We start from the raw sequence: 53,827 nt of genomic DNA, 5'->3' as shown, positions 1-53,827 counted from the left end.
GCTGGGTGGCTGAGCAGCAGGTACGCGAGGAGATTGCGCAGGAGTTCAAGGACCTGCTGTCCGCCGACATCACCTCCACCGACCTGACCATCGGCACCTTCAAAGTCGGCGAATAACCCTACCCACGCAGCACCCCGCCGCCGGCCTCTACCAGCTCTTCCGGCGGCGGGCCCTGACGAGGACACAGCACATGCAGAACACCACTTATCACCTGATTATGCTCGGCCTGGCCATCGCCTTCGGCGTTGCCCTGCTGATCGCCTGGCGGACTACCCGTAACAGCCACGCCGCCGGCTACAGCCAAGGCTTCGAGGACGGCAAGCGCAGCCAGCTGGCCCACATCAACGCGCTACACGAGGACCTGGCCCTGCTCCGCGCCCGCCATCGCCTGGCCGATGCCGAGCACCAGCTCGAGCGCGAGCGCCTGATCCAGGACTGCGACAAACGCATCGCCTTCTACGCGCGCCGTACGAGCCCCTTCACCGAAAAGGACGCAGTCGAGCTGATGAAGATCAGCGGCCAGCTCCAGGTCACCGCAAACACCGCCCAGCGCATCGGCGCAACCACCCACCAAGCCCAGGCGCTGCGTGCCGCTGATTCTGCCAGCCAGATGGCAGGCCGCATCCGGGCCGTGCTGGCTGCGGATGACGCACAGGAGGACGCAGCATGAAGAGCGTTCTGGTATGCGGCCCGCAGGGCTGCGGAAAGACTCGCAACGCGACTCTGATCGCCGGTGCGCTAGATCTAACCAAGATCGTCGACAACTGGCAGATCGGGGATGAATTGCCGCTGGAAAACACGCTGATCCTGACCAACGCCGCGCCGAACTCACGCCCCTGGCCTGGCGAGAAATGGCTTACTTTCATGACCTACAACGAAGCCATGCAGCACGTGTACCGCCCGCCGCTCTGCATCTACCACGCGAGCTGCGCGGATGGCTTCGGCGCCGCCTGGGTCGTTCGGAAGGCGATGCCGCACGCTGAATTCCATCCCGCCCGTTATGGCGAGCCGATGCCGGACGTAGCAGGCCGTGTAGTTGTGCTGGTTGACTTCTCCTACTCACGGGACCAACTGCTACAGATGGCCGAAATCGCCAAGCGCGTCCTGGTTATCGATCACCACAAGACCGCCGCCGAGGCACTTGCCGGGCTCCCACAGGTCGCAGACGCCTCAAGCTGGGCACATAGCGGACGCGCCATCTCCACCTGCTTCGACATGGAGCGCAGCGGTGCCGGCCTGACTTGGGACTTCTTCTTCCCCGGACAGCCTCGCCCCGACTTGATCAATCACATCGAGGACCGCGACCTCTGGCGCTTCAAGCTGGAAGGGACGCGGGAGGTACAGGCCAACGTCTTCAGCTACCCCTACGACTTCGAGGTGTGGGACCAACTGGCAGCCACGCCCGCCGAGCAACTTCGCTCCGACGGTATCGCCATCGAGCGGAAACACCACAAGGACATCGCGGAACTGCTCAAAGCCCTCCGTCGCCGCATGACGATCGGCGGCTACGACGTGCCGGCGGCCAACCTGCCCTACATCCACTCCAGTGACGCCGGCCACGTGATGGCCCAGGGCGAGCCCTTCGCGGCCTGCTACTGGGATACGCCCGCCGGCCGTACCTTCTCGCTGCGCAGTGAAACCGATGGCCTGGACGTGTCTGCCATCGCCAAGCTCTACGGTGGCGGCGGACACCGCAATGCCGCCGGCTTCACCGTCAGCTACGAGCACCCGCTCGCACACAACGCCCCACCCCTGAAGTGCTTCCAGGTGGGCGACTACGACCTGGTTGCCGCTCACACCCCGGAGCAGGCCATCAAGCTGCTGTGCGCCTTCTGCGGATACGACTCCGACACCTTCAACCTGCTCGACGTGACGGAGTGGACCGACGCTCAACTGGATAGCGAATGCTTCGAGGAAGAAGGCATCACCCCTGCCGATCCATGGCGCGTTCAGTTCGCTGCTTGCGTCTACCCGCAGTACCTCGGCGGATGGGAGTGAACAAATGACCTCCATTCGCAGAGCTTTCAACGGCAATACAGCTCAAGAACAGAAGGCTCCGGGGCTACTGGCCTGGAGCCTCCTCGACCCAAGCATTCAGCAACAGCTCAAGCTCCTGAGCGCGGCGAACCAACTCCTTGCTTTGAACATCGTAGGTAAGCTTGTCGATGTTCTCATTTGCCAATACACCTTCGCCCTTGAGGGTTCTCATCAACCCTCGGAAGGCCCCTCTAAAGCCAAGAATTCCAACTGCTATCTCGGATGTTGGCGCCGCCGAGACATTAATTCCGTCCAGAACATCTCCGAGGTTGTGCTGCATTTCATCCCCAAAATGCCTGTACGGGCCAAAACCAAAGGAGTCCGTGCCAGTTTTGGACGCTATGTCCATGAGAAGAGTTTGACTTCGCACATCAGTGACGATTTGCGAAACCATGGAGCAGAACACAACATCCTGCCTCCGCTTTGCCTGGTCATCTCGTCGATCCTTCGCGCCCGCGATGTACATCGAGGCCAGAATCGCAACGACGGAACCAACTGCTTGCACCCAGGCCGGAGCATTGCTGCTGCTCCACGGCCAACCGGCCACCCACCAAAGCGCAACAGCAGCCAATGGCGAGACGAGCAGAGCAGCAAAAAGGCTGCGCACTGGCAGCCTGAAAGTTATCTCATCTGGCACTCCGGCCATCCTCTTGCCATCAATGAAGTTCGCAGCATGCCTATGGCGCTCTCAGCGGCCCAGGGGGTGGCAGCATGACCACCTTCCGCGAACTCACGCTTGCGCAGGCCAGGCCACTCCCCTGGTACGGCACCGACCTGGTGCCAGGCCAGCAGCACAACATCGTCAGCGTCTCCGGCGGCAAGGACAGTACCGCCACGCTGCTGGTGGCCATGGCGCACGGGGTGCCGAACCTCCGTGGCGTCTTCGCCGACACCGGCAACGAGCACGAGCTGACGCTGGAGTACGTCGACTACCTGGAGCAGGTAACCGGCGTGACCATCGAGCGCCGCCGCGCCGATTTCTCCCGACAGATCGCTGGCAAGCGCCGCTACATCGAAACCAAGTGGCGAGAGCAAGGCGTGGCCGAGACCATCATCGAGGCCGCCCTGGAGGTACTCCAGCCCACAGGCAACCCATTCCTCGACCTCTGCCTGTGGAAAGGACGCTTCCCCTCCCGCAAGGCCCAGTTCTGCACCGAGGAGCTGAAGCGCAACGTCATCATCGAGCAGGTGATGCTCCCCCTGCTCGACGACCAGAACATGGTGCTGTCATGGCAGGGCGTGCGTCGCGAGGAGTCGGAGGCGCGGCGCTACCTCCCCGAATGCGATGAGGTGGGCGGCGGGCTGTTCAACTACCGGCCGATCCTCACCTGGCCGGTGGAAGCCGTTTTCGAGGCCCACCGCTATGCCGGCGTAAAGCCCAACCCGCTCTACAGCCAAGGCATGGGCCGAGTTGGCTGCATGCCCTGCATCAACTGCCGCAAGGGCGAATTGCGCGAGATCGCCCTGCGCTTCCCCGAGCACATCGAACGCATCGAGCAGTGGGAGGATCTGGTCCAGCAAGCCTCGAAACGCGGCGGCGCGACGTTCTTCGCCGCCGCAAGCGCCAAACACCAGGCCGGCAGCATCCAAGACCTCAGCGCCGCGGAGATCGTCCGCATCGCCAACATCCGCCAAGCCGTGGAGTGGTCCCGCACCACCCGCGGCGGTATCCAATACGACCTGATGGCAGAGGCCGACGACGCCTCGGCCTGCTCCAGCGCCTACGGCCTCTGCGAAGGCGACTGGGAGCCCGTCAACGTGAAGGAGCTTGCAGCATGACCACCAACACCCAACAACTGGCCGCGCTCCTCGAACAGGCAGACGCCGCCCTCATGAGCGCCGAGTGCCATCAGTGGCTCAGTCAGGCCCGCAAGGACATCAACACCGCGCGCAACGCATTGACGAAAGCCATCCGCGAGCTGTCCCTGCAAACAGCCGTAGCCGAGGCGCTCAAGATTGAAAACAAGGAGCTGCGCGGCGCCGCCGCTCACTGGGAGAGCGAAGCAAGGTTCCTTCAGACGCAGCTTGACTCAGCGCGCACCGAACGTGACCGCAACAAACGCACCATCTGCGACATGGCCCTGGACATCGTCGCGGTTGGCGAAGCACTGGGCGTTCCCCCAGCAGAGCAGGTCGGAGGGACAGCCGAATTTGTCGACCTTATCCAAGCGTTGAGCAAGGACAAGGCCCGCCTCGACCGGCTCGACCAACTCAATGCCGCGCTGAACGCCAAGTACGGCACGACCTATCGGTGGCAGGTGATCGTCAATCACAACGTTAACCGCCTGATGCTGGGGCACCTGAAGTTCGATCTAAACGACCAGGACTGTAATGGCCTGCCGTCCTGCCGCGACGCACTGGATACCATCATGCCAGCCGAATCGCCTGCGCAGGGAAATGCCGCATGAGCTGCACGATCACCTACATGACCAGTCGCGCACCGGGCGCAGAGGACCGCGCACAGAAGCGCGGGACTCTGCCTCGCCGTCCTGTGCGCTGGCTGGCCAGCGTCTGGATGATCGCTCCCAACGGCGAGAAGACCACCCACTCCATCACAGTCCCCGCCTGCACAGCGCCTGATCTGGTTCCCGCCATCGGCGAGCGTATCGACGCCCTGGCGCAGGAGAACGGGAACACCTGCATTCAGTTCGGCTGGACCGCCAGCGCTCATGGAGCGCGGAAGCCGAGAGGGGCGAAACGATGAACACCGCTTTCCTGTTGATGGCTCAATACAATGGCGCGGCGATCATCCCAATAGATCGCGTCTGCGCCGACTACTTCAGCCACCTGACCCCGGAAATGTTCCAGCGCAAGGTAATGTCTGGTGACATCGACCTTCCCATAGTCCGCTTGGAAGGCAGCCAGAAGACCGCCAAGGGTGTTCACCTGGCCGACCTGGCTTCTTATCTGGACGCCAGGCGCTTGGCCGCCAAGAAAGAAAACGACCAACTTCACGGGCGCCACACCCGGCGAGCCGGCTAAGGGGCGGTCAGACCGCCCTTTTCTTCACCCGTGCACCCAAGTCGACGGGTGCCTCAATGATCCGATCCAGCCACTTCCACCCCTGATAGGGGTCACCGTTGCCACGCATGTGTGTATAGCGTCGCAGCGAGTTCCAGTCCCGATGGCCCGACACACTGGCCACACGCGGAATATCCCAGTCCATTTCAAACAGCCGGCTCACGCCGTCGTGTCGCAGGTCGTGGAAGTGCAGATCCTCAACACCGACGATCTTGCAGGCCCTGGTCCATGAGGCCGACACCGAATCACTGTTGTACGGGAAGATCTCGTCGCAGGCCTCAGGCATGGTCTCGATGATGCGCATCGCTTCGTCCGGCAGATGGCACCAGACATCGTTGCCAATCTTCTGCCCGGGATTCTTCATATCCCGCACCAGAACACGCTTGCCGGCCTTATCCAGATCAGCCCAGCGGATACGACAAATCTCTTCCTGGCGCCGGGTCGAGAAGATGGCGAAGGCCATCACCTTGGGCATGTTGATCGAGCTGGGCTTGCGCTTCTGCATCTCGAAGAAGTGCTCGAGCAACTTGTCGAGTTCACCCGGCTCCGGCCGGCGGTCGCGCTCCTTACTGCGGCTGACCATACCCAGCTTCTTCAGCACCTTCCGGGCATCACCCATTGCGTGCGCGTCGATCTCGAAGCCCCATGCGGGCCGAGCCACAGACAACACCGCCCCCAGGTGCGACAGGTCGTTACCGACTGTCTGCGCCTGCACCGCGCCGCCCTCCTTCCCCATTCGCCATTTGGCGTACTCGACAAGGGTTTGACTGCTCAGCTTGATGTCAGTGACATCGCCGAGCCAAGAGGCAGCGATTGCGGCCAGAGTCGCACGCTTGGTCTTGCCGAGCGGCCTGATAACCTCGTGCTCTTCCAGGTAGTGCTCGATGATATGCCGCAGGGTGCTCCCACCGCGGTTGGCGCGCTCAATCGCCCCCGGCTCGGCCAGCTCGGTCTCGCGCTTGCTCGCCCAGGCCTTGGCGGCCTGCTGCCGGTCGAACGTCTGGGATTCCTGATAGACTTGCTGGCCATCGCGCATGATCCTGATCTGCGCTGTATAACCGAACGAGCCGTCCTTGCGTTTCCGCTTTCTGATGGTCGCCATGGTGATTTGGTACACGAGCTTTCGGGCTTGGTACATTGTACCAACGAGGCGTCAGAAACAAGCGAAAACCCCGGAAAACGCCCCGAAACACGACGTACCGAAATGCCCGCCGAATCAGCTTCCAAGCCAGTAACCACGCACCCTGAGCCCTCCCGCCGCTTCTCCGTGGCGCCGATGATGGACTGGACCGATAGGCACTGCCGCTATTTTCTGCGTCAGTTGTCGAGCCATGCCCTGCTCTATACCGAGATGGTCACCACGGGAGCGCTGCTGCATGGCGACAGCCATCGCTTCCTGCGCCATGACGAGTGCGAACACCCGTTGGCGTTGCAACTGGGCGGCAGCGTACCGGCGGAACTGGCGGCGGCGGCGCGGATGGCCGAGCAGGCCGGCTATGACGAGGTCAACCTGAACGTCGGCTGTCCCAGCGACCGCGTGCAACACAATATGATCGGCGCCTGCCTGATGGCCCATCCGGCGCTGGTGGCCGATTGCGTGAAGGCCATGCGCGATGCCGTGGGCATCGCCGTGACCGTCAAGCATCGGATCGGCATCAACGGCCGCGACAGCTACGCGGAACTCTGCGACTTCGTTGGCCAGGTGCGCGACGCCGGCTGCCGCAGCTTCACCGTGCATGCCCGCATCGCCATCCTCGAAGGCCTGTCCCCCAAGGAGAACCGCGAGGTTCCGCCACTGCGCTATGAAGTGGCGGCGCAGCTCAAGCACGACTTCCCGGAGCTGGAGATCATCCTCAACGGCGGCATCAAGACCCTGGAGGAGTGCCGCGAACACCTGCGCACCTTCGACGGCGTGATGCTCGGCCGCGAGGCATACCACAACCCCTACCTGCTGGCCCAGGTGGACGCGGCGCTGTACGGCGCCGAGACCCCGGTGATCGGCCGCGCCGAGGCCCTGGCGCGGATGCGCCCCTACATCGAGCGGCATATCGCCGAGGGCGGTGCCATGCACCACGTGACCCGCCATGTGCTCGGCCTCGGCCAGGGTTTCCCCGGCGCCCGACGCTTCCGCCAGCTGCTCTCGGTGGACGTGCACAAGGCATCCGACCCGCTCCTGGTATTCGATCAGGCGGTCGAACTTCTCTCTGGCCGCTAGGTCCCGTTGAGCGCGGGGTTCGCCTCGGGTAAGGTCGTGGCATCCGCAACCGGAAGACCTGCCATGACCTCCAAGCTGGAACAACTCAAGCAGTACACCACCGTCGTCGCCGATACCGGCGACTTCGATGCCATTGCCCGCCTGAAGCCGGTGGATGCCACCACCAACCCCTCCCTGCTGCTCAAGGCCGCCGCCCTGCCCCGCTACGCCGAACACCTGGTCCGCGCCACCGCCGCCAGCCAGGGCGATGCCGGCCTGGCCTGCGACCGCTTCGCCGTGGCAGTCGGCAAGGACATTCTCGGGGTAATACCCGGCCGCATCTCCACCGAAGTCGATGCGCGCCTGTCGTTCGATAGCGCGGCGACCCTGGAGCGCGCTCGCCGGCTGATCGACCTCTATGCCGAACAGGGCATCGGCAAGGAACGCGTGCTGATCAAGATCGCTTCCACCTGGGAAGGCATCCGCGCCGCCGAGCAATTAGAGCGCGACGGCATCCAGACCAACTTGACCCTACTTTTCTCCTTCGCCCAGGCCGCCGCCTGCGCCGATGCCGGGGCATTCCTGATCTCCCCCTTCGTCGGGCGCATCTACGACTGGTACAAGAAGGCCAACAACCGTGACTACAGCGGCGCGGAGGACCCGGGCGTGCAATCGGTCTCGCGGATCTACCGCTACTACAAGGCCAATGGCTACAAGACCGTGGTGATGGGCGCGAGCTTCCGCAACCTCGGGCAAATCGAACAACTGGCCGGCTGCGATCGCCTGACCATCAGCCCTGACCTGCTGCAACAACTGGCCGACGACCAGGGCGAACTGCCACGCACCCTTCAGCCGGGTAACGGCGAGGCACGCCAGGTGCTGGACGAGAGCACCTTCCGCTGGCAGATGAACGAAGACGCCATGGCCACGGAAAAGCTGGCCGAGGGCATCCGTCTGTTCGCCCGCGACCAGGAGAAGCTGGAAGCCCTGCTCGGCGGGCGCTGAACGCCAGGCAGGCAGAAACGAACCGGCGCCCCAGGGCGCCGGCTTGCATTTCATCGGAGGGTTTCGCGCGGATCAGTGGCGCTCGAGCGCGTTCACCAGATCGTGGAAGGCTTCACGGTTGGACTCGTTGAGCCCCATCAGGATGCGATGGGCCTCCAGCACCTTGTTGCGCACCACTTCCTCGGACTGATCCTGCGGCGGCAGGTCGGTCAGGCATTCCGGGCACGGGATCGGGCGGTCAACGATGTTGAATACCTGATCGAAGCCCATGGACTGCAACAACCGGGTCATGTCCGGATTGGTGGTCACCAGGGTCGGCAACAGCCCCACTTTCTGCCGCGAAAGGATCGACAGCTTGGCCAGCAGGCCAAGGGTGGTACTGTCGATGCTCTGAGTTTCCGTGAGATCGATGATGATCGCCGTGAAATTCAACGCAGCGAAGATTTTTTCAATGGTGGCATCCAGCGCCGAACACAAGGTCAGTCGGACTTCGCCCACGAACTTCAGGACGAAGGAGCCATCCTGCTCGGCGAACTGGATTTTACCGGTACTCATGCAAGGTTCCTGCTCAACACCAGCAAGGCGATATCATCCGGCATCTCGCCCAACTTGGCCAGCCCGAAGACCTGGCGCAAGCCATCCAGCGTGCCGCCGGCGGCGACGACCTGCTCAGGCAGGATCGCCTCCTTTTCTTTCAATGTAGTCCCCGGCAGCACATCCAGGATGCCGTCGGAGAACAGGGACAGACTGAAGGACTTCGGCAAGTCCAGGGTCCGATCGTCATAGCTGGCCTCTTCGAACAGGCCGACCGGCAAGCCACGGCCTTCCAGATAGCGCGCCTCACCGTCGACATAGAGCACCGGCAGCGGCAGATGGCCGCCGACGCTGTAGGTCAGGCGATCGGTTTCCAGGTCGATGACCCCGCCAAGCATGGTCACGTGCTTGCCCAGCTTGCAGTTGATCAGTCCACGGTTGATGTGGCTGAGCACCTCGGATGGCTTGAATTTCGGCAGGCTGCCGCCACGGCGGGACTCATAGAGCAGACGAGTGGTCATGAACTTGAGCAGCACGGTGACGAAGGCCGAGGAAGCACCGTGACCGGACACGTCGGCCAGATAGAAGGCGATGCGCCGCTCGTCGACACGGAAGTAATCGACGAAGTCCCCGGACAGGTAAAGCGAGGGAATGATCTGGTGGGCGAAGCGCAAGCCATCGGCATCCCAAGGGGTCACCGGAAGCATGTTCATCTGCACCTGGCGGCCGGCGTTCTGGTCCTCCTGCAAGAGGTTCAGGCTGGCCTGCAGCTCGCGATTGGCGGTTTCCAGCTTTTCCCGGTAGCGCCGGTTCTCGGCACGCAGGAATGCACGATCGAGGGCGCGACGCACCGAATGCTCGAGCACCGCGAGATCTTCCAGCGGCTTGATCAGGTAATCCGCGGCGCCCAGGCGCAGCGCTTCGACCACATCGCTCATCACGCCAGCGCCGGAAAGCACGATGACGGGCGTCTCGACGGCCATTTCGCCGACCCGACGAATCAGCTCGAGACCATCCATCTGCGGCATGCGCAGGTCGCAGATCACCAGATCGGGAAGTTCTTGTTGGAATACCTGCAGTCCCTGCTGGCCATTATTCGCCTGCAGGACTTTGAAACCGCTGTCTTCGAGGTAGGCGGCGAGGCTTTCACGTACAACCTCGTCGTCATCGATGATCAGCAGCGTGGCACTGGGTTTGTGCATGGGTTATCCAGGCAAACGGCGCCGGAAGTGATGGAAATGGCGCGCATTGGGGTGAAAACCGCGCGGGTCGGATTGGACAAGGCGCAGACACTACTCCCATCCGTCCGAGGGTTCAAGACAGGCCCCGCCGGGGCGCGGAGATCAAGCTCCGCGCCAGGCTGCGCGCCGATCGGATCAGAAGTCGTCTTCGACCTTGCCATCCTTGACCTTGAACTCGCGGTTCTGCAGGTAGGCGTTGCGGATGAAGGTGTACTTGTCGCCGCTGATGAGTTTTTCCGACTTCAGCAGGTTGGCCCGGGTATCGACGATATCGACACCGTGCACGCTGTTACGCACGGCGACATTGTCGACATAGGGATAGGCGCCGCTATAGGCATCCGGGATCAGCGAAGGCGCATCGCGTACGGTGCTCGGGCCGAGGAACGGCAGCATCACGTAAGGACCGCTGCCCACGCCCCAGTAGCCGAGGGTCTGGCCGAAGTCTTCATCGTTGCGTTGCAGCCCCATGTGGGTGGCGACGTCGATGAAGCCCGCCAGGCCAAAGGTGGTGTTGAACAGCAGGCGGCTGGTGTCGACGCCGGCGTGCTGAGCCTTGCCCTGCAACAGGTCGTTGATCAGGTTGCGCACGTCGCCGATGTTGCTGAAGAAGTTATGGATGCCGTCCTGCACGAAGTTCGGCGTCACCTTCTGGTAGCCCTGCGCCAGCGGTTTGAGCGCATAGGTATCCAGGGTGTCGTTGAACACGAAGATCGGCCGGTTGACGCGCTCCCATGGGTCGTCCTCGCTCGCCGCCTGGGCCAGGAATGGAATCAGGGCCAGGCCGGCTCCAGCCAGCAGGCGAGCGCAGCGCTGCATCCAGTTAACGCCAAATGGGCGCATCGATGTATCTCCTGTGTATGACCAATCGAGCCGCTGAACCGGCCCTTGCCGGTGCGCAGTATATAGATACGCGCTCAGTTTGATGACACCAGGAATATTCCCGGTACGAACACACTCTGTTGCATGTTGCGCAACGCCCGACCTGCCGAGTCCACAGAAAAGCCTGCCACTGACAGCCGCTCGCTATCGCAACCGATACGTTCACGATAGCCAAGGGTCCGCGCTCTTGCCGGGCGCAACGCGTCCCGGGCAGCGCGCGCCCGGGACGAAATCCAGCGCAGCCACGCGCCGGAATGCCTGACCCGGCGCCAACAGCCGATCGCCCGCGGCGCTTCACCGTAACGTCACATTGAGCGGCTAGCCTGCGTCGTACCATTGCCCAGACCTACCTCCATGCCCGCATCCCCTGTCGACCTGCCCCGCTTCACCGCCCTGCTTTTCGGGCTCCGCGGCGACCTCGTGGACTTCGGCGCCCGCACCCTGCACCGCGCCCTGCAACAGAGCGTCCCGCAGTGCGCCCCCGAGCAGCTCGCCGAAGTCGCCGCCATGCCCCCCCTGCAAGCCTTGGCGCAGGTTCTCGGACGCCAGCCCGGCGCCGCTGAAGCGGAGGCTTTCCGGCAGGCCCTGGAGGCGGCCGCCGAGCACGCCGAAACCATCCCTGAAGCGCTGCCGGCGCTGCGCAGCCTGCACGAACAGGGCATCCCCTGCGCCTGGCTCGACGAGCTGCCGGAAAGCGCGTTGCAGCGCCTGTCGGCGCCCCTGGGGGATGCGATCCAGGGTTCGCTGGTAGACCAGGGCCGCCCATGGCCGGCGCCGGACGCCTGCTGGCAAGCCATGATCGCGCTGGGCATCCCGACGCTGGCCGGTTGCGTGCTGGTCAGCGGCCAACCGCGCCTGCTCCAGGCCGGGCTGAGCGCCGGCTTGTGGACCATCGGACTGGCCGCGAGCAGCCCCCTTTGCGGCCTATCCACCGCGGAAAGGGACGCGCTGCCGCCCCTGCAGCGCGACAAACGACGGGCACAGGCAACCCTGGGCCTGTATCGCCTCGGCGTGCATTCAGTCATCGATCACCTCGGCGAGCTGGACTCCTGCCTGCAGGACATCGCCAGCCGCCGCGCCAAAGGAGAGAAACCATGAGCAATGCCCGCCACAGGTTCCTCGACGAACTGGCCGAACGCTTCGCCAGCCATGGCGCCGAGCCCTACGGCGAGTCGGTCAGCCAGGCCGAGCACGCCTTGCAGTGCGCGACCCTGGCCGAGCGCGCCGGTTGTGCCGACAGCCTGGTGATCGCCGCCCTGCTGCACGACATCGGCCACCTCTACGAAGACCCGGCCACCATCGAACGCCGCGACCTGCGTCATGAAGAGTTCGGCGCCCATCTGCTGCGCGACCTGCTGCCGGAAGCCGTGTGGCAGCCCGTACGCCTGCACGTCGCCGCCAAACGCTACCTGTGCGCCGTCGATCCGAGCTACCAGGCCAGCCTGTCGCCAGCCTCGCGGCATAGCCTGAGCCTGCAAGGCGGCGCCTTCGAGGAAAGCGCGGCGCAGGCTTTCCTCACGGCTCCCTATGCCCAGGACGCCATCACCCTGCGCCGCCTGGACGACCTCAGCAAGGACCCGGCCATGCGCACCCCGGAGCTGCCGTACTTCTTTCCGCTGCTGGAGCGCCTGCTGCGAATTGACCGGCATCAGACACAGCTGCGCCCGGCGAGTTAAGCTGTCTGCCATGGCGATGGACCTCTGCCGTCACGGCAGGGGCTATCTTGGGTAGGCACCGCAGAAGGAAACCACCATGCCCACACGTGAACTCCGCGAATCCCTGCAGAAGCTGCGTGAGCAACTGGAACAGCAACCCCCGCTGGACGACGCGCAGCGCGCCGAGTTGCAGTCCCTGATCGATGACATCGAACTGCAACTGAGCAATGAGGAGGCGCTGACCAACGAAAGCCTGGTGGATGGCATCAACCTGGCAGTGGAGCGCTTCGAGATCAGTCACCCGACCCTGGCTGGCACCCTGCGCTCCATCGTGCAGAGCCTGGCGAACATGGGCATCTGAAGCCTGCGAAATGAAAAAACCCGGCCGCGGCCGGGTTTTTCGTATCCGCGCGTTACTGGCGCACCAGCCGGCGGTTGTCCGGGACGATGCTGTCGCTGCTGCGGTAAGGGTTGATGTCCAGCCCGCCACGGCGCACATAGCGCGCATAGACCGTCAGCCGGCTCGGCTGCAACAGGCGCTGCAGATCGAGGTAGATGCGCTCGACGCACTGCTCATGGAAGTCCTGGTGCTGGCGGAAAGACACCAGGTAGGCCAGCAGGCTGACTGGATCGAGGGCCGGGCCGCTGTATTCGACCACCAGCGTGCCCCAGTCCGGCTGGCCGGTGACCGGGCAGTTGGATTTCAGCAGGTGGCTGTAGAGCACCTCGTCGACGCGCCGGGTGTCGTCACAGCGCAGCAGCTCGGGGCGCGGCTGGTCGTAACGCTCTACCGTCACATCGAGGTCGTCGACACAGGTCCCCGGCAGGCTGGCGATACCGTCCGCCGCCACCTCATCGAGGCTACGCAGGCGCACCCCGACCGGCGCTCCGGCGGCGGCCGAGAGATCGCGCGCGAGCACTTCGCGCAAGGCCTCGCGGCTATCGAAGGCGCTCTGGTTCAGCGAGTTGAGGTAAAGCTTGAAGGACTTGGACTCGATGATGTTCGGCGAGTCCGCCGGAATGGTGAACTCGCCGATGGCCACCACCGGCTTGCCGCCGCGGGTCAGCCAGGACAGTTCGTAGCAGTTCCAGATGTCCACACCGCGATACGGCAGCGTCTGCGCGCTCAGCCCCAGTTCGGCCCACTTGGTGGCGCGAGCGATGGGGAACAGCAGCTCCGGCGCATAGGTGGAGACGTATTCGCTGGATTTGCCCAGCGGCGAATGTTCGGCGGGATGTTGCATGACAGGGACCTGCTGGATCGGATCGGCACAGGGGCGGCCCCTGCTCCACCCGCCGCAACGGCGGGCCGGGCAAGTGTATACAAATCGTCGGTCGCTTTCAGCAGCCCGGCGACCCGCGCGGCCAGCGGGCGCCGGCGAAGCGCCGAATCAGGGTTTGACGGTCAGGCTGCCGACCATGCCGGCCTGGTAGTGACCGGGAACGTTGCAGGCGAACTCCAGGTTGGTTGCCTTGCTGAAGGTCCAGGTCAGCTCGGCGGTCTTGCCCGGCGCCACCATCACGGTATTGCCGCCGCCATGGTGCATCATCTGGCCCTGACCCTGACCCATGGCCATGCCGCCCATATCACCCATGTCGTGGTCCATCTTGCCCATGTCGTGCTGCATGCCGCCGGACGCCATCATGTCCTGCATCTGCTGCATTTCCTTCTGGTGCTCGGCGTGCATGGCGGCGCTGCCGAGATTGAACTCATGCAGCAGCTTGCCCTCGTTGCGGATCACGAAGTGCACCGTCTCCCCCGCCTTCACCTCGAGTGCCTTGGGCTCGAAAAACAGGTCGCCGACCTTGATCTCGATGGTACGGCTGGCCTGCTCGGCCTTGGCCGGCTTGCCGAAGTCGAAGGTGCCGGAGGCGCTGGCGAAGGACGGCAGGCTGGTTCCGATGGCCATGGCCAGCAAGGAGACGGACAACAGATAGCGAAGGGACATTCGGGTATTCCTCGATTGGAAGCGTTGTCCACCATAGTGAAGAAGGGCAGCTGCCGCATGCCTGTCGGGAAGATTACAGTTATGTCAGCTCAGCCGCCTCGCCGACCCCGCAGGCTAGAATCGCACCGCTACGCGCCAGCCTGGAGGACACCGCGTTGAAACTCTTGATCGTCGAAGACGAACCGCGCATCGGCCAGTACCTGCGCCAGGGCCTGAGCGAGGCCGGCTATGCCGTCGACCTGTGCAGCGACGGCGGCGACGGCGAACAACTCGCGCTGAGCGGCGACTACGACCTGCTGATCCTCGATGTCATGCTGCCCACCCGCGACGGCTGGCAGATCCTGCGTAGCGTGCGCCAGGCCGGCCTGCCACTGCCGGTGCTGTTCCTCACCGCCCGCGACGCCGTGGAAGACCGCGTGCGTGGCCTGGAACAGGGCGCCGACGACTACCTGGTGAAGCCTTTCGCCTTCGTCGAACTGCTCGCCCGGGTGCGTACCCTGCTGCGCCGCGGTGGCCAGCAGTTGCAGGAAACCACCCTGCAACTGGCCGACCTGGAACTGGACCTCATCCGCCGCCGCGTGCAGCGCGGCGGCAAGCGCATCGACCTGACCGCCAAGGAGTTCGCCCTGCTCGAACTGCTGATGCGCCGTCACGGCGAAGTGCTGCCGAAATCGCTGATCGCCTCGGCGGTCTGGGACATGAATTTCGACAGCGACACCAACGTCATCGAAGTGGCCATCCGCCGCCTGCGCGCCAAGGTCGACGATGAGTTTCCGCAGCGCCTGATCCACACCGTGCGCGGCATGGGCTACGTGCTCGAAGAACGCCAGCCATGAGCCACGGCGACCCGATCCTGAGTTCGCGCATTTCCCTCGGCGCCCGCCTGAGCCTGCTGTTCGCCGCCTGCACCGCCGCCATCTCGCTGCTCGCCGGGGTGATCTTCAGCCACGCCAGCGAAACCCACTTCATCGAACTGGACCAGCAGGTCATGGCCGGTCGCCTGCCGCTGTTCCGCGAGCTGCTCGGTCCGGTCCGCGGCGTTGACGATCTGCCAGCGCACCGCGCCGATCTGGAGCGCGAACTGACCCGCCATCCCGACCTCGGCCTGCGCCTGTACGGTGCCGACGGCAGCCTCTGGCTGAATGAGATGCCGCGCATGAGCAGCGCCGGCACGGGCATGCCGGGCATGGCGATGGCGGGCAAGCCCGCCTACCGCGAGATGAACGCCGCGCTGGAGCCGAGCGATCCCGCCGGCCGTCGCCTGACCCTGGTGCTCGACATCACCCATCACCAGCATTTCCTGCAGCACATGCAGCGGCTGATCTGGCTGACCATGGGGCTCTCCGCCCTGGCCACCGCGCTGCTCGGCGCCTGGGCCACGCGCGCCAGCCTGAGCCCGCTGCGGCGCATGCGCGAGGTGGCCGCACGGGTCTCGGCGCAATCGCTGACCACCCGCCTGGATGTCGCCCAGCTCCCCGAGGAACTGCGCGGCCTGGCCAGCGAACTGAATGCCATGCTGGCGCGCCTGGAAGAGGCCTTCCAGCGCCTCTCGGCGTTCTCCGCGGACATCGCCCACGAGTTGCGCACCCCGCTCACCGCCCTGCTCACCCAGACCCAGGTGGTGCTGTCGCGGCCACGCAGCGAGGACGACTACCGCGAGGCGCTGCACGGCAACCTGGAGGAACTGCAACGCCTGACCGCGATGGTCAACGACATGCTGCTGCTGGCCAAGGCCGACCATGGCCTGCTGGTCCCCGGCCGGCAAGCGTTAGCGCTGGCCGATGAGGTAGACGCGCTGCTCGAATTCTATGCAGCGATCGCCGAAGAGCGCGGCATTCGCTTGCTGCGCGAAGGCGAAGCCAGCGTCCGTGCCGATCGCGGCATGCTGCGCCGGGTACTGGCCAACCTGCTGGACAACGCCCTGCGTTTCAGCAGCGACGGCGGCAGCATCCGCGTGCGCTTGCAGGGGCGCAGGATCAGCGTGGAAAACCAGGGCCCGGCCATCCCCGCCGAGCAGTTGCCACGCCTGTTCGACCGCTTCCACCACCGCGACCCGGCCGCGCAGGAGCGCCAGGGCGTGCATGCCGGCCTGGGATTGGCGATTTGCCGCTCGATCATCCAGGCCCACGGCGGCACCATCCGCTGCGAATCGGCGGACGGCTGGACGCGCTTCATCATCGAACTGCCCGAATAGCCCGCCGCGCAAGGCCGCGCGCCGCCGTCATGCACGGCGCGCGGCGAGCGGGGCCGGGAGCTGGGCTCAGATGCTCAGCACACCGCTGGCCACCAGGCGCGACTGCCCGGCGATGATCACCCGGTCACCCTGCAAGCGGCACCACAGCTCGCCACCGCGCGCCGAACACTGATAGGCGCGCATCTGCAGTTTGTTCAGCCGCTGCGACCAGTAAGGAATCAGGCTGCAGTGGGCGGAGCCGGTCACCGGGTCTTCGTCGATACCGATGGCAGGGGCGAAGAAGCGCGACACGAAGTCATGCTCTTCGCCACGCGCGGTAATGATGACGCCCTGCCAGGGCAGCCGGGCCAGCGCCGCGAAGTCGGGCTGGCAGTCACGCACGGCCTGCTCGGACTCCAGCAGCACCAGCAGCTTGTCGGCGCCCAGGACATCCACCGAATGGACGCCCAGGGCCTGCTCCAGCTCGACCGTGCTGCCCACTTCGCTGGGCGTCAGCGCCGGGAAGTCCAGGGCCAGGCGCTCATCCTCGCGGGTCACCCGCAAGGGGCCGGACAGCGAATTGAACTCCAGCCGCTCGCCCGGTTCGCCAAAGATCTCGAACAGCACGTGGGCGCTGGCCAGGGTCGCATGCCCGCACAACGGCATCTCCACCTTCGGCGTGAACCAGCGGATACGCCAGCCTTCCGATTCGCGCACCACGAAGGCGGTCTCGGCGAGGTTGTGCTCGGCGGCGATGTTCTGCATCAGCTCATCGGCCAGCCAGGCATCGAGGCGGTAGACGATGGCCGGGTTGCCGGTGAAGGGGCGGTCGGTGAAGGCATCCACCTGATGGAAATCGAGTTGCATGGGGCTCTCCTAGTCAGCGCAGCGCTAGCATGCCGGTTCGCGCCTCGCCGGCAGCGATACAGTGTGGATCTTTCACAACGGCACAGTCCCGGCCTCAGCTACGCCCGATGGCGGCGAACTGCGCCGCGGTCAGGCTGGCCAGGGTGTCGGCGCTCAACTCCACCTCCAGGCCACGGCGACCGGCGCTGACGTGGATGCTTGGGAAATCGCGGGCGGATTCGTCGATGAAGGTGCGCAGGCGCTTTTTCTGCCCCAGCGGGCTGATGCCGCCGACCAGGTAGCCGGTGGCGCGCTGCGCGGCGTTGGGATCGGCCATGTCGGCCTTCTTCGCCCCGGCGGCGTGGGCCAGCGCCTTGAGGTCGAGGCTGCCGGCCACCGGCACCACCGCCACCAGCAATTCGCCCTTCTCGGTGGCGGCGAGCAGCGTCTTGAACACCCGCGCCGCCTCCAGGCCGAGCTTTTCAGCGGCCTCCAGACCGTAGGACGGGGCTTTCGGGTCGTGCTCGTAACTCAGCAGACGGTGTTCGGCACGGGCTTTCTTCAACAGATCGATGGCGGGGGTCATGGCATTCCGGGAAGGTTCGCTAACGGGATGGCAGAAGCATAACCTTAGAGCCTCCGGTGTCGACCGCAAGACCGCCCGGCGCGCCTACGGCCCGGATGTCCGATTGTCCGAGAGCCGCTCCCGAGGGTATGCCGCCGCCCTTCACCCGGCGCGTGGAATGTCCTATGGTCGTTGGCGCACCCGACCATTCGGCGCCTCTGCCGGACGCAGCCCAAGGCGAATGTCATGACCGACAAGCAGAACAAGAAATACATCGTCGCCCTCGACCAGGGCACCACCAGCTCCCGCGCGCTGGTCTTCGACCATGACGCTAACGTGGTCAGCCAGGCGCAGCGCGAGTTCTCGCAGCACTATCCGCAGGCCGGCTGGGTCGAGCACGACCCCATGGAAATCTGGGCCACGCAGAGCGCGACCCTGGTCGAGGCCCTGGCCCAGGCCAGCATCGACTTCGGCGAGGTAGCCGCCATCGGCATCACCAACCAGCGCGAAACCACCGTGGTCTGGGACAAGCACAGCGGCCGGCCGATCCACAACGCCATCGTCTGGCAGTGCCGGCGCAGCGCGGACATCTGCGAACAGCTCAAGCGCGACGGCTGGGAAGACTACATCCGCGAGACCACCGGACTGGTGGTCGACCCCTATTTCTCCGGCACCAAGCTGAAGTGGATCCTCGACCGGGTCGACGGCGCCCGCGAGCGCGCCAGGCGCGGCGAGCTGCTGTTCGGCACCATCGATAGCTGGCTGGTATGGAAGCTCAGCGAAGGCGACGTGCACGTCACCGACTACAGCAACGCCTCGCGCACCCTGCTCTTCGACATCCACAAACGCGACTGGGACGACAAACTGCTCGCTGCCCTCGACATCCCCCGCGCCATGCTGCCGCAGGTGCGCGGCTCCTCCGAGGTCTACGGACAGGCGCGGGTCGGTGGCCTCGGCGTGCACCGCACCCCCATCGCCGGCATCGCCGGTGACCAGCAGGCCGCGCTGTTCGGGCAGATGTGCGTGGAGCCGGGGCAGGCGAAGAACACCTACGGCACCGGCTGCTTCCTGCTGATGAACACCGGCGACAAGGCAGTCAAGTCCAGCCACGGCTTGCTCACCACCCTCGCCTGCGGGCCGTGCGGCGAGCCCGCCTACGCCCTGGAGGGCGCGGTGTTCAACGGCGGCTCGACGGTGCAGTGGCTGCGCGACGAACTCAAATTGATCGACGACGCCCGCGACTCCGAATACTTCGCCAGCAAGGTCAAGGACAGCAACGGGGTGTACCTGGTGCCAGCCTTCACCGGCCTCGGCGCGCCCTACTGGGACCCTTACGCCCGCGGCGCGCTGTTCGGCCTGACCCGCGGCGTCAAGGCCGAGCACCTGATCCGCGCGACCCTGGAGTCCATCGCCTACCAGACCCGCGACGTGCTCGACGCCATGCAGCAGGACGCCGGCGAAGCGCTGCGTGCCCTGCGCGTGGACGGCGGCGCGGTGGCCAACGACTTCCTCATGCAGTTCCAGGCGGACATGGTGGAACGCCCACGGATGCGCGAGACGACCGCCCTCGGCGCCGCCCTGCTGGCCGGCCTGGCCACTGGTTTCTGGGGCAGCCTCGACGAGCTGAAGAGCAAGGCGGTGATCGAGCGCGTGTTCCAGCCGCAGCTCGACGAAGCGAGCCGCGCCAGACTCTACGCCGGCTGGAAGAAGGCGGTGGAACGCACCCGCGGCTGGGCGGCGGCGGATTGAACGGCGCCGCCGGCATGCGCCGGGCTTGCCGCGGACCGGCCGGCGGGCACGCGACGGCAATGACAGCCACGCCGCGCTGCGGCATCCTTGGGCTTCCCGCCCGACCGCGCGAGCCCCGTCGATGAACCTGCCCCCTCGTCAGCAAAGCATCCTCGAACGGGTCCGCGAGCGCGGCTACCTGAGCATCGAGGAGCTGGCGCAACACTTCGCCGTCACCCCGCAGACCATCCGCCGCGACATCAATCAGCTCGCCGAACAGGGCCTGCTGCGCCGCTACCATGGCGGCGCGGCCTACGATTCGAGCATCGAGAACACCGCCTACGACACCCGCGCCGACCAGATGCGCGACGAGAAACAGCGCATCGCCGAGGCCGTGGCCGCGCACGTGCCGGACAATGCCTCGCTGTTCATCAACATCGGCACCACTACCGAAGCCATCGCCCGCGCCCTGCTCGGCCACCGCAACCTGAAGATCATCACCAACAACCTGCACGTCGCCGCCACCCTCAGCGCCAAGGACGACTTCGAAGTCCTGATCGCCGGCGGCACGGTGCGCAGCGACGGTGGCGTGGTCGGCCAGGCGGCGGTGGACTTCATCCAGCAATTCCGCGTCGACTTCGCCCTGGTCGGCATCAGCGGCATCGACGACGATGGCAGCCTGCTCGACTACGACTACCAGGAAGTGCGGGTTTCGCGGGCCATCATCGACAACGCCCGGCAAGTGTTCCTCGCCGCCGACTCCAGCAAATTCGGGCGCAACGCCATGGTGCGCCTGGGACCGATCTCCCTGGTCGACCGCGTCTTCACCGACAGCGCACCGCCGAGCGCCGTCGCCCGCCTGCTGGCCCAACACAAGGTGCAACTGGAACTCAGCTGAAGCCGCGGGATTCATATCTGAAAATTCCCACGCACACGCCCGACGGTGCCGACTGCGCCTGGTCAGCCTTCGTTCATTCACCTATCCTGTTTTCGAATTCGAACATTTCGACGTTCACTTCCAGTCAAGAGGATGCCCCATGAGCCACGCCCACAAGCGCTCCGCTCCCCTGGCTGAGGTCTACGACCTGGCGGTCGTCGGCGGCGGCATCAACGGCGCGGGAATCGCCGCCGACGCGGCGGGTCGCGGCCTGCTGGTGTTCCTCTGCGAACAGGACGACCTGGCCAGCCACACCTCGTCGGCCAGCAGCAAGCTGATCCATGGCGGCCTGCGCTACCTGGAACAACACGAATGGCGCCTGGTGCGCGAATCCCTGGCCGAGCGCGAAGTGCTGCTGGGCAAGGCCCCACACCTGGTCAAACCACTGCGCTTCATCCTCCCGCACCGTCCGCACCTGCGCCCGGCCTGGATGATCCGCGCCGGCCTGTTCCTCTACGACCACCTCGGCAAGCGCGAGAAACTGCCGGCCTCGCGCGCGCTGCGCTTCGGCGCCGGCAGCCCGCTGAAAACCAGCATCGAACGAGGCTTCGAGTATTCCGACTGCTGGGTCGACGACGCCCGCCTGGTGCTGCTCAACGCCATGGCCGCCCACGAAAAGGGCGCGCATATCCACCCGCGCACGCGCTGCGTCAGCGCCCGGCGCAGCAAAGGCCTCTGGCACCTGCACCTGGAGCGCCGCGACGGCAGCCTCTACTCGATCCGCGCGCGCGCCCTGGTCAATGCCGCCGGGCCCTGGGTGGCGAGTTTCCTGCGCGACGAACTCAAGCAGCGCTCGCCCTACGGCATCCGCCTGATCCAGGGCAGCCACCTGGTGGTGCCGCGCCTGTACGAAGGCGAGCAGGCCTACATCCTGCAGAACGAGGACAGGCGCATCGTCTTCGTCATTCCCTACCTGCAACGCTTCAGCCTGATCGGCACCACCGACCGCGAATACCTCGGCGATCCGGCCCAGGTGGCGATCACCGACGCAGAGACCGACTACCTGCTGGCGGTGGTCAACGCCCACTTCAAACAGCAGTTGAACCGCGAAGACATCCTCTGGAGCTACTCCGGCGTGCGCCCGCTGTGCGACGACGAATCCGCCGAGCCGTCGGCCGTGACCCGCGACTACACCCTGTCGCTCCAGGGCGCGCCAGGCGAGGCGCCGTTGCTCTCGGTGTTCGGCGGCAAACTGACCACCTACCGCAAGCTCGCCGAAGCCGCGCTGGAACAACTGCACGCGTACTTCCCCGGCATGCGCCCGGCCTGGACCGCCAGCGCGCCGCTCCCCGGCGGCGAGCACCTGGGCAGCCCTGAACGGCTGGCCGACGAACTGGGCAAGCGCCACGACTGGCTGCCGGCCGACCTGGCACGGCGCTGGGCCAACAGCTACGGCACCCGCGCCTGGCGCCTGCTGCATCACGCCAAGCAACTGAGCGACCTGGGCGAACACCTGGGTGGCGGCCTCTACGCCCGCGAAGTGGATTACCTGTGCCACGAAGAGTGGGCCGAGGAAGCCGACGACATCCTCTGGCGCCGCAGCAAGCTGGGACTGTTCCTCAACGCCAAGGAAAAACGCCGCCTGGGCGACTACCTGAACAGCCAGCATCCGCATCGGCCGAAGATGCACGTAGCCTGAGACCCGCGCGGCCCATGGGCTACCGCCTTCGGGCATAATGCGCGGCGCCACGCCCGGTGGCGCCGCTGTTTGTCGAGAATTCCGTGGACCTGATGCTCAAGGCGCTGATCGGCGCCGCCGTGGTGGTCGTGCTGGCCGCCCTGTCGAAAACCCGCAACTACTACATCGCCGGTCTGGTGCCGCTGTTCCCCACCTTCGCCCTGATCGCCCATTACATCGTCGGCAAGAGCCGCTCGCTGGACGACCTGAAGACCACCATCGCCTTCGGCATGTGGTCGATCATCCCCTACTTCGTCTACCTGGCCGCGCTCTACCTGCTGGTCGACCGCTTCCGCCTGGAGCTGTCCCTGGCCATGGCCGCACTGGCCTGGCTGGTCGCGGCGACGCTCCTGGTGACGGTCTGGGTGCGCCTGCACTAACGCGGACTCACAACTGCGCGACGTGCCCCATGCTCTGGTGCGCGCGCAGATAGGGCAGCACCGCCGCCAGCAAGGGCGCCTTGAAGGCTTCCTGGAAGCGATGGGCCATGCCCGGAATCAGCTTCAGCTCCGAGCCGCGGACGTGCGCCGCCACGTGCACCCCATGCATCACCGGCAGCAGCGGGTCGGCGGTGCCGTGGATGACCAGGGTCGGCAGGTTCAGGCGGTTGAGCAGATCGACCCGGCTCGGCTCGGCGAGGATCGCCAGCAACTGGCGCTGCACGCCCTCCGGGTTGAACGCGCGGTCATAGGAGACCGCCGCCTGGCGCAGCAGTTGCGCGCGATCGTCCTTCACCGCCGGGCTGCCCAGCGCGGCGAGCAGGTCGGCCTGCTGCTCGATGGCCTGCTCGCGGCTGCTCGCCTCGCGCCGCGCCAGCAGGCGCAGCAGGCTGTCGCTGGGCGCGGGCAGGCCCTCGGCGCCGGAGCTGGTCATCACCAGGGTCAGGCTGATGACCCGCTGCGGCGCCAGGTCGGCAACGTGCTGAGCGATCATCCCGCCCATGCTGGCGCCCAGGACATTGGCCCGATCGATGTGCAGCGCATCCAGCAGATGCAGGGCATCCCAGGCCATATCGGTGAGGCTGTAGGGTGCGCTCACCGGCAGGCCGAGTCGGTAGCGGATCACTTCGTAGGTCAGGTTCGCCGTCGGCACCGGCGCGCGCCAGGCCGTCAGGCCGACGTCGCGGTTGTCGTAGCGAATCACCCGGAAACCCTGCTGGCACAGGGTCCGCACCACCTCATCGGGCCAATGGATGAGCTGCCCGCCGAGGCCCATGATCAGCAGCAGCGCCGGGTCCTTGGGCGACCCGATGCTCTGGTAGGCCAGGCGCACGTCGCCGACGTCCAGGGTCTCGGTGGGAACCCGTGGATCGCAACGATCGCCGGCAAAGGCAAGGAGAGGCGCCGCGCAGAAAAGCGCCAGCGCCAGGAGAAACGCTCGCATAGAAAAATCCGGAATGCAGAACCCCAGTGGAACGCGATTCTGATGAATTCCCGTGCGTCGCTCTGCCACACAACCGTGACACTTTGATGAAAGCTGCCGAGCGGTCGCGAAGACCGCCCGCTCACGCCCGTCCCGGCTCGCCGCGCGGCGTGGCGCCGCAGCGAGTCGACAGCCGTGCAATCATGAGACAAACTCAATCCTTGCTTTAAGAAATCAAGTTTTCCTCATGTTGGGACCGGCATCATGCTCGAACTGCGCCACCTGAAAACCCTGCACGCCCTGCGCGAAGCCGACAGCCTGGTGGAAGCCGCCGAACGCCTGCACCTGACCCAATCCGCCCTCTCCCACCAGTTCAAGGAACTCGAAGACCGCCTCGGCCTGTCGCTGTTCATCCGCAAGACCAAGCCGGTGCGCTTCACCAGCGCCGGCCTGCGCCTGCTGCAACTGGCCGACAGCGTGCTGCCGCAACTGCGCGCCGCCGAGCGCGACCTGGCGCGGCTGGCCGGCGGCACCGCGGGCCGCCTGCACATGGCCATCGAATGCCACAGCTGCTTCCAGTGGCTGATGCCGACCATCGACCAGTTCCGCGATGCCTGGCCGGAGGTCGAGCTGGACCTGGCCTCGGGCTTCTCCTTCGCCCCGCTGCCGGCCCTGGCCCGTGGCGACCTCGACCTGGTGGTGACCTCCGACCCGGTGGAGATCGCCGGCATCACCTACGTCCCGCTGTTCACCTACGAGGCGCTGCTGGCGGTGGACAACCATCACGCCCTGGCGAGCAAAGCCTTCATCGTCCCGGACGACCTGGCCAGCCAGACGCTGATCACCTACCCGGTGGAGCGCGATCGCCTGGACATCTTCACCCGCTTCCTCGACCCGGCCGACATCGAGCCGGCGCAGGTACGCACCTCGGAACTGACGGTGATGATGATGCAACTGGTGGCTTCCGGCCGCGGCGTCTGCTGCCTGCCGAACTGGGCGCTGCACGAATACAGCTCGCGCGGCTACGTGACCGCCAGGCGCCTCGGCGAGAAAGGCCTGTACTGCACGCTGTACGCGGCGATTCGCGCCGACATGCTCGACGCGCCCTTCATGCGCGACTTCCTGCTCACCGCCAAGGACACCTCCTTCGCCACCCTCGAAGGGGTCAGCGCGGCCAAGGGCTGAGTCGCTCGACGCGCCGCGTTCAGCCGCGCAGGGCGTTAGCCGCCCGATGTCAAGGCGTCAGCCCTGCCCCGCCGCCGCGGCATGTTCCGCGGCCCACTGCGCGTCGCGTTCGGCGACCCTGGCGAACACCGGGCGCGTGGTGACTTTGCCGAGGTAGCGCTCGATCGCCGGGGTCTTCGGCACCAGGCCGAAGCCGGTGGTCCAGGCCAGGGCGGAGCCCCAGAGCACGTCCGCTGCGGTGAAGCGCTCGCCGAGCAGGTACGGCCCCTTTTCCAGTTGGTTGTCGAGGGTCTTCAGCACGTCGTCGAAGCTGCCGTAGGGGCTGCGCGCCAGCGGCGCCGGCTCGCGGCCGAGGGAGCGGTCGGTGACGGCCGGCTCGAAGCTCGAACCGTAGAACACCAGCCAGCGCAGGTAAGGCCCGCGCAGCGGGTCGCCGATGGCCGGCGCCAGGCCGGCTTCCGGGTAGAGGTCGGCGAGGTAGATGAAGATGGCGCCCTGCTCGCTGACCAACGCCTCGCCGTGGCGAATGGCCGGCACCTTGCCCATCGGGTTGATCGCCAGGTAGGCCGGCTGGCGCTGTTCGCCGGCGCGCAGGTTGATCAGTCGCAGGTCGTAGTCGGCGCCCAGCTCCTTCAGCAACGCCAGGGTGCCGGAAGAGCGGGTCTGCGGGGCATGGTAGAAGGTGACGCGGCGATCGAGGCTCATGTTGGGTCTTCCTTGTGTGGCGTGGACGGCAGCGGCAAGCATAGACCGGCGCCGCCCGCCAGGCGCCGACGCCGATGAACGCGGTGCCAGCGCTCTTCCGCAACGCCAGCCGCCCCGGCCCGCGCCGTCATCGACCCGACGCCGAATCGGGTCCATGCTTGGGAGCAGGAGGTAGCCGCCATGACCCTAAGCGTCTTCGATATGTTCAAGCCCGGCGTCGGCCCATCCAGTTCGCACACCATGGGACCGATGCGCGCCACCCGCGAGTTCGTCGAGCGCCTGCGCGAGGCCGCCCTGCTGCTGCGCGTGGCGCGGCTGGAAGTGAACCTCTACGGCTCGCTCAGCGCCACCGGCAAGGGCCACGCCACCGACCGCGCCTGCCTGATCGGCCTGCTCGGCATCGACCCGGCGGATGCCGATCCGGCCGCCCTGGCGCCGCTGGTCGACGCCATCTTCGCCGAGCACAGCCTGGCCCTGGACGGCGAGCACGTCATCGACTTCGATCCGACCAACGACCTGGTCTTCCACGACGGCAGCCTGCCCGCGCACCCCAACGGCATGCACCTGCGCGCCCTGGACAACCGCGGCCTGCCGCTGGCCGAACGCACCTGCTACTCGGTGGGCGGCGGCTTCGTGGTCGACGAGGCCGACTTCAACACCGACCGCGCGCTGCCGGACAACCCCATGCCCTACCCCTTCCGCAGCGCCGAGGAACTCCTGCGGCTCTGTCACAGCCACGGCTTCCAGCGCATCAGCGATCTGATGTGGGCCAACGAACTGGCGCTGCGCAACGAGGCGCAGATCCATGCCGGCCTGGCGCACATCTGGGCGGAAATGCAGGCCTGCGTGCGCCGCGGCCTGGAAACCGAAGGCACGCTGCCCGGCGGCCTCAAGGTGCGCCGCCGCGCGCCCATGCTGTTCCGCCGGCTCAACGAGGCCGGCAGCGGCAACCTGATCGCCAGCACCCTCGGCGCCATGGACTGGGTCGACCTCTGGGCCCTGGCGGTGAACGAGGAAAACGCCGCCGGCGGACGGGTCGTCACCGCGCCGACCAATGGCGCCGCCGGCATCGTCCCGGCGGTGCTGCACTACTACGCGCACTACGCCAGCGACGCCGGCAGCGATGCCATCGAGCGCTACCTGCTGACTGCCGCGGCCGTCGGCATCCTGTGCAAGCTCAACGCCTCGATTTCCGGCGCCGAGGTCGGTTGCCAGGGCGAGGTCGGCTCGGCCTGCGCCATGGCCGCGGCGGGCCTGGCGGAAATCCTCGGCGGCAGCCTGGAACAGGTGGAGAACGCCGCCGAAATCGGTCTGGAGCACAACCTCGGGCTGACCTGCGACCCGGTCGCCGGACTGGTCCAGATTCCCTGCATCGAACGCAACGCCATGGCCTCGCTGAAGGCGATCAACGCCGCGCAACTGGCCCTGCGCGGCGACGGCCAGCACCTGGTGTCGCTGGACAAGGCCATCGCCACCCTGCGCGATACCGGACGCGACATGATGGACAAGTACAAGGAAACCTCGAAGGGCGGCCTGGCGGTGAACGTCATCGCCTGCTGACGACCGAGCGGCCCGGACGCCGGCGTCCGGGTCTTTTGCCAAATCTGAAAAAATAGTTAGCTTGCTTCCTTTTTTCCCGCCGACAGGCTACTTTCGCCGCCGGGAAGCCCGCCATAACAAGAATCCTTCCGGAGGCCGCCGAGCCATCGCGCCACGCCAGAGCACAGCGGCGCAAGGTCTGCCTATGCTCTCCAGGCCCGCTACGGCAACGCCCCCGGCACCAACCACCGTGATTCCGCCCGACGACTGGAGACTCCATGAACCTGTCGCTGCTCAGCCGTTATGCCTTCTTTGCCGCCTGTGTCCTCTTCACCCTGTTCAGCCTGCCCTTCCTCGGGCACGCGGAATGGCTCTGGCCGGTCACCCTGACCACCTTCGCCCTCAGCCTGCTGGGCGTCTTCGACCTGCTGCAGGCGCCCCACGCGGTGCGCCGCAACTACCCGATCCTCGGCAACATCCGCTACCTGGTGGAAGGCATCCGCCCGGAAATCCGCCAGTACCTGCTCGAAGGCGACAACGAGGCGCTGCCCTTCTCCCGCGCCCAGCGCGGCCTGGTCTACGCGCGCGCCAAGCAGGAGACCGCCGACAAGCCCTTCGGCACCCTGATCGACGTCTACGAGTCCGGCTTCGAATTCATTGCCCACTCGATCCGCCCGGCGCCGCTGGCCGACCCCAGCAGCTTCCGCGTCAACGTCGGCGGGCCGGACTGCAAGCTGCCCTATTCGATCTCGGTCTTCAACATCTCGGCGATGAGTTTCGGCGCCCTCAGCGCCAACGCCATCCGCGCGCTGAACAAGGGCGCGCGCATGGGCAACTTCATCCATGACACCGGCGAGGGCAGCATCAGCCCATACCACCGCGAGTACGGCGGCGACCTCACCTGGGAACTGGGCAGCGGCTACTTCGGCTGCCGCACCGAGGACGGCCGCTTCGACCCGGCGCGCTTCGCCGCGCAGGCCAAGAGCCCGCAGGTGAAGATGATCGAGATCAAGCTCAGCCAGGGCGCCAAACCCGGCCATGGCGGCATCCTGCCGAAACACAAGGTCACCGCCGAGATCGCCTCCACCCGTGGCGTGCCCATGGGCCAGGACTGCATCTCGCCGGCCTGCCACAGCGAGTTCTCCACGCCCAAGGAACTGCTCGACTTCATCGTCCGCCTGCGCGAACTGTCCGGCGGCAAGCCGGTCGGCTTCAAGCTGTGCATCGGTCATCCGTGGGAGTTCATGGGCATCGCCAAGGCCATGCACGAGACCGGCATCCTCCCCGACTTCATCGTCGTCGACGGCAAGGAAGGCGGCACCGGCGCCGCCCCGGTGGAATTCGTCGACCACATGGGCCTGCCGATGCGCGAGGGCCTGCTGTTCGTGCACAACACCCTGGTCGGCCTGAACCTGCGCGAGCGGATTCGCATCGGCGCCAGCGGCAAGGTGGTCAGCGCCTTCGACATCGCCAGCGTGCTGGCCATGGGCGCCGACTGGGCCAACTCGGCGCGCGGCTTCATGTTCGCCATTGGCTGCATTCAGAGCCAGAGTTGCCACACCAACAAATGCCCGACCGGCGTGGCCACCCAGGACCCGCTGCGCCAGCGCGCCCTGGTGGTGCCGGACAAGGCCGAGCGGGTCTACAACTTCCACCGCAACACCCTCAAGGCCCTGGCCGAGATGCTCGCCGCCGCCGGTCTCGAACACCCCGAGCAACTGCAAGCCAAGCACTTGGTACGGCGCGTCTCGTCCAGCGAAATCCGCCTGTTCTCGCACCTGCACTACTTCCTCAAGCCGGGCGAACTGCTCTCCGGCAACATCGAGGGGGAGTTCTACGAGCGAATGTGGCGCATGGCGCGCAGCGACAGCTTCGAGGCCAACGGCGCCTGAAGCCCCCGGCGATTCCCCGCGCGGCCTTCGCCCATGAAGGCCGCCCCACCCCGCGACTGAGCGCTCGCCCGCGAATTGGCGGCGAGCGCGAGACCTGCGCCCAACTACTCCCAACGGACGATTTGCGTCCGCCGCGCCGCCCATAGACTCCGCCTCGAGCGTTTCACTCCAAAAACAATCCAAGAGGCTCAGCCATGGCGCACGTGCGGGATACGCTAGCGGAGCGGGATATCGAGACTGCAACGGCAGTCTTTCCCGGCCCGGAGACACAGAGTTCGACCACCCCCAACCAGCGCCAGGGTTGGGGCCTGGTCCTCGGCCTGGCGGTGGTGCTGTGCATCGGCTTCGGCACCACGCTCAACTCCATCAGCGTGTTCACCGTGCCGATCACCCTGGCCTTCCAATGCTCCAACGAAGAGGCCGCGCGCGTCGCCACCGCGTTCCTGATCACCATGACCCTGGCCATGCCCCTGGCCGGCTGGCTGCTCGACCATATCTCGCCGCGCCCGGTGATGACCGCCGGCGCCCTGCTAGCGGCGCTGGGCTACCTGCTCGCCAGTTGGAGCCAGGACATCAGCCAGCTCACCCTGGCCATCGCCCTCAGCGGCGTCGGCGTCGGCGCCTCGACCTATGTCCCGGCGATCACCCTGGCCACGCGCTGGATCGTCCCCGACCGGCAGGGCCTCGCCTATGGCATCCTGCTCTCCGGCGCCGCCATCGGCGCCATCATCTTCCCCATGCTGCTCACCCAGGTCATCGTCAGCATCGGCTGGCGCAGCGCCATGCAGGCCGTGGCCGGCATGCTCCTGCTGATCTGCGTGCCCCTGCTGCTGTGGCTGGCGCGCATGCCCGAGGCCACCGCGGGCAAGCCGCACGCTGCGCCAGGCTCGCACCTCGATCCGAGCATCGGCGAGGCCTTGCGCATGCCGCGCTACTGGCTGTGGATCGCCATGCAGATGCTCCTCACCCTGAGCAGCATCGGCATCTTCATCGCCCTGGTGCCCTATCTCGTCTCGGCCGGTTATTCGGCGCAGCAGGCCGCCGCCTTTTTCGCCGGCACCGGCGCCGCGGCGTTCGTCGGCAACTTCGTCTTCGGCGTCCTGAGCTACCGCTGGAGCGCCAAGGCCATCCTGCTGATCGGCAACGCCATCGGCACCGGCGGCATTCTGTGCCTCCTCGCGGCGGGCCATCCGGCGTTCGGTATCGGCGCCCTGGCGCTCTTTGTGCTGACCTGGGGCTGCACCTTCAACCTGGTCAACCAGCTATCGCCGGTACTCTTGGTCGAGTCGATGGGACAGCGCAATTTCGGCGCCCTGCTCGGCATCGGCAACCTGATCGCCGGGCTCGTCTCGGCCCTCAGCCCGGAAGCCATCGGCTACCTGGTCGACGCCACCCACACCTACCGCCTCGCCCTGCTGCTCTGCGCCGCCCTGACGATCGCCGCGTTGCTGCCGATCGCCCTGCAGCAGCGACCGCGCGCCTGATCCCGGGGCTGTTCCGTGCCCGCCGCGCAGGCGTCGGGCAATGCGCAACGGGCCAGGTAGACAGGAACGAAAAGCGGGGCTGATCAGCCCCGCTCACGTCGGTAAGGTGATGTCGCGCCGCGCGCTCAGCGAATGTTCATTTTCGCCCAGTCCTGCGGCTCGATCTGCCCGGCGACCTGAAGCGCGCCTTTGTCGTCGCTGAACAGCACCAGCGACGAGGTGTATTCGGGGGTGCTCAGGTCATGGTGGTCGATGGCCTGGACGATCTGCGCCATGCACTCGCTGTGGGTGACCAAGACCAGGTTGCGGTGGGCGACCTTGTGCTGCAGGACGTTCTTCAGCACGTCACCCTTGCAGTCCGCCACCCAGGACTGGGCGATGACGTTGGCGCCGAACATCTGCTCGGCGGTCTGCGCGGTACGGGTCATCGGGCTGGCATAGACATCGGTATGGCTCAGGTCGAGCGCACGGTAGTCATGGCCGACCAACGCGGCCTGCTCGCTGCCGCGGACCGTAATGCCATCCGCCGCGCCCAGGCAGGGCGCGCTGGAACGATCGCACCGCTCGGCATGGCGAACCAGCATCACCACCTCACCCTTGCTCCAGTGCTGGGCCAGCTCGGCGGCGACGGGCACCTGGCCGTAGCTCAGCGACGGCAGGGCCACCGCGCCGCACACGCCCAACACCACGGCGCCGGCCAGGCCAGCCAGCCAGGCCAGGGAGTATTTGGATTTCAGCAGGGGACGAAACTTGCTCGGCGTCGCCAGCCTTCCAGCATCGATGGACCGTTTCACGTCAGAACTGGCCTCGCGCGCAGTTATGCAAAGGGAGCAAACCAACCGCCCAAGGTCAGATGCTGGGACAGCATCCTGCGCAGCTGAACGTGAAAACTCCGAGACGCATATGTGATGAAAATGTCATTCGACGGAGTCTGACAGACGACAGGGGGCGAAACGCCCCCTGTCGATCCGCCGGGATCGCCCGTCGCAGAAGCGACGCGGCGAACTCACCGGGTATGCGGGCGATCAGTCGCTGATGCCCTGAATGTCATTGAAGGTGGAAAGCACCGCATTGAGCGCATCCAGGCTGCGCTCCTTGTCGGGGGTCTTGGCATGCAGTTCGGTCACGGCGCGCTCCACCACCGCGTTCGCCGCCTTCCAGTCTTCCGGGCTCTTGCGGCGCATCTCGGCCGCCGCCGCACGCCACTTGCCCTGCAATTCCTCGATGCGCTGGCGCGCGGTCACGAAATCATCCGTGCCCACGGCATTCAGCGACTCTTCAGCCAGCCGGCCGTAGTCGGTCAGATCGCCGAGGGGCCCCTGTTGATCGTCCGTCTGGACACCACTGGGGGAGGCGGATTCCTCGCCCCATGCTGGGTTTTGGGCAATCGGGGACACCCCTACCAGCAGCGCCAGCAGCGCCGCCGTCAACACCGTCCTCGAAGTAGAACTCATCGTCTCGCTCCTGAGCGTGGCCAATGAAACTTCGTGGAGTGTAGAAGCTGAAATGTCAAAAATGCACGAAATGCCTGCCCGTCCTGGCGAAAAAACGCCAACCTCCGCCGCGCCATCGCCGGCCCACGGGTAGCGCTCAGGGGTGCAGGTAATAGACCTTGTTGACGATCACCCAGCGCTGCCCGATCAGCAGCAGCGACAGGTAGTCGGTGAAACGCAGGTCGAAGTAGTCGTCGATCAGCTTCACCGCGGCGGCATCGCCGGTCACGTCGATGGCCTGGATCTCCCAGAACGGCGGGCCGTTCACTTCGACGCTGCCGGCACCGAGGATGGCCGCGACGAAGGCGTCGAGGCTCAGCCACTCCAGCGCGCCCTGGTAGTGGCCGATGATCTTCGCCTGGGCATGGAAGGCCCGGCGCAGCCGCGCCTCATCGGCGAAGACCATGCCCTCGACGTAATCCTCCACCACCCGGCGAATCGCCGCCTCGGCACTGTGATCCCGGTTCTCGGACATAGCCATGCTCCCGCATTGCGGCCGCGCCGGGCCGCTCATCAGGCAACCTTAGCAGCGCGCTCCGGCAACGCCGCGCCAGCCGATACGCGGCGCCCCGCTCAGCGGTTGGTCTGCAGGCGGCGGCGCGCGGCGTGGCGCTCCAGGGCCAGGTCGATGAGGCGGCTGACCAGCTCGCTGTAGCTCATCCCGGCGGCCTGCCAGAGCTTGGGATACATGCTGATGCGGGTGAAGCCGGGCAGCGAGTTGAGTTCGTTGATCAACACCTGGCCGTCGGCGCCGAGGAACACATCGACCCGCGCCAGGCCCGAGCAGCCGAGCACCTGGAAGGCCTCGACGGCCAGTTGGCGAATGCGCTCGCTGGCCTCGGCGCTGATCTCCGCCGGCACCACCACCTGCGCCGCCTGGTCGTCGATGTACTTGCTGTCGTAGGAGTAGAAACCGTCGCGCACGACGATCTCGCCACAGCCGCTGGCGATCGGCTGGTCGTTGCCGAGCACCGCGCACTCGATCTCGCGGCCGTTCACCGCCGCTTCCACCAACACCTTGTCGTCGTAGGCCAGGGCCAGTTGCACGGCAGCGTCGTACTCGGCCGCGTCGCGCACCTTGCTGACGCCCACCGACGAACCCAGGTTGGCCGGTTTGACGAACAGCGGCAGACCGAGCTGGCGCTGTACCTCGGCGAAGGGCAGGCGCGCGGCGTTGGCGCGGGTCAGGGTGACGAAGGGGGTGATGGCGATGCCGGCGTCGCGCAGCAGGCGCTTGCTGATGTCCTTGTCCATGCAGATCGCCGAGCCCAGCACATCAGAGCCGACGAAGGGGATGTCGGCCATGCGCAGCAAGCCCTGCAGGCAGCCATCCTCGCCAAGGGTGCCGTGGACGATGGGGAAGATCACATCGACATGCTCCAGCAACTGCTGGCTGGCGGTTTCCACCAATTGCCACTCGGCCTTGCCAGGCACCACGGCGAGTTCACGATTGGAGCGGTTCAGCGCGATCAGCGCCGGGTTCTCCTGGTTGAGCAGGTAATCCGAGGCATCGTTCAGGTGCCAGCGGCCCTCCTTGTCGATGCCGATCAGCACCGGCTCGAACCGCGAGCGGTCGAGCGCATCGACAATATTCTTCGCCGACTGCAGCGATACCTCATGCTCCGCCGAACGCCCACCGAAAATCACCCCGACACGCAACCTGCTCATGACCCGGCTCCCTCACATTGATGGCGCTTCTTACCACGCCGTCCGGGATTTTTGTAGGAACAGCGGTCGGCGAAACCGACCCTCCCGCCGGAACGCATACCCCCAGCAACCGCCGCCACCCCGATTGACAGCCCCAAGCCGACTGCCTAACGTGGCCGCTCCGCCCCACCTGGGCGGTCAGGATTGGCGTCCTGTCTAGAGAAGGTGCTTGAGCGAACGCTCAGCGCCTTGCAGGGCTGCACCCACAATATGGGTGGGCCGTGCAGGGCATCTTCGGATGCGCCGGGACTCTAGCCGGTACGCCAACCTGTACGGTCCGCCCTCCCTGATTGGCGTCAGGACGCGGAAAACCAATCTTCTAGAGTGCAACCCCATGAACCTCACCGAACTCGCCCTGCTCCACCCGCTGGACGACAACACGCCCCTGGCGCTCTACGACGCCGCCCACGCTCGCCATCGCGCCCTGCGCGACATGCTCCACCTGCTGGCCGGCGCCCCCGACCTGGGCTCGCCCTCCGCCGACGTGATGACTGGCGCCCTCGCCTGCCTGGAATTCCTCGCCGTCGACAGCGAACGCCTGTACCAGGCGTCCCAGCGCCGTCGTGGCGCCGCTGGCGGATAGCGCCGAGGGCGTTTTATTCGCCGCAGGCAATGGATGGCACACGGCGGGTGATCGGTATCGCTGCGCTCAACGCCATCCTACGGGCGATGCCAACCATCCACCGTCGTGGCGCCGCTGGCGGATAGCGCCGAGGGCGTTATTCGCCGCAGGCAGTTGATGGCGCACGGCGGGCGATGCCGCCGACGGCGCTGATGGGTCGGCTCAGACCACTGACAGCTGGGTCTTGCGCGTTGGCGGTGGGAAGGCTGCGTCGAGCGCCGCCAGGTCGTCGGCGTCCAGGTGCAGCGTCAGTGCGGCGGCGTTGTCGCGGATATGCAGGCTGTCCACCGCCTTGGGGATGGCGATCACTCCCGGCTGGCGGATCAGCCAGGCCAGGGCCACCCGCGCCGGGCTGGCGCCATGCCGCTCGGCCACCGCGCGCAGCGCCGGATGGCGCAGCAGTCGCCCGCCCTGGCCGACCGGGCAGTACGCCATCAACGGCATGCGCTGCGCCTGGCACCAGGGCAGCAGGTCCCATTCGACGCCGCGCGCTTCCAGGCTGTACTGCACCTGGTTGCTGGCGCAGGCCGGAGCGGCCAGTTCGTCGAGGTCGTCGAGGTCGAAGTTGGACACCCCCCAGCGGCGGATCTTGCCGGCCTCGCGCAGGCGCTCGAAAGCCTCGACCGTCTCTGCCAGCGGGTACTGGCCGCGCCAGTGCAGCAGGTAGAGGTCCAGGTAGTCGCTGCCCAGGCGCTTCAGGCTGCGCTCGCAGGCCGCTGGAATGCCCTTGCGGCTGGCGTTGTGCGGGTAGACCTTGCTGACAAGGAAGAGGCCGTCGCGCTGGCCGCGGATGGCCTCGCCGACCACCGCCTCGGCGCCGCCCTCGGCATACATTTCCGCCGTGTCGATCAGCGTCAGGCCACGCTCGATGCCCTCACGCAGGGCCGCCACTTCGCGCCGGCGCGCCGTGGCGTCCTCCCCCATGCGCCAGGTCCCCTGACCCAGGGCTGGAACCACTGTACCGTCGGCGAATGCCACCGTTCGCATAGCCTGCTCCTCGTCGCTCAATGCCAGGGATTGTAGGTGCCGAAACTCCACACATGCCCCTCCGGGTCGCGGCAGGTGAAGCCCTGGCCGCCGTAATCCGCATCGCGGATATCGATGAGCATGTCCGCGCCCGCCGCCAGGGCGCGCCGGTACAGCGCCTCGATGTCGCTCACCACCAGGTACAGGCTCTGCGTGCAGCCACCGAGTTCGCTGGGGCTGCGCATCAGCCGGCCGTAGGCGTTGTCCACCGCCGGGGCGAGCATCAGCATGGCGCTGCCATCGGGCAGGCATAGCTGGGCATGGGCGATGCCGCCGTGTCCGTCGTCCACCAGCAGTTGCCGGCGAAAGCCGAAGGTGCTGCACAGCCACTCGATGGCCGCCGGCGCATCGCGGTAGCGCAGGCAGGGGATCAGGCTGGGATGGCTGGACATGGTGGTCTCCGTTGGGCTAAGGGCCCAGGCAGCATAGACGCGCAGCCGGCCGCCGCGACAGGCGCCGGCTCAGACGCGCAGGCGCCAGCGCCCGTGGAAGCGCAGATCGACCAGCGCCAGCGGCGCCACGTCGATGCAGTTGAAGGCCTGGGCGCCGGCCTGCAAAGCGTGCAAGACGGCGGCACGGATCACGGCGGGATGGCTGACGACGAGGATGTGGCCGTCGTCGCCGAAACCGTCCAGCCAGGCGCCGATCCGCGCGCACAGGTGCGCCTGCGACTCGCCGCCGTGGGGCGCGCTGGCCGGGTCGCTCAGCCATTCGGCCAGGGCCGGCGCCGCTTCCTCCTGCAACGCCGCCAGACTGCGCCCGCGCCAGGCGCCGTAGTCGCAATCGCGCAGGACATCGAGCAGCTCCACATCGCCGTGCCAGGCGGCGGCGGTCTGCCGGGCGCGCCATTCCGGTGCGCAGAGAATCCGCCGCGGCGCCTTGATTTCGGCGACCCGCGCGGCCAGGCGCTGCGCCTCGCCCGCCTCCAGAGGCTCGTCATCGAGGGCGAAGCGGCCATGGCGTTGCGCCTGGGTGCGCCCATGGCAGAGCAGGCTGATGCGCGTCGGCATATTGAAATTAACTCCCATTTACCGGCGCCCGGGGTTTACACTCTGCGGCGCTCTCGTAGCACGTTGTCATTTGGAAGGAAGCCGGTGGAAATCCGGCACGGTCGCGCCACTGTATTCAGCCCCAGGGCTGAGAGTCAGACCCTTCCCCCCACATCACCCTCGATTCCGGACGCGCAATCCTAGGAGGTTTTCATGGCTCATACAGCCACCCCAGCCCATTCCGGCAACCTGTCCCTTCCCGTCATCCCGCTCGCCGAGCTGCTGCCCTGGGCCATTTTCGGCGGCCTGCTGCTGATCCTGGCGCTGTACTTCGTCGGCGCCGAACAGGGCGCCACCTCGCTGTTCTCCGGCATGTACGTGCACGAATTCGTCCACGACGGCCGCCACCTGCTGGGCTTCCCCTGCCACTGAGGGATACCCCATGACTGGAACACTACTGCTGCGCGGGATGCTGGTCGGCATCCTGGCGGGGCTGCTCGCCTTCGCCTTCGCCAAGGTCTACGGCGAACCGGAGGTGGCGCGAGCCATCGCCTTCGAGGAACAGGGCAGCGCCCATCACCAGGCCAGCGAGGCGTCCGGCGCGCATGCGCACGCGGATGAGGAGGAGCTGGTCAGCCGCGAGGTCCAGGCCGGCGTCGGTCTGCTCACCGGCGTGCTGGTCTACAGCAGCGCCATGGGCGGCCTGTTCGCCCTGGTCTTCGCCTACGCCCTGGGCCGCGTCGGCCGCCTCGGCCCGCGGGCGCTGGCGGCGCTGCTGGCGCTGGCGGCCTTCATCGCCCTGTACCTGGTGCCCGGCCTGAAGTACCCGGCCAACCCGCCGTCGGTGGGCGACCCGGCGAGCATCCGCCAACGCACCCTGCTGTTCTTCCTGATGATCGCGGTGTCCCTGGCCGCCGCCGCCGTGGCGGTGAACCTGGCACGGCGCCTGATCGCCCGCCATGGCGTCTGGTTCGGCGCGCTGGCGGGCGTGGCCCTGTACCTGGCGATCTGCGCCGTGACGGCGGCGGTCTTCCCGGCCGTCCGCGAGGTGCCGGCGGACTTCCCGGCGGACCTGCTGTGGCAATTCCGCGTGGTCGCCCTGGGCATTCAGGCGATCCTCTGGTCGACCCTCGGGCTGGCCTTCGGCTGGTGGATCGAGCGCAGTCTGATCCGCCAGGGGCAATACGTACCGGCCTGAACGCCGCCGCGCCACACTCCAATTACGGGCCTCCATGCGAGGCCCTTTTTTGTGCCCGCGGTGCCCGCCGAGCCGGGCCATCGGCGGCGATTTCATCCAGCGCGACACGCCATTTCCCACAAACAAGCGCTTATTTGTTCTGAAAATTCACACGCGAATCTACATCGTTTCCGTCTAGCGCCTCTCAAGCCCCACTGCGGACAATCCCTGCTCCTTTGCCAGCGCACGCCGCAAGGGGCAGCCGCGCAGGACGCGCTCCGCACACGCCGCCGCACACCCGCTGCTCCTTGTCCGCACCCAGCGCCCGCCGTCCGACGGCAGGCGCCGCTGCTCAGCCGCCCCAGGAGCCCTCCATGAAAGCGCACGCCCTCGCCCTTCTCTTCAGCATCCCCGGCCTCGCCCTGTCGACCGCCTCGACACAGGCCGCGAACGTGCTCAGCGGGCAGATTCAGGTCAGGTTGCAGATCGAGCGCGGCTGCCAGATCAACAACGGCAGCAGCGGTATCAACAACGTCGACTTCGGCAGCATCGACTTCGGCAGCCAGACCGCCCTGTTCGCCACGGTCGAGGCGCAGCTCTCCGGCAACGGTGGCAACGGCATCAGCATCCAGTGCTCGCCCGGCGATGACGCCAAGCTGACCATCGTCAAGGGCCAGAACGACATCCAGGGCGGCGACACCGCCAGCCACGCCCTGGCCAATGGCAGCAAATACGTGCCCTACGAGCTGTACAGCGACAGCGGACGCACCAACAAGCTGGCCAATGGCATATCCCTGTCGTTCGCCGCCGACGGCAGCGCGCGCCCCTTCAACCTCTACGCCCGCGCCTTTGGCCAGGCGGCGCTGGTCCCCGGCACCTACTCGGACATCCTCAGTGTCCAGGTGGAGTTCTGAGCGGCCGCCCATGCACGCCCGAACCCCGAGTCACTGCTGCCTGGCACTGCTCGCCGCGCTCGCCGCGGAGCCCGCTGGGGCCATCACCACGGCCCCCCTCAAGGTCTCCGCGCGCATCGTTGCCGGCTGCCTGATCAACCCGGTGCACGCCGGCAATGACGCCAGCCTGGGCAACCTCGGCAGCCTGGATTTCGGCCGCCACCCGGCGTATCGCACCGGCCACCTGAGCACCCCGCTGATGCCGGGCAGCGTCGCTCTGCACTGCACGCCGGGGACGCTGCCGCAAATCAGCATCGACGCCGGCGTCAACGCCCAAGGCGGCCAGCGCCACCTCAGCGACGGCAGCAGCCTGCTCGCCTATCGGCTGTACACGGACGCCGCGTTGCAGCAGGAAATTCTGAGCCAGCCGATCGCCTTCACCCCCGCCTCCGATGGCCGCCTGCGCTTGTCGCTCTACGCCAGCGCGCAGTTGGACGGCCACCAGCCCGCCGGGCTCTACCAGGACGTGCTCACCGTGACCCTCACCTGGTGAGCCGCAAGGAGTTGCAGATGTCTCGAACGAGAGGTTTTTTCCAGTCCTGCGCAGCCGGCCTCGCCGGCCTCGCCCTGCTGCTCAGCCCGACCGCGCGGGCCAGCAGTTCGATCCTGATCTGGCCGATCGACCCGCTGCTGCGCCACGACCAGCGCGCCACCGCGCTCTGGCTGGAAAACCACGGCGAACAACCCAGCCTGCTGCAATTGCGCGTCTTCGCCTGGCGCCAGGCCGACGGCGAGGAGCATTACCACGCGCAACGCGAGGTCATCGGCAGCCCGCCGATGATCCGCATCGCCCCCGGCGAACGGCAACTGGTCAGGCTGACCCAGCTAAAGCCCGTCGCGGCCGCGACCGAGCAGGCCTACCGCATCCTCATCGATGAGATACCGACGCCGTCCGCGCCGGCCGCCGAGCCGGGCAACGCCGCCACGGTGCAGTTCCAGATGCGCTACTCGGTGCCGCTGTTCGTCCAGGGCGAAGGCCTCTCGCCGCGCCCCGACGCATCGCGCCAGGGCGACACGGCCGACGCCAGCGACGCGCAATTGAGCTGGCGTCCGCTCAGCGTGAACGGCAGGCACTACCTGGAAGTGCGCAACCAGGGCACACGGCACGCACGCCTGACGCGGGTCAGCCTGGAACACCAGGGCGCGACCCTGGAGGTCGCCAGCGGCCTGCTCGGCTATGTGCTGGCCGGCAGCCAGATGCGCTGGCCGCTCGCCGAGGCGGTCGGCACGGACGCCCGGCTGCGCGCCGAGAGCAACGGCGAGCCAGGAGAAATCCCACGCTGGCGGCCCTGAGCAGAGCCACCGGATTTGCCATGTTGAGCCGCCTGCGCGCGCCGCGACGGCAGGCCGTTCGGGCCTGGCCACGCCGCCTGCTGCTGGCCGGCGCGACCCTGCTGTCCGGCGAACTGGAGGCCCTGGCCGCGCCCCTGCCCACGCCGCCGCGCGGTCCCCTGAGCCTGCCCGACAGCACCCTGCTGGCGCTGGAGCTGGTGCTCAACCGCAAACCCAGCGGGCGGGTGTTGACGGTGGAGGTGCGCGACGGCGGCCTGCTGGTCGACGCCGGCGAACTACGCGCCGCCGGGCTGGCGCTGGACGCACGGCACAGCGGCCTGCTGCGCCTGGACAGCCTGCCCGAGGTCGAGACGCGCTACGAGGCCGCCACCCAACGCCTACTGTTGCAGGTGCCGACGCACTGGCTGCCGGCGCAACGGCTCGGCGATTCGCCGCCGCCAGCGCACGAGCAGGCCCACACCAGCTTCGGCGCCCTGCTCAACTATGAGGTCTACGCCGCCAGTGCCGAGCGCGGCGCCGACTACAGCTCGGCCTGGAGCGAACTGCGCCTGTTCGGCGAGTTCGGCACCCTCAGCCATAGCGGTGTCTACCAGCACGGCTATTCCGCCGCGGCCACGCCGTCGCGCTACCTGCGCTACGACAGCACCTGGCGCCACGCCAACGAGCGACACGCGCTGGCCGTCGAAGTCGGCGACCTGATCAGCACCGCGCAGAGCTGGAGCACGCCGGTGCGCCTGGGCGGCGTGCAGGTCTCGCGAGACTTCGCCATCCGCCCAGACATCGTCACCTACCCGCTGCCGCAGTTCTCCGGCGAAGCGGCGGTTCCGACCACCCTCGACCTGTTCATCAATGGCTACCGCAACGGCAGCTACCAGCTGGAGCCCGGCCCCTTCAGCATCAGCAACCTGCCTTTCATCAATGGCGCCGGGCAAGCGCAACTGGTGACCACCGACGCCCTCGGCCGCCAGGTCTCCACCCGCGTGCCCTTTTATGTCAGCAGCGACCTGCTGCGCCCGGGGCTGGCGGACTTCTCCGCCGCGCTGGGCAGCCTGCGGCGCAACTATGGCCTGAGCAGTTTCGACTACGGCCCTGGCGCCGCCAGCGCTTCGCTGCGCTACGGGATGACGCCCTGGTTCACCCTCGAAAGCCACGCCGAAGGCGCCGCCGAACTGGCCCTCGGTGGCCTCGGCGGCCTGCTGCGCCTGGGCAACCTCGGCGTGCTCAGCGGCGCCGTCGGACGCAGCCGCCTGCGCGGCACCGAGGGCGAGCAACTGAGCCTCGGCTACCAATACAGCGCGCCGCGTTTCAATCTGTCCCTGCTGCGCACCCAGCGTAACGCCGGCTATGCCGACCTGGCGCTGTACGACCAGTACCAGCGCGCGCCGCCGCTGCCCGGCTCGCCGCGCGCCGGGCACGGCAGCGCGTCGCTCAGCCGCAGCAGCACCCAGGCGACCCTCAGCGTCTCGCTGCAGCGCTGGGGCAGCCTCGGCGGCGGTTACTTCGACGTCGAGGCCGGCGACGGCAGCCGTACCCGCCTGCTCAACCTGTCCTGGAGCCGCTCGCTGTGGGGCAACGCCAGCCTTCACCTGTCCGCCACCCAGCAGATCGGCGCCGGCGGCTGGAGCAGCGCCGCGCAACTGGTGGTGCCCTTCGACCTCGGCGGGACCCTCAGCGCCAGCCTGGAACGCACGGCCGACCAAGGCGCGAGGCGCCGGCTCGATTACCACCAGGCCACGCCCAGCGCCGGCGGGCTGGGCTGGAACCTGGCCCACGCCGACGGCGACCAAGGCGGCCGCTACCAGCAGGCCAGCCTGACCTGGCGCGACGAGCACCTGCAGGTCCAGGGTGGCGCCTACGGTGACGCGCGCGGCTACACGCGCTGGGCGGACGTCGGCGGCTCGCTGGTCTGGATCGACGACGCCGTGCTCGCCGCCAACCGCATCGACGACGCCTTCGTAGTGGTCAGCACCGACGGCCATGGCGGGATTCCGGTGCACTACGAAAACCAGCTGGTCGGCGAAACCAATGACGCCGGCCACCTGCTGGTGCCCTGGAGCAGCGGCTACTACGACGCCAAGTACAGCATCGACACCCTCGGCCTGGCGGCGAATATCGAAGCGCCCAGCGTCGAGCGCCGGGTCGCGGTCAGATCCGGCAGCGGCTACCTGCTGCGCTTCCCGCTCCGCCGCGTGGTCGCCGCCAGCGTCGAGCTGCACGACACCCGGGGACGCCCGCTGCCCCTGGGTACCCGGATCAGCCGCGCCGACGGCGGCGAGGCCTACGTGGGCTGGGATGGCCTGGTCTACCTGGAAGGCCTGCGGGCGCGCAATCGCCTGGACGCGCGCCTGCCCGATGGCACGCACTGCCGCGCCGAGTTCGAACTGGACACCCGGATCGAAACGCTGGCCCAGGTGGGACCGCTGTCCTGCCGGCCAAGCCGAGACACGCCGACGCCAACAGGAGAACACCGATGAAAACGCTGCCATGGCTGGTACTGGGACTGGCGCTAGCGAGCGCCGGGCAGGCCTGGGCCGACACCGTCGTCAAGCAATGCCGGCAGGCCAGCGCACAAGCCTCCTTCGGCACCCTCAGCTCGCTGACCGTGCGCGACGAAGCGCAACGCCTGCTCAGCGGCGGCGGGATGAGCTGCGACCAGTCCAAGGGCACGCTGATCGGACAGTCCTGGATCAGGATGCAGATCGACCGCGCCAGCGACCCGGTGCTGACCCATGGGCAGACCGGCGAGCAGGTACCCTTCGCGCTCTACTCGTCGGCCAATGCCACCTCGGCGCTGGAGGCGGGGCGCCCCTACGACTACTCGACCTTCACCTTCCTCGGCAACGGCCCGGACCTCGGCAGCTTCCCGGTGTACCTGCGCACGGCCAAGGGCGCCAATGTCTCCGCCGGCACCTATCACGCCACCATCCGACTGCGCTGGTACTGGCGCATCTGCCTCAACGGCCAGGCCTTCGGTATCTGCAATATTCCGGGCTGGGACATCAGCCCCGGCCTGCGTGGCGGTTGCCTCCTCGAAGCCTGCACCCTGCCGCCGGACACCTGGGGCGAGGGCGTGCCGACCAGCATCCAGGTGAGTCTGGTGGTCAGCCCGGACTGTCTCATCACCGCGCCCGCCCTCGATTTCGGCAGCGCGCCCCTGGCCCAGAACTTCGACACCCAGCAGGGCAACATCACCATCCGCTGCACCAAGGGCGCTCTCTATAGCGTCGGCCTGAACGACGGCGCGCAGGCCGACGGCAAGACCCGGCGCATGGCCAACGGCGGCCATTACCTGGCCTACGAGCTATACAAGTCGCGCAGCAGCGAGCGCTGGGGCGCCACCGGCAGCGAGAGGCGCGCCAGCACCAGCGCCGAAATCAACCCCAACCAGTACGACGGGGTCAGCGGCCAGCGTTTCGACTACCGCGCACGAGTGCTGCCGGAGCAGAACACGCCGCCGGCGGGCATCTACCGGGACAGCGTGGTGATCGACGTGCAGTTCTGAGCCGCCGGGCCGCCCTCCCCCTTGGCAGTCCGGGGCTTTCCGCTATCATCGGCGCTACGTCTGCCGCAGATAAGGACATCCCATGTCGGTTTCTTCCCTGGTGACACTGGCCATCCTGGCCCTGCTCGTCTTCGCCGTCGTCGGCGCCTTCAACCAGTTGGTGACGCTGCGCAACCGCTACCAGAACGCCTTCGCGCAGATCGAGGTGCAGCTCAAGCGCCGCTACGACCTGATCCCCAACCTGGTGGAAACCGCCAAGGCCTACCTCCAGCACGAGCGCGAGACCCTGGAAGCCGTGATCGCCGCGCGCAACGCCGCGGTCGCCGGGCTCAAGGCCGCCGCCGCCGAGCCCGGTGGCGCCGCCGCCATGGCCCGGCTGGCCGGCGCCGAGGGCGCCCTGGGTGGCGCCCTCGGGCGTCTCAACGTGACCCTGGAGGCCTACCCGGACCTCAAGGCCTCGCAGAACATGCAGCAGCTCACCGAGGAGCTGTCGAGCACCGAGAACAAGGTCGCCTTCGCCCGCCAGGCCTACAACGACGCGGTGATGGAGTACAACACCTACAAGCAGTCGTTCCCCGCCGTGCTGCTGGCGCCGAGCTTCGGCCACAAGGTGAACGCCACGCCGCTGGAGTTCGCCGACAGCAAGCTCATCCAGGACGCCCCCAAGGTCGCCTTCTGATCGTGCGTAGCGCAGGGAGCGCGGCATGAACTTCTTCCAGCACCAGGACCACGCCCGCCGCCAGACCGGGCGCCTGATCCTGCTCCTGGCCATCGCCGTGACCTGCCTGGTGAGCCTCACCACGCTGGTGCTCGGCTGGCTCTGGCGGCACATCGGCGAGCCGGGCACGCACTGGACCTCGCCGAACAACCTGTCCAATGCCGACCTCTACCTGGGCGTGGCCCTGGTGGTGGTCAGCGTGGTGGTGGTTTCCGCCCTCTACAAGCAGAGCCAATTGAGCGCGGGCGGCCGCGCCGTGGCCGAACGCCTCGGCGGCAAGCTGATCAACCTGGACGCGCGGGGCGCCGACGAGCGCCGGGTGCTCAACGTGGTGGAGGAGATGGCCATCGCCTCGGGCACCCCGGTGCCGCCGGTCTATCTGCTCGAAGACGACGCGATCAACGCCTTCGCCGCCGGCGTGACCCCGCGCGACGCGGTGATCGGCATCACCCGCGGGGCCATCGGCCTGCTCAGCCGCGACGAGCTGCAGGGGGTGATCGCCCACGAGTTCAGCCACATCTACAACGGCGACATGCGCCTGAATACGCGCCTGGTGGCGCTGCTGCACGGCATCCTGGTGCTCGGCCTGATCGGCGAAGGCCTCCTGCGCGGGCTGTGGGACGCTGACACGCCGAGCGCCGCTCGCATTCGCGTGAGCGGCCGCAGCGGCAGCAGCGACACCTCCAGCGACTCGGGCAGTGGCTCCGGCTTCGCCCTGTTGCTGCTGCTCGTCCTCTCCGGCGCCTGCCTCTGGCTGCTGGGTTCGGTGGGTACCTACTTCGGCAACCTGATCAAGGCCGCGGTGAACCGCCAGCGCGAATTCCTCGCCGACGCCTCGGCGGTACAGTTCACCCGCAACCCGGCTGGCATCGCCGGGGCGCTGAAGAAGATCGGCGGCCACGGATCGCTGCTGGCCGCCCTGCACCGCGCCGAGTTCAGCCACCTGTACTTCGGCGACGGCGCGGGCGCCAGGCTGTTCGGCTTCGACAGCCATCCGCCGCTGCAGGAGCGCATCCGCCGCATCGAGCCGGGCTGGGATGGCCGCTACCCGAGGATCGAGCCACGCCTGGACACCCCGCTGCTCGGCCCCGAGGCCTGGCAGGCCGCGCTCGCCGGCTTCAGCGCCAGCGCCGCCGAACAGGCGATCGCCGCCATCGGCGAGCCACGCAGCGAACACCTGGCGCAGGCGCGCAGCACGCTCGACAGCCTCGACCCAACGCTGAGCAACGCGGCGCACAGCGCAGCCGGCGCCCAGGTGCTGATCTACGGCCTGCTGCTCGACGCCGACGCCGAGGCACGCCAGCAGCAGCGCGAGTTGCTGAGCAGCCGCCTCGACCTGAGCCTGGCATTCACCCTGGAACGCCTGGACGACGCCCTCCTGGCCCTGGCGCCGGGCCAACGCCTGCCGCTGCTGGACCTCGCCATTCCGGCGCTGAAGCAGTTGCCGCCAGCCGAGGTGGAAACGCTGCTGAGCAACATGGCGCTGCTGATCAAGGCCGACAAACGGGTCAAGCTGCTGGAGTGGACCCTGCTGCGCATCGTCGAACGCAACCTGCGCCCGGCCTCGGCGCGCATCGGCAACCTGGCCCTGGCCGAGCTGGCCGAGGAGTCGGCGATCCTGCTCGGCTTCCTCGCACGGCTGGACGACACGCCGGCGCTGTCGGCCGACCAGGCGTTCGCCGAAGCCTGGGCCAGCCTGCCCTTCCCGTCCCGGCCCCGCCCGCTCGCCGAAGCCGGCAGCCTGCGCGACCTGGAAGCAGCGCTCAGGCGCCTGACGCAACTGCGCCCGTTGCAGAAACCGCAACTGCTCAAGGCCATGGCGCGCTGCATCGAGTTCGACGGCCGCATCAGCGTCGCCGAGGCCGAGCTGATGCGCGCGGTGGCGGACATCCTCGATTGCCCGATGCCGCCGCTGCTGGCCAAGGCATAGGGCCGGCGCGGCAAACGAGCAAAAGAAAAGGGCCTCCGCAGAGGCCCTTTTTCATGACACGCAGCGCATCAGGCGCGACTGGCCGCGCCCGCCGGCTCGCCTTTCGACGCCAGGTCGAAGACGCGGTAGAGCAGCACCAGCAGGACCAGGAAGGCCGGGCCGATGTACAGGGCGATGCGGGTGTCCTCGAAGTACGCCATCAGCGCCACCACCAGCACCAGGAAGGCCATGGCCAGGTAGGAACTGAGCGGGTACAGCCACAGCTTGAACCGCAGCGTGCCGGCTTCGGCCACGGACAGGCCGCGGCGGAACTTGAGTTGCGCCAGCAGGATCATCGCCCAGGTCCAGATCGCGCCGAAGGTGGCGATCGAGGTCACCCAGGTGAACACCTTCTCCGGCACCAGGTAGTTCAGCAGCACGCCGAACAGCAGGGCGAAGATCGACAGCAGCAACGCGTTGCGCGGCACGCCGCCCTTCGAGGTCTTGGCGAACAGCGCCGGTGCCTGGCCGTGCTGGGCCAGGCTGTAGAGCATGCGCCCGGTGCTGAAGATGCCGCCGTTGCAGGACGACAGCGCGGCGGTGATCACCACGAAGTTGATGATGCCGGCGGCGGTCTTGATGCCGAGGCGCTCGAAGGTCATCACGAAGGGGCTGCCCTGGGTGCCGATCTCGTTCCACGGGTAGATCGACATGATCACGAAGAGCGCGCCGACGTAGAACAGCAGGATGCGCCAGAACACCGAGTTGATCGCTCCGGGGATGGTCTTCTGCGGGTTCTTCGCTTCACCGGCGGTGAGGCCGATCATTTCCACGCCGAGGTAGGCGAACATCACCATCTGCAGCGACATCAGCACGCCGCTGATGCCATGCGGCATGAAGCCGCCGTTGCTCCACAGGTTGGCGATGCCGGTGGCGACGCCGCCGTTGCCCAGGCCGAAGACGATCATGCCGCCACCGACCAGGATCAGCGCGAGGATGGTGACGATCTTGATCAGGGCGAACCAGAACTCGAACTCACCGAAGGCGCGGACCGCGATCAGGTTGATCGTGCCCATGCTCGCCAGCGCCGCCAGGGCCCAGATCCAGCGCGGCACCTCGGGGAACCAGATGCCCATGTAGATGGCGACCGCGGTGATTTCCGCGACGCAGGTCACCAGCCAGAGGAACCAGTAGTTCCAGCCGGTCAGGTAGCCGGCCAGCGGGCCGAGATAATCCTGGGCGTAGCGGGCGAAGGAGCCGGCGACAGGGTTGTGCACGGCCATCTCGCCGAGGGCGCGCATGATCACCAGAATGGCCAGGCCGCCGATGATGTAGGACAGCATGATGGCCGGACCGGCCATCTGGATGGCCTTGGCCGAGCCGAGGAACAGGCCGACACCGATGCAGGCGCCGAGCGCCATGAGTCGGATGTGCCGTTCGTTGAGATCCCGTTGCAGATCGTGGGACGACATGGGTTGCAACCTCGATGTTGTTGTTGGGCATATCAGCGGAAAACTCGAACGTGCGGTCGGGATGGGGAGGCGCCCGCGACGAGATGGCTTCGCCGCCGCGCTGGGGAGCACGGGGCGTCGATCGGTCTGGACGCTTCCGGAACTGCACACCGGAAGAGGCTGCCCGCCCTTGTGGAGCGGACGTGGGCATTGCGGGAGTGAACCACTGAGGTCGCCGCGGAGTGTTGCATAAGTTCGCCGGAGCGTCTGCCCCCGAATGGTGCAGAAGCATCCCGGCGCCAAGCGGCGAATCGACTCAGGCGCAGTCGTTCGCCAGCTCGGCGATCAGCAGCAGCGAACAGGGACTGCCGGTGTCCGGCCGGCACGGTTCGCCGAGGCGGCTGAGGCGCCAGCCGCTGGCGTGCAGCAGTGCCAGCCAGGACTCAAGGGTGCGGAAGTACCAGGGCATCGGTTCGCTGAATGCGTCGGCGAAGGCGGCGAAGGTCTCCAGCCGCCAGCCATCCGCATAGGCCTGCTCACCGCAGGCGCTCCAGGGATGCAGGGTCTGGATCAGCAAACGCCCGGCCGGCGCCAGCAGCCCCTGCAGGCCACGCAGCAGCGGTGCCAGGTCTTCGTCGAACAGGGCGAAGTTGCACACCAGCGCATCGAAACGCCCCAGCCCGTGCCCCGCCCCGGCGGCCAATTCGGCCTGCGTCAACACCTCGAAGCGCGCCCCGCCGGCCTGGCGCGCCGCCGCGATCAACGCCGGCGCGGCGTCCACCCCGAGCGCCACGCAGCCGCGCTCGCCCAGCGCCCGGCACAGCCAGCCCTCGCCGCAGCCGATGTCCAGCACGCGCCGTGGCGCCGCGGCCATGAGCGCATCGAGGATCGCCGCATCGGTGGCCAGGCGCCGGCTGTCGATGCGCTGCTCGCGCACCACGCGGGTCCAGGCCTGGGCGTTGGCCTGCCAGCTCTGCAGAATGCGTTGGTTGGGATCGCTCATGGGCAGGCTCCAGGCATGTCCAGGGGGCAGTCGCCAGAGTCTAGGCTCGACGGGCCAAGCCTGGTAGGCGCCGCTTGCCCGCGCCAAGGGAGCCTGCCGCGCGCGCATGCAACGCGACGGCAGCCGGTGCCCAGGGCGTTTTCGTGCACGGCCTACAGGCCCTTGGGCACGGCGAGGCCCTTGGTCGAGGGGCCGCTCTTCAACGGCTGGTGGCAACCGGCATCGCTGTAGGGCCCCGACAGCCGGACCCAGCCATCGCCGAGCGAGGTCTGGCTGCACGCCAGGTGGCCGTTGAGGCGGCTCTGCCACAGGTAGAACGGCATGGGCGCCGCCTGGGCGGCCAGGGCGAAGATGCACAAGCAGGACAGCAGAAGACGGCGCATGACGCAGGGGATTCCACAAGGGTTCGGCGGCATTGCACCCGGCCCGGCCGCGGAATGCAATCGGCCACGCAGATTTTCCGCCGCCGACTACGCTCTACATAAGGGGGGCCGCTGGTATGGGGGTCTTCGCGGCATCGGGATGGATGCCGGTCATCACGTCGGCGGAGTCCACTTACTCAAGCTTCACCAGGCTCAGGACGAACGGTCGCTGAGCGACGGTCGGGCAAGGCGAAAGCGATCGAGGACGCGCCGCTCAGCGGCGCTGCGTGAGCACCCGAGATCGCTTGCAACGCCGCACCGCCGCGCACAGGACCTTTTCGTACCGCGCCTAAGCATGGGCAGGTCGTGATATGGGTTCTACGGCGCACTCCGGTCAACAGCATTCACAACCGGGCAGCCCGGAGCCCGGTTTTTCCCCGAAAAAGCCTCGTTCCCCTCACCATCACCAGCGTTTCCTCCTGCTGCTGCTCTTCGTCCTGCCGCTGCTCGCGGCCATGGGCGCGGCGCTGCTCTATGAGGCGCGCACCTCCAAGCTGCAAGCGCGTGAACTGGCGCGCTATGCCGGGCAATTGACCTGGCAGGTCGATGCCGGCGCCAGCGCCCAGGTGGTCTATCCCAAGGACGGCCCCTTCGACCGACGCCTGGGCTACCTGCAATTGCCGGACTTCCTGCAACGCCTGCATGAGCGCAATTTCGTCACCCTCGACCAGGCGCGCTTCTCCCCGGCGCTGATGCAATACAGCGGCTACGGACTGTTCCCGCCCTATGCGGAGAAGGCCCAGGCCGGTATCGACGTCGCCGACTGCCGCGGCCTGCCGATCTACAACTTCCGCTATCCGCAGCGGCTCTACGGCAACTTCGAGGGCATCGCCCCGCTGATCGTGCAGAGCCTGCTGTTCATCGAGAACCGCGACCTGCTCGACCGCGAGCACCCCTACCTGAATCCGGCCATCGACTGGAGCCGTTTCACCCAGGCGGCGCTGGCCCAGGGCGGGCGGCTGATCGGCCTGGGCAACCACGCCCCCGGCGGCAGCACCCTGGCCACGCAGATCGAGAAATACCGGCACTCCCAGGACGGCCGCACCAGCTCGATCAGCGACAAGTTGCGGCAGATGGCCTCGGCCAGCGTGCGCGCCTACCAGGGCGGCGCGGAAAACCTGCCGGCGCGCAAGAACGTGGTGCTCACCTACCTCAACTCGGTGCCGCTCTCGGCGCAGCCGGGCTACGGCGAAGTCAGCGGGCTGCCGGACGGCCTGTGGATCTGGTACGGCGCCGACTACCAGCAGGTCAACCGCCTGCTCACCACCCCGGCCGGCGATGAAGCGAGCCTGCAGGCCCAGGGCAAGGCGCTGCGCCAGGTGGTCTCGCTGATGATCGCCCACCGCCGCCCCTCCTATTACCTGGCGCGCGGGCGCAAACCCCTGAGCGAGCTGACGGACAGCTACCTGCGCCTGCTCGCGCAGAACGGCATCATCGGCGAAGCGCTGCGCGACGCCGCGCTCAGCCAGCGCCTGGTGTTCCGCGATCCGCAAAGCCAGCCGACGGTGCAGCCGCTGGAAAACAACAAGGGCGTGAGCCTGGCCCGCACGCGCCTGGCCGGCATGCTCAACGTGCCGCTGTATGACCTGGACCGCCTGGACCTGTCCTTCAGCACCACCCTGCAGGACGACTTGCAGGAACAGGTCAGCGCTTACCTCCGGCGCCTCGCCGATCCGACCGTCGCCGCGCAGCTCGGCCTGTTCGGCGAGCACCTGCTGACCCAGGACCGCACCGCCGACGTGCGCTACAGCTTCACCCTGTTCGAACGCAGCGCCGACGGCAACCGTGTGCGCGTGCAGACCGACAGCACCGACCAGCCGTTCGACATCAACGAAGGCAGCAAGCTGGAACTGGGCTCCACCGCCAAGCTGCGGGTGCTGTCCAACTACCTGGAAGTGATCGCCGGGCTGTACCGCGACTACGCCGGCAAACCCGCGACGGAATTGCGCAAGGTGCCGGTGGAGCCGCTCGATGCCATCAGCCGCTGGTCCATCGACTACCTGATCGCCAACCCGCGCAGCGACCTCTCGGCGATGCTCGCCGCGGCCATGCAGCGCAAGTACTCGGCCAGCCCCTACGAAAGCTTCTTCACCGGCGGCGGCGTGCACACCTTCAACAACTTCCGTAAGGAAGACAACGGGCGTATCCCGACCATCCTCGATGCCCTGCGCGAGTCGATCAACCTGCCCTTCGTGCGCCTGCTGCGCGACCTGGTGCGCCATGACATGTACCAGAACGCCGGCAGCAAGGTGACGGTCCTGCAGGACGACAAGGACCCGCGCCGCCAGGCCTATCTGGACAAGTTCGTCGACCACGAGAGCCAGGTCTACCTGCTGCGCTTCTGGCAGAAATACCGTGGCAAGACCACCGACGAGCGCCTCGACACCTTCCTCGACGGCCTGCATCCGTGGCCGGTGCGGCTGGCGGCGATCCACCGCTACCTGCAACCGCAGGCCGACTTGCCGACCTTCACCGCCTTCCTCCAGGAACGCCTGAAGCAAGGCAAGTACAACGGCGAAGCGCTCACGGAAAAACGCCTCACCGACCTCTACAAGCGCTATGGCCCCGGCGCCTACGATCTCAACGACCAGGGCTACGTGGCCCGCGTGCACCCGCTGGAACTCTGGCTGCTCGGCTACCTGCAACGGCAACCGCAGGCCACCTTCAGCGACGCGGTGGCGGCCAGCAACGCCGAACGCAAACAGGTCTATGGCTGGCTCTACAAATCACACCACAAGGGCGCCCGCGACAAGCGCATCCGCATCATGCTGGAAGTCGAGGCCTTCCTCGACCTGCACCAGCAATGGAAGCAACTGGGCTATCCCTTCGACCACCTGGTGCCGTCGCTGGCCACCGCCCTGGGCAGCTCCGGCGACCGCCCGGCGGCCCTGGCGGAACTGATGGGGATCATCCTCAACGATGGCATTCGCCTGCCCACCCTGCGCATCGACAGCCTGCACTTCGCCGCCGACACCCCCTACGAGGTGCGCCTGGCGCCGCAAGCCAACGTCGGACGGCGGGTGATGACCTCGGAAGTCGCCAGCACCCTGCGCGACGCGCTGTCCCAGGTGGTCGACGCCGGCACCGCGCGGCGCCTCTCCGGCAGCTTCCGCCTGGCCAACGGCAACGCCCTGGTGATGGGTGGCAAGACCGGCACCGGCGACAACCGCATCGAAAGCTTCACCCGCGGCGGCGCGGTGAAGAGTTCGCGCGCGCTGAACCGCACCGCGACCTTCGTCTTCTACCTCGGCCCACGGCACTTCGGCACCCTCACCGCCTATGTCGCCGGCAGCGAATCCAGTGACTTCAAGTTCACCTCGGCGCTGCCGGTGCAGGTCCTCAAGGGCATGGCGCCGATGCTGCAGCCGTACCTGGAGCCGGGGATCGCCACTGGCTGCCATGCGCCCCAGGAGACCCTGCGCGTGAGCTGGCTGTAGGCGCCGCCGGGCTATCGCTGGTCCTGGACCAGGCGGCGGTAAAGCGTCTCGACCTGCTCCCGCGCCCAGGGCGTGCGGCGCAGGAAGGTCAGGCTGGACTTGATGCTCGGCTCGCTCTTGAAACAGCGGATGTCCACGCGCTTGGCCAGGCCATCCCAGCCGTACGCCTCCAGCAGGCGTTCGAGGATGACCTGTAGGGTCATGCCGTGCAGCGGGTCTTTGGGTTTGTCGGTCATGGCGATGTCTTCGCGGCGGACTCGGAAGCGCGGCACCTTACCCCAAGTCGCCGGCGGCGCACACCCGGCGGGGGTGCGGGCGGACGATGGGCGGCGTAGAATCCGCGCCACAGCCGCATCCCCATACCGATAACGAATCCTTCCCGCCTCTCTTGCGCCCAGGCCCGTCGCCTCGGGTCACCGTCGTCGCGCGCGACACGATTGCCTCCGGAACCGGGGATCGGCCTGAGCAACCCACTCACTCAGGAACCCCGATCCGTCCCCATGGATAGCCTCCGCAATACCCCGAACGGCAGTTGGCTGAGCGTGATCGCCCTGGCCCTCGCCGCCTTCATCTTCAACACCACGGAATTCGCCCCGGTCGGCCTGCTCAGTGACATCGGGCAGAGCTTCGGCATGCCCAGCGAGCAGGTCGGCCTGATGCTGACCCTGTACGCCTGGGTGGTGTCGCTGGCCTCGCTGCCGATGATGCTGGTCACCCGCAACATCGAACGCCGCCGGCTGCTGGTGCTGGTCTTCCTGCTGTTCATCGGCAGCCATGTGCTGTCGGGGTTCGCCTGGAACTTCACCACGCTGATGCTCAGCCGCATCGGCATCGCCTTCGCCCATGCGGTGTTCTGGTCGATCACCGCCTCGCTGGCGGTGCGCGTGGCGCCGCCGGGCAAGCAGGCGAAGGCGCTCGGCCTGCTGGCCACCGGCACCACCCTGGCGATGGTCCTCGGCGTCCCGCTGGGGCGGATGCTCGGCGAAGCCCTGGGCTGGCGCGTGACCTTCCTCGCCATCGCCGGGCTGGCGGTGCTCGCCATGCTCTGCCTGGCGCAGACCCTGCCGCTGCTGCCCAGCCAGAACTCCGGCTCGCTGCGCAGCCTGCCGCTGCTGTTCCGCCGCCCGGCGCTGGTCGCGCTGTACGTGCTGACCGTGCTGGTGATCACCGCGCACTTCACGGCCTACAGCTACATCGAACCCTTCGCCCGGCAGGTAGCCGGACTCAGCGGCGAGCGCACCACCCTGCTGCTCCTGCTGTTCGGCGGCGCCGGGGTGTTCGGCTCGATCCTCTTCAGCCGCTACAGCGAGCGCTTTCCACGCGGCTTCCTGGTCAGCGCCATCGCCGTGCTCGGCGGCTGCCTGCTGCTGCTCCTGCCGCTCTCGACGCAGCCCCTGCCGCTGCTCGCGCTGAGCCTGTTCTGGGGCGCCGCCATCCTCTGCTTCGGCCTGGCCCAGCAGGCCAAGGTGCTGCACCTGGCCGCCGACGCCACCGACGTGGCCATGGCGCTGTTTTC

Annotated in this window: 56 protein-coding genes and 1 riboswitch (2 of these 57 cut by a window edge); of the genes, 35 read left to right on the top strand and 21 right to left on the bottom strand. The window is 67.2% G+C overall.

The window, feature by feature from the left end:
* The 8 genes from BLQ74_RS03770 to BLQ74_RS03735 all read left to right on the top strand — a co-directional run.
* Positions 1–116, top strand: the 3' portion of a protein-coding gene (locus BLQ74_RS03770; protein ID WP_090260990.1) for a DUF2303 family protein. 694 nt of this gene lie to the left of the window's left edge; 116 of the gene's 810 nt are visible here — the last part of the coding sequence; the start codon falls outside the window, past its left edge; the stop codon is at positions 114–116.
* 74 nt (positions 117–190) lie between these two features.
* Positions 191–670 (top strand): hypothetical protein, encoded by a 480-nt coding sequence (locus tag BLQ74_RS03765; RefSeq protein WP_090260988.1) that lies wholly within the window; start codon positions 191–193, stop codon positions 668–670.
* Positions 667–1,998, top strand: coding sequence for a DHH family phosphoesterase (locus BLQ74_RS27535; protein ID WP_212633121.1), 1,332 nt, complete (start codon positions 667–669; stop codon positions 1,996–1,998). The genes BLQ74_RS03765 and BLQ74_RS27535 overlap by 4 nt, the downstream gene beginning before the upstream one ends.
* A gap of 4 nt (positions 1,999–2,002) precedes the next feature.
* Positions 2,003–2,752: a hypothetical protein gene (locus BLQ74_RS26920; protein WP_139199026.1), complete on the top strand. Its 750-nt coding sequence runs from the start codon at positions 2,003–2,005 to the stop codon at positions 2,750–2,752.
* Positions 2,749–3,816 (top strand): phosphoadenosine phosphosulfate reductase domain-containing protein, encoded by a 1,068-nt coding sequence (locus tag BLQ74_RS03750; protein ID WP_090260984.1) that lies wholly within the window; start codon positions 2,749–2,751, stop codon positions 3,814–3,816. Before BLQ74_RS26920 ends, BLQ74_RS03750 begins: the two co-directional genes overlap by 4 nt.
* The gene (locus tag BLQ74_RS03745; protein WP_090260982.1) at positions 3,813–4,445 is read left to right on the top strand and encodes a hypothetical protein; all 633 of its coding nucleotides are present in this window, start codon (positions 3,813–3,815) and stop codon (positions 4,443–4,445) included. The genes BLQ74_RS03750 and BLQ74_RS03745 overlap by 4 nt, the downstream gene beginning before the upstream one ends.
* Positions 4,442–4,741: a hypothetical protein gene (locus tag BLQ74_RS03740; protein WP_090260980.1), complete on the top strand. Its 300-nt coding sequence runs from the start codon at positions 4,442–4,444 to the stop codon at positions 4,739–4,741. Before BLQ74_RS03745 ends, BLQ74_RS03740 begins: the two co-directional genes overlap by 4 nt.
* On the top strand, positions 4,738–5,019 hold the full coding sequence (locus BLQ74_RS03735) for a pyocin activator PrtN family protein (RefSeq protein ID WP_090260978.1): 282 nt from the start codon (positions 4,738–4,740) through the stop codon (positions 5,017–5,019). The genes BLQ74_RS03740 and BLQ74_RS03735 overlap by 4 nt, the downstream gene beginning before the upstream one ends.
* Before the next feature lie 7 nt (positions 5,020–5,026).
* On the opposite strand, the gene BLQ74_RS03730 is transcribed toward BLQ74_RS03735, so the two are convergent.
* A complete protein-coding gene (locus tag BLQ74_RS03730; protein WP_090261180.1) occupies positions 5,027–6,160 on the bottom strand; it encodes a site-specific integrase in 1,134 nt (377 codons plus the stop codon).
* Between the two features lie 102 nt (positions 6,161–6,262).
* Here BLQ74_RS03730 and dusA point away from each other — a divergent pair, with 102 nt between their 5' ends.
* The gene (gene dusA / locus BLQ74_RS03725; protein WP_090260976.1) at positions 6,263–7,273 is read left to right on the top strand and encodes a tRNA dihydrouridine(20/20a) synthase DusA; all 1,011 of its coding nucleotides are present in this window, start codon (positions 6,263–6,265) and stop codon (positions 7,271–7,273) included.
* Positions 7,274–7,336: 63 nt separating this feature from the next.
* Positions 7,337–8,257 carry a transaldolase gene (gene tal / locus BLQ74_RS03720; protein ID WP_090260974.1) on the top strand — a complete coding sequence of 307 codons (921 nt, stop codon included), beginning with the start codon at positions 7,337–7,339 and terminating at the stop codon, positions 8,255–8,257.
* 72 nt (positions 8,258–8,329) lie between these two features.
* Here tal and rssC read toward each other — a convergent pair whose 3' ends face one another.
* From rssC to BLQ74_RS03705, 3 genes are all read right to left on the bottom strand, one after another.
* Positions 8,330–8,812: an anti-sigma factor antagonist RssC gene (gene rssC / locus BLQ74_RS03715; protein WP_090260972.1), complete on the bottom strand. Its 483-nt coding sequence runs from the start codon at positions 8,810–8,812 to the stop codon at positions 8,330–8,332.
* Positions 8,809–9,993: a two-component system response regulator RssB gene (rssB, locus tag BLQ74_RS03710; protein ID WP_090260970.1), complete on the bottom strand. Its 1,185-nt coding sequence runs from the start codon at positions 9,991–9,993 to the stop codon at positions 8,809–8,811. Before rssB ends, rssC begins: the two co-directional genes overlap by 4 nt.
* Positions 9,994–10,167: 174 nt before the next feature.
* The gene (locus tag BLQ74_RS03705; protein WP_090260968.1) at positions 10,168–10,872 is read right to left on the bottom strand and encodes an MlaA family lipoprotein; all 705 of its coding nucleotides are present in this window, start codon (positions 10,870–10,872) and stop codon (positions 10,168–10,170) included.
* Between the two features lie 393 nt (positions 10,873–11,265).
* On the opposite strand from BLQ74_RS03705, the gene pcrP reads away from it, so the two are divergent.
* The 3 genes from pcrP to BLQ74_RS03690 all read left to right on the top strand — a co-directional run bounded on the left by pcrP (position 11,266) and on the right by BLQ74_RS03690 (position 12,927).
* The gene (gene pcrP / locus BLQ74_RS03700) at positions 11,266–12,009 is read left to right on the top strand and encodes an HAD superfamily inactivated hydrolase PcrP (RefSeq protein WP_090260966.1); all 744 of its coding nucleotides are present in this window, start codon (positions 11,266–11,268) and stop codon (positions 12,007–12,009) included.
* A complete protein-coding gene (locus BLQ74_RS03695; protein WP_090260964.1) occupies positions 12,006–12,587 on the top strand; it encodes a phosphonate degradation HD-domain oxygenase in 582 nt (193 codons plus the stop codon). Before pcrP ends, BLQ74_RS03695 begins: the two co-directional genes overlap by 4 nt.
* A gap of 76 nt (positions 12,588–12,663) precedes the next feature.
* Entirely contained in the window at positions 12,664–12,927 is a 264-nt protein-coding gene (locus tag BLQ74_RS03690; RefSeq protein WP_090260962.1) for a DUF4404 family protein, read from the top strand.
* Between the two features lie 52 nt (positions 12,928–12,979).
* On the opposite strand, the gene queF is transcribed toward BLQ74_RS03690, so the two are convergent.
* Both queF and BLQ74_RS03680 read right to left on the bottom strand, forming a co-directional pair.
* Positions 12,980–13,810 carry an NADPH-dependent 7-cyano-7-deazaguanine reductase QueF gene (queF, locus tag BLQ74_RS03685; RefSeq protein ID WP_090260960.1) on the bottom strand — a complete coding sequence of 277 codons (831 nt, stop codon included), beginning with the start codon at positions 13,808–13,810 and terminating at the stop codon, positions 12,980–12,982.
* A 147-nt stretch (positions 13,811–13,957) separates the two neighbouring features.
* A complete protein-coding gene (locus BLQ74_RS03680; RefSeq protein WP_090260958.1) occupies positions 13,958–14,515 on the bottom strand; it encodes a cupredoxin domain-containing protein in 558 nt (185 codons plus the stop codon).
* A gap of 155 nt (positions 14,516–14,670) precedes the next feature.
* Between BLQ74_RS03680 and BLQ74_RS03675 the strand changes: the two genes are divergently transcribed.
* On the top strand, positions 14,671–15,351 hold the full coding sequence (locus BLQ74_RS03675; protein ID WP_090260956.1) for a heavy metal response regulator transcription factor: 681 nt from the start codon (positions 14,671–14,673) through the stop codon (positions 15,349–15,351).
* The gene (locus BLQ74_RS03670; protein WP_090260954.1) at positions 15,348–16,709 is read left to right on the top strand and encodes a heavy metal sensor histidine kinase; all 1,362 of its coding nucleotides are present in this window, start codon (positions 15,348–15,350) and stop codon (positions 16,707–16,709) included. Before BLQ74_RS03675 ends, BLQ74_RS03670 begins: the two co-directional genes overlap by 4 nt.
* Positions 16,710–16,775: 66 nt before the next feature.
* Here the strand turns inward: BLQ74_RS03670 and BLQ74_RS03665 are convergent, their stop codons facing one another.
* Both BLQ74_RS03665 and ybaK read right to left on the bottom strand, forming a co-directional pair.
* Entirely contained in the window at positions 16,776–17,555 is a 780-nt protein-coding gene (locus tag BLQ74_RS03665; protein WP_090260950.1) for a PhzF family phenazine biosynthesis protein, read from the bottom strand.
* A gap of 94 nt (positions 17,556–17,649) precedes the next feature.
* Positions 17,650–18,120 (bottom strand): Cys-tRNA(Pro) deacylase, encoded by a 471-nt coding sequence (gene ybaK / locus BLQ74_RS03660; protein ID WP_090260948.1) that lies wholly within the window; start codon positions 18,118–18,120, stop codon positions 17,650–17,652.
* Between the two features lie 225 nt (positions 18,121–18,345).
* Here ybaK and glpK point away from each other — a divergent pair, with 225 nt between their 5' ends.
* The 4 genes from glpK to BLQ74_RS03640 all read left to right on the top strand — a co-directional run bounded on the left by glpK (position 18,346) and on the right by BLQ74_RS03640 (position 22,822).
* A complete protein-coding gene (glpK, locus tag BLQ74_RS03655) occupies positions 18,346–19,848 on the top strand; it encodes a glycerol kinase GlpK (protein ID WP_090260945.1) in 1,503 nt (500 codons plus the stop codon).
* A gap of 121 nt (positions 19,849–19,969) precedes the next feature.
* On the top strand, positions 19,970–20,725 hold the full coding sequence (locus BLQ74_RS03650) for a DeoR/GlpR family transcriptional regulator (protein ID WP_090260943.1): 756 nt from the start codon (positions 19,970–19,972) through the stop codon (positions 20,723–20,725).
* A gap of 139 nt (positions 20,726–20,864) precedes the next feature.
* Entirely contained in the window at positions 20,865–22,403 is a 1,539-nt protein-coding gene (glpD, locus tag BLQ74_RS03645; protein WP_090260941.1) for a glycerol-3-phosphate dehydrogenase, read from the top strand.
* A 92-nt stretch (positions 22,404–22,495) separates the two neighbouring features.
* Positions 22,496–22,822, top strand: coding sequence for a GlpM family protein (locus BLQ74_RS03640; protein WP_090261178.1), 327 nt, complete (start codon positions 22,496–22,498; stop codon positions 22,820–22,822).
* A 7-nt stretch (positions 22,823–22,829) separates the two neighbouring features.
* Here BLQ74_RS03640 and BLQ74_RS03635 read toward each other — a convergent pair whose 3' ends face one another.
* Positions 22,830–23,825: an alpha/beta fold hydrolase gene (locus BLQ74_RS03635; protein WP_090260939.1), complete on the bottom strand. Its 996-nt coding sequence runs from the start codon at positions 23,823–23,825 to the stop codon at positions 22,830–22,832.
* A 243-nt stretch (positions 23,826–24,068) separates the two neighbouring features.
* Between BLQ74_RS03635 and metR the strand changes: the two genes are divergently transcribed.
* Positions 24,069–24,989 (top strand): transcriptional regulator MetR, encoded by a 921-nt coding sequence (gene metR / locus BLQ74_RS03630; protein WP_090260937.1) that lies wholly within the window; start codon positions 24,069–24,071, stop codon positions 24,987–24,989.
* Positions 24,990–25,046: 57 nt separating this feature from the next.
* Here metR and BLQ74_RS03625 read toward each other — a convergent pair whose 3' ends face one another.
* Entirely contained in the window at positions 25,047–25,694 is a 648-nt protein-coding gene (locus BLQ74_RS03625; RefSeq protein WP_090260935.1) for a glutathione S-transferase family protein, read from the bottom strand.
* 180 nt (positions 25,695–25,874) lie between these two features.
* On the opposite strand from BLQ74_RS03625, the gene BLQ74_RS03620 reads away from it, so the two are divergent.
* From BLQ74_RS03620 to BLQ74_RS03610, 3 genes are all read left to right on the top strand, one after another.
* Complete coding sequence (locus BLQ74_RS03620; protein ID WP_090260933.1) at positions 25,875–27,254, top strand: L-serine ammonia-lyase; 1,380 nt, start codon at positions 25,875–25,877, stop codon at positions 27,252–27,254.
* A gap of 257 nt (positions 27,255–27,511) precedes the next feature.
* The gene (locus tag BLQ74_RS03615; RefSeq protein ID WP_090260932.1) at positions 27,512–29,125 is read left to right on the top strand and encodes an FMN-binding glutamate synthase family protein; all 1,614 of its coding nucleotides are present in this window, start codon (positions 27,512–27,514) and stop codon (positions 29,123–29,125) included.
* Between the two features lie 194 nt (positions 29,126–29,319).
* Entirely contained in the window at positions 29,320–30,609 is a 1,290-nt protein-coding gene (locus BLQ74_RS03610; RefSeq protein WP_090260929.1) for an MFS transporter, read from the top strand.
* Positions 30,610–30,734: 125 nt separating this feature from the next.
* Here the strand turns inward: BLQ74_RS03610 and pmrG are convergent, their stop codons facing one another.
* The 4 genes from pmrG to ddlA form a co-directional block, all read right to left on the bottom strand.
* Positions 30,735–31,403: a lipopolysaccharide core heptose(II)-phosphate phosphatase PmrG gene (gene pmrG, locus BLQ74_RS03605; RefSeq protein ID WP_090260927.1), complete on the bottom strand. Its 669-nt coding sequence runs from the start codon at positions 31,401–31,403 to the stop codon at positions 30,735–30,737.
* Between the two features lie 231 nt (positions 31,404–31,634).
* Entirely contained in the window at positions 31,635–32,063 is a 429-nt protein-coding gene (locus BLQ74_RS03600) for a hypothetical protein (protein ID WP_139199025.1), read from the bottom strand.
* A gap of 136 nt (positions 32,064–32,199) precedes the next feature.
* Positions 32,200–32,577 carry a nuclear transport factor 2 family protein gene (locus BLQ74_RS03595; protein WP_425287472.1) on the bottom strand — a complete coding sequence of 126 codons (378 nt, stop codon included), beginning with the start codon at positions 32,575–32,577 and terminating at the stop codon, positions 32,200–32,202.
* Between the two features lie 98 nt (positions 32,578–32,675).
* On the bottom strand, positions 32,676–33,770 hold the full coding sequence (gene ddlA / locus BLQ74_RS03590; protein ID WP_090260920.1) for a D-alanine--D-alanine ligase: 1,095 nt from the start codon (positions 33,768–33,770) through the stop codon (positions 32,676–32,678).
* 373 nt (positions 33,771–34,143) lie between these two features.
* Between ddlA and BLQ74_RS03585 the strand changes: the two genes are divergently transcribed.
* On the top strand, positions 34,144–34,392 hold the full coding sequence (locus tag BLQ74_RS03585) for a hypothetical protein (RefSeq protein WP_090260919.1): 249 nt from the start codon (positions 34,144–34,146) through the stop codon (positions 34,390–34,392).
* A 201-nt stretch (positions 34,393–34,593) separates the two neighbouring features.
* Here BLQ74_RS03585 and BLQ74_RS03580 read toward each other — a convergent pair whose 3' ends face one another.
* From BLQ74_RS03580 to BLQ74_RS03570, 3 genes are all read right to left on the bottom strand, one after another.
* Entirely contained in the window at positions 34,594–35,418 is an 825-nt protein-coding gene (locus BLQ74_RS03580; protein ID WP_090260916.1) for an aldo/keto reductase, read from the bottom strand.
* A 17-nt stretch (positions 35,419–35,435) separates the two neighbouring features.
* On the bottom strand, positions 35,436–35,849 hold the full coding sequence (locus BLQ74_RS03575) for a VOC family protein (RefSeq protein WP_090260914.1): 414 nt from the start codon (positions 35,847–35,849) through the stop codon (positions 35,436–35,438).
* A 69-nt stretch (positions 35,850–35,918) separates the two neighbouring features.
* A complete protein-coding gene (locus BLQ74_RS03570; RefSeq protein ID WP_090260911.1) occupies positions 35,919–36,467 on the bottom strand; it encodes a histidine phosphatase family protein in 549 nt (182 codons plus the stop codon).
* A 72-nt stretch (positions 36,468–36,539) separates the two neighbouring features.
* A riboswitch (adenosylcobalamin (AdoCbl) riboswitch) is annotated at positions 36,540–36,613 on the top strand.
* A gap of 46 nt (positions 36,614–36,659) precedes the next feature.
* Between BLQ74_RS03570 and BLQ74_RS03565 the strand changes: the two genes are divergently transcribed.
* From BLQ74_RS03565 to BLQ74_RS03525, 9 genes are all read left to right on the top strand, one after another.
* Positions 36,660–36,878 (top strand): CbtB domain-containing protein, encoded by a 219-nt coding sequence (locus BLQ74_RS03565; RefSeq protein WP_090260909.1) that lies wholly within the window; start codon positions 36,660–36,662, stop codon positions 36,876–36,878.
* Between the two features lie 10 nt (positions 36,879–36,888).
* Complete coding sequence (locus BLQ74_RS03560) at positions 36,889–37,644, top strand: CbtA family protein (protein ID WP_090260907.1); 756 nt, start codon at positions 36,889–36,891, stop codon at positions 37,642–37,644.
* A gap of 353 nt (positions 37,645–37,997) precedes the next feature.
* Positions 37,998–38,537 carry a Csu type fimbrial protein gene (locus BLQ74_RS03555; protein WP_090260906.1) on the top strand — a complete coding sequence of 180 codons (540 nt, stop codon included), beginning with the start codon at positions 37,998–38,000 and terminating at the stop codon, positions 38,535–38,537.
* 10 nt (positions 38,538–38,547) lie between these two features.
* Positions 38,548–39,069, top strand: a complete 522-nt coding sequence (locus BLQ74_RS03550; RefSeq protein WP_090260904.1) for a Csu type fimbrial protein — start codon at positions 38,548–38,550, stop codon at positions 39,067–39,069.
* Positions 39,070–39,086: 17 nt separating this feature from the next.
* A complete protein-coding gene (locus tag BLQ74_RS03545; protein WP_090260902.1) occupies positions 39,087–39,869 on the top strand; it encodes a fimbrial biogenesis chaperone in 783 nt (260 codons plus the stop codon).
* Between the two features lie 20 nt (positions 39,870–39,889).
* Positions 39,890–42,343, top strand: a complete 2,454-nt coding sequence (locus BLQ74_RS03540) for a fimbria/pilus outer membrane usher protein (RefSeq protein WP_090260900.1) — start codon at positions 39,890–39,892, stop codon at positions 42,341–42,343.
* Positions 42,340–43,371, top strand: coding sequence for a Csu type fimbrial protein (locus BLQ74_RS03535; protein ID WP_090260899.1), 1,032 nt, complete (start codon positions 42,340–42,342; stop codon positions 43,369–43,371). The genes BLQ74_RS03540 and BLQ74_RS03535 overlap by 4 nt, the downstream gene beginning before the upstream one ends.
* An 82-nt stretch (positions 43,372–43,453) precedes the next feature.
* Positions 43,454–44,050: a LemA family protein gene (locus BLQ74_RS03530; RefSeq protein WP_090260897.1), complete on the top strand. Its 597-nt coding sequence runs from the start codon at positions 43,454–43,456 to the stop codon at positions 44,048–44,050.
* A gap of 25 nt (positions 44,051–44,075) precedes the next feature.
* Positions 44,076–46,019 (top strand): M48 family metallopeptidase, encoded by a 1,944-nt coding sequence (locus BLQ74_RS03525; RefSeq protein ID WP_090260895.1) that lies wholly within the window; start codon positions 44,076–44,078, stop codon positions 46,017–46,019.
* Between the two features lie 68 nt (positions 46,020–46,087).
* Here BLQ74_RS03525 and BLQ74_RS03520 read toward each other — a convergent pair whose 3' ends face one another.
* From BLQ74_RS03520 to BLQ74_RS03510, 3 genes are all read right to left on the bottom strand, one after another.
* The gene (locus BLQ74_RS03520) at positions 46,088–47,470 is read right to left on the bottom strand and encodes an amino acid permease (protein ID WP_090260893.1); all 1,383 of its coding nucleotides are present in this window, start codon (positions 47,468–47,470) and stop codon (positions 46,088–46,090) included.
* 295 nt (positions 47,471–47,765) lie between these two features.
* Complete coding sequence (locus BLQ74_RS03515; RefSeq protein ID WP_090260891.1) at positions 47,766–48,452, bottom strand: class I SAM-dependent methyltransferase; 687 nt, start codon at positions 48,450–48,452, stop codon at positions 47,766–47,768.
* Positions 48,453–48,604: 152 nt separating this feature from the next.
* Positions 48,605–48,835, bottom strand: coding sequence for a hypothetical protein (locus BLQ74_RS03510; RefSeq protein ID WP_090260889.1), 231 nt, complete (start codon positions 48,833–48,835; stop codon positions 48,605–48,607).
* A 350-nt stretch (positions 48,836–49,185) separates the two neighbouring features.
* On the opposite strand from BLQ74_RS03510, the gene BLQ74_RS03505 reads away from it, so the two are divergent.
* A complete protein-coding gene (locus tag BLQ74_RS03505) occupies positions 49,186–52,311 on the top strand; it encodes a transglycosylase domain-containing protein (RefSeq protein ID WP_090260886.1) in 3,126 nt (1,041 codons plus the stop codon).
* Between the two features lie 11 nt (positions 52,312–52,322).
* Here BLQ74_RS03505 and BLQ74_RS03500 read toward each other — a convergent pair whose 3' ends face one another.
* Positions 52,323–52,547, bottom strand: coding sequence for a VF530 family protein (locus BLQ74_RS03500; RefSeq protein ID WP_090260884.1), 225 nt, complete (start codon positions 52,545–52,547; stop codon positions 52,323–52,325).
* 264 nt (positions 52,548–52,811) lie between these two features.
* On the opposite strand from BLQ74_RS03500, the gene BLQ74_RS03495 reads away from it, so the two are divergent.
* Positions 52,812–53,827, top strand: the 5' portion of a protein-coding gene (locus BLQ74_RS03495; RefSeq protein ID WP_090260882.1) for a sugar transporter. It continues 175 nt past the right edge of the window; only the first 1,016 of its 1,191 coding nucleotides appear in the window; the start codon lies at positions 52,812–52,814; its stop codon lies beyond the right edge, outside the window.

The organism is Pseudomonas panipatensis (assembly GCF_900099785.1).
GTDB lineage: Bacteria > Pseudomonadota > Gammaproteobacteria > Pseudomonadales > Pseudomonadaceae > Pseudomonas > Pseudomonas panipatensis.
Note: the sequence above shows the minus strand (reverse complement) of the source record. Positions and strands in the feature narration are given on the sequence as shown.

What these genes read in the sequence shown, in the direction of transcription:
- BLQ74_RS03765 (WP_090260988.1), top strand. Translation starts at nt 191, where the DNA reads ATGCAGAACACCACTTATCACCTGATTATGCTCGGCCTGGCCATCGCC.
- BLQ74_RS27535 (WP_212633121.1), top strand. Translation starts at nt 667, where the DNA reads ATGAAGAGCGTTCTGGTATGCGGCCCGCAGGGCTGCGGAAAGACTCGC.
- BLQ74_RS26920 (WP_139199026.1), top strand. Translation starts at nt 2,003, where the DNA reads ATGACCTCCATTCGCAGAGCTTTCAACGGCAATACAGCTCAAGAACAG.
- BLQ74_RS03750 (WP_090260984.1), top strand. Translation starts at nt 2,749, where the DNA reads ATGACCACCTTCCGCGAACTCACGCTTGCGCAGGCCAGGCCACTCCCC.
- BLQ74_RS03745 (WP_090260982.1), top strand. Translation starts at nt 3,813, where the DNA reads ATGACCACCAACACCCAACAACTGGCCGCGCTCCTCGAACAGGCAGAC.
- BLQ74_RS03740 (WP_090260980.1), top strand. Translation starts at nt 4,442, where the DNA reads ATGAGCTGCACGATCACCTACATGACCAGTCGCGCACCGGGCGCAGAG.
- BLQ74_RS03735 (WP_090260978.1), top strand. Translation starts at nt 4,738, where the DNA reads ATGAACACCGCTTTCCTGTTGATGGCTCAATACAATGGCGCGGCGATC.
- BLQ74_RS03730 (WP_090261180.1), bottom strand. Translation starts at nt 6,160, where the DNA reads ATGGCGACCATCAGAAAGCGGAAACGCAAGGACGGCTCGTTCGGTTAT.
- dusA (WP_090260976.1), top strand. Translation starts at nt 6,263, where the DNA reads ATGCCCGCCGAATCAGCTTCCAAGCCAGTAACCACGCACCCTGAGCCC.
- tal (WP_090260974.1), top strand. Translation starts at nt 7,337, where the DNA reads ATGACCTCCAAGCTGGAACAACTCAAGCAGTACACCACCGTCGTCGCC.
- rssC (WP_090260972.1), bottom strand. Translation starts at nt 8,812, where the DNA reads ATGAGTACCGGTAAAATCCAGTTCGCCGAGCAGGATGGCTCCTTCGTC.
- rssB (WP_090260970.1), bottom strand. Translation starts at nt 9,993, where the DNA reads ATGCACAAACCCAGTGCCACGCTGCTGATCATCGATGACGACGAGGTT.
- BLQ74_RS03705 (WP_090260968.1), bottom strand. Translation starts at nt 10,872, where the DNA reads ATGCGCCCATTTGGCGTTAACTGGATGCAGCGCTGCGCTCGCCTGCTG.
- pcrP (WP_090260966.1), top strand. Translation starts at nt 11,266, where the DNA reads ATGCCCGCATCCCCTGTCGACCTGCCCCGCTTCACCGCCCTGCTTTTC.
- BLQ74_RS03695 (WP_090260964.1), top strand. Translation starts at nt 12,006, where the DNA reads ATGAGCAATGCCCGCCACAGGTTCCTCGACGAACTGGCCGAACGCTTC.
- BLQ74_RS03690 (WP_090260962.1), top strand. Translation starts at nt 12,664, where the DNA reads ATGCCCACACGTGAACTCCGCGAATCCCTGCAGAAGCTGCGTGAGCAA.
- queF (WP_090260960.1), bottom strand. Translation starts at nt 13,810, where the DNA reads ATGCAACATCCCGCCGAACATTCGCCGCTGGGCAAATCCAGCGAATAC.
- BLQ74_RS03680 (WP_090260958.1), bottom strand. Translation starts at nt 14,515, where the DNA reads ATGTCCCTTCGCTATCTGTTGTCCGTCTCCTTGCTGGCCATGGCCATC.
- BLQ74_RS03670 (WP_090260954.1), top strand. Translation starts at nt 15,348, where the DNA reads ATGAGCCACGGCGACCCGATCCTGAGTTCGCGCATTTCCCTCGGCGCC.
- BLQ74_RS03665 (WP_090260950.1), bottom strand. Translation starts at nt 17,555, where the DNA reads ATGCAACTCGATTTCCATCAGGTGGATGCCTTCACCGACCGCCCCTTC.
- ybaK (WP_090260948.1), bottom strand. Translation starts at nt 18,120, where the DNA reads ATGACCCCCGCCATCGATCTGTTGAAGAAAGCCCGTGCCGAACACCGT.
- glpK (WP_090260945.1), top strand. Translation starts at nt 18,346, where the DNA reads ATGACCGACAAGCAGAACAAGAAATACATCGTCGCCCTCGACCAGGGC.
- BLQ74_RS03650 (WP_090260943.1), top strand. Translation starts at nt 19,970, where the DNA reads ATGAACCTGCCCCCTCGTCAGCAAAGCATCCTCGAACGGGTCCGCGAG.
- glpD (WP_090260941.1), top strand. Translation starts at nt 20,865, where the DNA reads ATGAGCCACGCCCACAAGCGCTCCGCTCCCCTGGCTGAGGTCTACGAC.
- BLQ74_RS03640 (WP_090261178.1), top strand. Translation starts at nt 22,496, where the DNA reads ATGCTCAAGGCGCTGATCGGCGCCGCCGTGGTGGTCGTGCTGGCCGCC.
- BLQ74_RS03635 (WP_090260939.1), bottom strand. Translation starts at nt 23,825, where the DNA reads ATGCGAGCGTTTCTCCTGGCGCTGGCGCTTTTCTGCGCGGCGCCTCTC.
- metR (WP_090260937.1), top strand. Translation starts at nt 24,069, where the DNA reads ATGCTCGAACTGCGCCACCTGAAAACCCTGCACGCCCTGCGCGAAGCC.
- BLQ74_RS03625 (WP_090260935.1), bottom strand. Translation starts at nt 25,694, where the DNA reads ATGAGCCTCGATCGCCGCGTCACCTTCTACCATGCCCCGCAGACCCGC.
- BLQ74_RS03620 (WP_090260933.1), top strand. Translation starts at nt 25,875, where the DNA reads ATGACCCTAAGCGTCTTCGATATGTTCAAGCCCGGCGTCGGCCCATCC.
- BLQ74_RS03615 (WP_090260932.1), top strand. Translation starts at nt 27,512, where the DNA reads ATGAACCTGTCGCTGCTCAGCCGTTATGCCTTCTTTGCCGCCTGTGTC.
- BLQ74_RS03610 (WP_090260929.1), top strand. Translation starts at nt 29,320, where the DNA reads ATGGCGCACGTGCGGGATACGCTAGCGGAGCGGGATATCGAGACTGCA.
- BLQ74_RS03600 (WP_139199025.1), bottom strand. Translation starts at nt 32,063, where the DNA reads ATGAGTTCTACTTCGAGGACGGTGTTGACGGCGGCGCTGCTGGCGCTG.
- BLQ74_RS03595 (WP_425287472.1), bottom strand. Translation starts at nt 32,577, where the DNA reads ATGTCCGAGAACCGGGATCACAGTGCCGAGGCGGCGATTCGCCGGGTG.
- ddlA (WP_090260920.1), bottom strand. Translation starts at nt 33,770, where the DNA reads ATGAGCAGGTTGCGTGTCGGGGTGATTTTCGGTGGGCGTTCGGCGGAG.
- BLQ74_RS03585 (WP_090260919.1), top strand. Translation starts at nt 34,144, where the DNA reads ATGAACCTCACCGAACTCGCCCTGCTCCACCCGCTGGACGACAACACG.
- BLQ74_RS03580 (WP_090260916.1), bottom strand. Translation starts at nt 35,418, where the DNA reads ATGCGAACGGTGGCATTCGCCGACGGTACAGTGGTTCCAGCCCTGGGT.
- BLQ74_RS03575 (WP_090260914.1), bottom strand. Translation starts at nt 35,849, where the DNA reads ATGTCCAGCCATCCCAGCCTGATCCCCTGCCTGCGCTACCGCGATGCG.
- BLQ74_RS03570 (WP_090260911.1), bottom strand. Translation starts at nt 36,467, where the DNA reads ATGCCGACGCGCATCAGCCTGCTCTGCCATGGGCGCACCCAGGCGCAA.
- BLQ74_RS03565 (WP_090260909.1), top strand. Translation starts at nt 36,660, where the DNA reads ATGGCTCATACAGCCACCCCAGCCCATTCCGGCAACCTGTCCCTTCCC.
- BLQ74_RS03560 (WP_090260907.1), top strand. Translation starts at nt 36,889, where the DNA reads ATGACTGGAACACTACTGCTGCGCGGGATGCTGGTCGGCATCCTGGCG.
- BLQ74_RS03555 (WP_090260906.1), top strand. Translation starts at nt 37,998, where the DNA reads ATGAAAGCGCACGCCCTCGCCCTTCTCTTCAGCATCCCCGGCCTCGCC.
- BLQ74_RS03550 (WP_090260904.1), top strand. Translation starts at nt 38,548, where the DNA reads ATGCACGCCCGAACCCCGAGTCACTGCTGCCTGGCACTGCTCGCCGCG.
- BLQ74_RS03545 (WP_090260902.1), top strand. Translation starts at nt 39,087, where the DNA reads ATGTCTCGAACGAGAGGTTTTTTCCAGTCCTGCGCAGCCGGCCTCGCC.
- BLQ74_RS03540 (WP_090260900.1), top strand. Translation starts at nt 39,890, where the DNA reads ATGTTGAGCCGCCTGCGCGCGCCGCGACGGCAGGCCGTTCGGGCCTGG.
- BLQ74_RS03535 (WP_090260899.1), top strand. Translation starts at nt 42,340, where the DNA reads ATGAAAACGCTGCCATGGCTGGTACTGGGACTGGCGCTAGCGAGCGCC.
- BLQ74_RS03530 (WP_090260897.1), top strand. Translation starts at nt 43,454, where the DNA reads ATGTCGGTTTCTTCCCTGGTGACACTGGCCATCCTGGCCCTGCTCGTC.
- BLQ74_RS03525 (WP_090260895.1), top strand. Translation starts at nt 44,076, where the DNA reads ATGAACTTCTTCCAGCACCAGGACCACGCCCGCCGCCAGACCGGGCGC.
- BLQ74_RS03520 (WP_090260893.1), bottom strand. Translation starts at nt 47,470, where the DNA reads ATGTCGTCCCACGATCTGCAACGGGATCTCAACGAACGGCACATCCGA.
- BLQ74_RS03515 (WP_090260891.1), bottom strand. Translation starts at nt 48,452, where the DNA reads ATGAGCGATCCCAACCAACGCATTCTGCAGAGCTGGCAGGCCAACGCC.
- BLQ74_RS03510 (WP_090260889.1), bottom strand. Translation starts at nt 48,835, where the DNA reads ATGCGCCGTCTTCTGCTGTCCTGCTTGTGCATCTTCGCCCTGGCCGCC.
- BLQ74_RS03505 (WP_090260886.1), top strand. Translation starts at nt 49,186, where the DNA reads ATGGGTTCTACGGCGCACTCCGGTCAACAGCATTCACAACCGGGCAGC.
- BLQ74_RS03500 (WP_090260884.1), bottom strand. Translation starts at nt 52,547, where the DNA reads ATGACCGACAAACCCAAAGACCCGCTGCACGGCATGACCCTACAGGTC.